This is a genomic window from Denitratisoma sp. DHT3 (assembly GCF_007833355.1).
Classification (GTDB): Bacteria; Pseudomonadota; Gammaproteobacteria; order Burkholderiales; family Rhodocyclaceae; genus Denitratisoma.
This window is the reverse complement of record NZ_CP020914.1, coordinates 3,518,487-3,576,157: the sequence shown is the minus strand read 5'-3', so window position 1 is coordinate 3,576,157 and position 57,671 is coordinate 3,518,487. Positions and strand designations below refer to the sequence as shown.

Sequence of the window (57,671 nt, the reverse complement as noted above, 5' to 3'; positions counted from 1 at the left end):
GCGGAAGATTCACACCGAAATCGACACTCATCGAGGACCCTCCGGCAAGGCCACCGACACAGCAGTCGAAGTGTCGAAAACAGCAGGCGTCGCCGAAGCCGCGAAGGAACTGAAGGAAACGGTGCAGTCCTTGCAGAACGACTGGTACGACGCGATCCAGGCGATGATCGACTTCCAGGAGAAGCAGAACAATACGTTGGCGATGAATGCCCAGGCCACCTTCAAGCGGACCATGACCATATTCCTGGTGTTCACCCTCCTCGCCACGGGCATCGCCGTGGGGCTTGCCGTCTGGATCAGCCGCAGCATCACCCGGCCGCTGGCCTATGCGGCCCAGGTGGCGGCGGATGTCGCGGCCGGCGATCTGTGCTCCCACGTGCGCGTCTCGACGACGGATGAGACCGGCCAGCTGTTGCGAACCCTGCAGCGCATGAAGGAAAGCCTGGCGAATACCGTCTCGTCGGTGCGCGGCGTGGCCGACGCGCTGTCCTCTTCCTCCGGGCAGCTGGTCGCCGCGGCCAACGAGGTGACCGAATCCTCGTCCCAGCAATCCGTCGCGGCCGCCTCGACCGCCGTTTCAGTCCAGCAGATCACCGCCAGCATCGAATCGGTCGCCGGCGGCGCCACCGAAATCAGGGAACTGGCGAAGTCGAGCCAGACCCGGACCCGGGAAAGCGTCGGCAACCTGAACCAGCTTTCCGGCGAGATCGAAATGCTCGGCCGCACCGTGGAAACCATCGGCACCACGTTCCAGGAATTCACCGACAGCAGCAAGGCGATCACCGAAATGACCCGGCAGGTGCGCGAGATTGCCGAGCAGACCAACCTGCTGGCCCTCAATGCCGCCATCGAAGCGGCCCGCGCGGGCGAGCAGGGACGGGGATTCGCGGTCGTCGCCGACGAGGTGCGCAAACTGGCGGAGAAATCCGGACAGTCGGTCAACGAGATCGATTCCGTCAACCGGGTCCTGACCGAGCGCTCAGGTCACGTCGCAGGCGCCATTTCGGAAGGAATGCAGGCCCTCGACAGCAGCAAGCGCCATGTGCAGATGGTCATTGCCTCGCTCTCGGAAGCGGACCAGGCCGCGCTGCGGTCCGCGGAGGGCATCGACAACATAGCCACGTCGGTCAGCGAACAAAGCGTCGCCAGCGTGAAAATCACCGGCAACGTCGAGCAGATGGCCCAGATGGCGGAGCGCAATCACCGGGTGGTCGAGCGCACCAGCACCGCCGCCGGCCATCTGCGGGAACTCTCCGGACAACTGTCGGATTCGGTTTCCCACTTCCAGTTGACGAACGGCTGAGACCCCGTCCGTCACATCGGGCCAGTATCGATCTCCAGCTAGCGGGCGGGGCTGATCAACCGCTCGTTGGGGGAGGTGCTGGTCCAGGCGCGGCTGGGTGCCTGACGTTTGGGTGCCGCCTCGTAGAACGGCAATATGTCGAGTTCCTGGGCGGACAGTTCCTCCAGGCGCTTGGACGAGGCGGGGTGGGTGCTCAACCAGTCGAAACGGGAATTGTCGCCGCTGGCCTGCATCATCTTTTCCCATAGCGTCACCGCGGCATGGGGATGGAAACCTGCCCGAGCCGCCAGTTCCAGGCCGATCCGGTCGGCTTCCGATTCCGCGCCCCGGCTGTTTGGCAGCAGCACCAGCCCCAGGAGCGCCAATTCGGCGCCGGCCTGACGCTTGCCGCCGTTGCCGCTGTTGCTGCCCGAAACACCGATGGCGATCGCCGCCACGCCAGCCGCCATCTGCATCGACATCTTTTCCGCACCGTGCTTGAGCAGGGCATGGGAAATCTCGTGTCCCATGATCTGGGCCAGTTCGTCGTCCGTCGGCTTGATCTTCTCGATCAATCCCGTATAGATGGCCATCTTGCCGCCCGGCATGCACCAAGCGTTGATGGTCTTGGGATCCTCGATCACCTTGACGCTCCAGGCCCAGTCTCGCGTCTCCGGGCGATACAGAACCGCCTGGTCGATCAGGCGGTCGGTGATGCGCTGGACCCGCGCGTTCAGTTTCGCGTCATGGCTGATCTTGCCTTCCTTTTCCAGCTTGCCGACCATGCCCTGATAGGCCTGGATCGAGTCGGCGATCGCGGAACTTTCCGACACCAGCAGCAACTGGCTGCGGCCGGATATGGGATTGGCGGCACAACCGGCCAGAAACGCGGCCAGAGCCAGGGCTGGAAACAAACGCATGGAGCGAACCCTCAAAAGCAGAACGGGGCGATGATACGCCCCGTTCCTTTCAGCCAACCGAGTCTTGCGCGAACCCGGATCAGCGGGCCTTGATGGTGAGCTTTTCCTTGATGCGGGCCGACTTGCCGGAACGGCTGCGCAGGTAGTAGAGCTTGGCGCGACGCACGTCGCCGCGACGCTTGACCTCGACGCTGGCGATCAGCGGCGAGTAGGTCTGGAAAGTGCGCTCCACGCCTTCACCGGCGGAAATCTTGCGCACGATGAAGCTGGAGTTGAGGCCGCGGTTGCGCTTGGCGATCACCACGCCTTCATACGCCTGCAGACGCTCGCGGTTGCCTTCCTTCACCTTGACCTGGACGATCACGGTGTCGCCGGGGGCGAACTCGGGGACGCTCTTGCCCAGGCGGGCGATTTCTTCTTGCTCCAGTTGCTGGATCAGATTCATGTTGCACTCCAAATAGTCATGGCCGGTGGCCTTTCGCGCAGAGCAGGCTGACCTGATGCACGCCTTTCGTTATTGGCGCTCCCGCTGGTATTCCGCCAGCAGTCGCGCCTCCTCGCTGCTCAGGCCGCGGCGCTCCAGCAGATCGGAGCGTCGCCGCCAGGTCCGTCCCAGCGCCTGTTTCAGGCGCCAGCGCCGGATCTGCTCATGGTTGCCGGAGAGCAGCACCTCCGGCACCCGCATTCCTTCATATTCCTCGGGCCGCGTGTAATGCGGACAATCGAGGAGTCCCGCGGCGAAGGACTCTTCCACCGCCGAGGCGCCGTCGTTCAGCGCGCCCGGCAACTGCCGCACGCAGGCGTCGATCAGGGCCAGGGCCGGCAACTCCCCGCCGGAGAGGACGAAATCGCCCAGCGAAATCTCCTCATCCACGCAACGCGCGATCAACCGCTCGTCCACGCCTTCATAACGCCCGCAGAGGAGGATGGCCCCCTCGCCCGCCGCCAGTTCCAGCACCTTGCCGTGGGTGAGCGGCTCACCCTGGGGCGACAGGTAGATCACCCTGCCACCCAGACCTTGCTCCTGCCGCGCGGCCCGCGCCGCCACGATGGTCCGCTCCAGGGGGCCGGGCAGCATCACCATGCCGGGCCCGCCGCCGTAGGGGCGATCGTCCACCGTGCGATGATTGTCCGTCGTCGCGTCCCGCGGGTTCCAGCACCGCAGGGACCACAGTCCCCGCTCCAGCGCCCGCCGCGTGATGCCCGAAGCAGTCACCGCCGAAAACATCTCGGGAAACAGGGTGATGGCGTCGAAACGCAAGGTCACCAGTCGTTTCCCCAATCCACGCGGATGCGGCCGGCCGGCTTATCCACGCTTTTCACCACCTGGTCGATGAAGGGCAGCAGGCGCTCCTGCTCGCCGTCCCGCACCACCAGCACGTCGTTGGCGCCGGTCGCGATCAGCGACGCCACCTTGCCCAGGGTCTCGCCCTGCGAATTGACCACGCTCAGGCCGATCAGATCGGCCCAGTAATACTCGCCTTCCTCGGGCTTGGGCAGGTCCTCCCGGGGGGAGCCCACGTAAAGCCCTTTCAGTCCCTCCGCGCCGGCCCGGTCGGCGATGCCGTAAAAGCAGGCCACCCAACCGTCACCGTGGGGCTTGAGGTCCAGCAGGTCCAGGGCACGCCAATCCGCGCCGTCCGGGTCGCTGCCCAGCCACCAACGGGACATCCGGCGCCAGGAGGCGGGATCGTCGCCGAAAGGATGGATATGAACCCATCCCTGCACACCGAACGGGGCGACGACGCGCCCCAGCACGATCATGCTGGCCGACAGCCGGCTCAGGCGGCCTTCTTGGCGTTGAACTGCTTGACCAGACGGGCGGCGGTCGGCGACAACTGGGCGCCGGTGCCCTGCCAGTAGGCCAGGCGCTCGACGTTCACCACCAGGCCCTGCTCGCTTTCAGAGGCCACGGGGTTGTAAAAGCCGATGCGCTCGACAAAGCGACCGTCGCGGCGATTGCGCGAATCGGTCACCACCATGTTGTAGAAGGGGCGCTTCTTGGCGCCGCTACGGGCGAGACGAATGACAACCATGTCGTTCCCTTGGAAATCGGAAAAAGGCGGCGATTATATGGCGACAAGCCACTCCAAACAAGCCTCCGGGAGAGTTTCTTTATTCGGCCAGGGCATTCCTGATCTGTTCCAGGGCGGACTGGTCCTCGATGGTGGTCAAATCCCCCGGATCCCGCCCTTCGGCCACGGCCTGGAGGGAGCGGCGCAACAGCTTGCCGGAGCGGGTCTTGGGCAGCAGGCCGACGAAATACACGCGGCCCGGCCGGGCGATGGCGCCCAGGCTGTCGTCCACCGCCTTCATCACCTCCTTCTCCAGCGCCGCGCGCCCGGCGCCGTCGGCCACCCGGGACGCGTCCTTGACCACGGCGAAGGCGATCGGCATCTGCCCCTTCACCGCATCCTGCACGCCCACCACCGCGACTTCGGCAATGGCCGGATGCCCCTGCACCGCCTCCTCGATCTCCCGCGTGCCGAGGCGGTGCCCGGCCACGTTGATCACGTCGTCGGTGCGGCCGAGGATGAAGTGATAACCCGCTTCGTCGCGGATGCCCCAGTCGAAGGAGGAATAGACCAGCGGTTCCTTGAACAGGCTGAAATAGGTCTTGACGAAACGCTCGTCGTCGCCCCAGACGGTGGACAGGCAGCCCGGCGGCAGGGGCGGCACCACGCCGACGATGCCCTTTTCGTTGGCGTCGCACTCCGAGCCGTCCTCGCGGAAGATCTTCAGGTTGTAGCCGAACACCGGGAAGGCCGGGGTGCCGAAGCGGATCGGCGTGTCCTCCACGCCCCGCACCGTGGACAGCATCGGCCAGCCGGTCTCGGTCTGCCAGTAATTGTCGATCACCGGCTTGCCCAGCTCGCCCATGATCCATTCATGCGTGGGCTGGTCCAGGGGTTCGCCGGCCAGGAACAGATACTTGAGGGCGGACAGGTCGTACTTGTGCAGATAGGCCGGGTCCTGCTTCTTCAGCACCCGCGCCGCAGTGGGCGACGAGAACATCACATTCACCTTGAAACGCTCGGCGATGCTCCACCAGATGCCGGCGTCGGGGCGCAACGGCGTGCCCTCGTACATGATGGTGGTCATGCCGGCGATCAACGGCCCGTAGACGATGTAGGAATGCCCCACCACCCAGCCGATGTCCGAGGTGGTGAACATGGTCTCGCCCTCGCCGCCGCAGTAGATGTGCCTCATCGAGGACGCGAGGGCCACCGCATAGCCCCCGGTATCGCGCTGCACACCCTTGGGCTTGCCCGTGGTGCCGGAGGTGTACAGGATGTAGGACGGCTCCGAGGACTCCAGCCATTCGCAGGGGACGTCGGCGTCCATGTGCCGGGCGCGCAGCGCCGCGTAATCCTCGTCGCGACCGGCGACCCGGTGCCAGCCGGCATGCAGCCCGCGGTCCACCATCAGCACCTTCTGCGGCGGGCACTTGCTCTGCGCGATGGCGTCGTCGAGCAGATGCTTGTAGGGCACCTCCTTGCCGTTGCGCATCCCGGCCTCGGCGGAGACGATCAACTTGGGTTGGGCGTCGTCGATGCGGGTGGCCAAAGAGCCGGAAGCAAACCCGCCGAAGACCACCGAGTGAATGGCGCCGATGCGGGCGCAGGCCAGCATCGCGAAGGCGGCCTCGGCGATCATCGGCATGTAGATCAGCACCCGGTCGCCGCGCTCCACGCCGAGCGACTTCATGATCGCCGCCATGCGCATCACTTCGGTTCGCAGCTCGGCGAAGCTGTAGGTCCGCTCCTGCTGGGTCTCCGTCGACAGATACACCAGCGCCGGCGCCTCGGGACGCCGCGCGGCGTGGCGGTCCACCGCGTTGTGGCAGAGGTTGGTGCGGCCGCCGACGAACCACTTGGCGAACGGCGGACGGGAGAAGTCGCAGACCCGGTCGAAAGGCCGCTCCCAATCCACCAACTGGGCCTGTTCGCGCCAGAAGGCGTCCGGCTGCTCGATCGACTGGCGATAGAAGTCCTGATAGCGGGTCATGTCTCCTCCTTGTTATCGTGAAATAGCCAATTGGAACGGCAGGTCAAATGTTCGAGCGCAACGAGCCGACTCCGTCACCTCCACCCCCCGAGAGGAGGCCGGGAGGGGGCGGGCCTTTCTGCTGCTTTTCCAGCCGACCGGCAAAGCCCTTCATCGAAGCATCTCCTCTTTGACCTTGACTTGGCCGGCTTATGGATTGATGCGCACCACCGTGCGGCCCTTGACCCGGGCCTGGAGGAACGCATCGAAAACGTCGGGCAACTGGGAAAACTCGATGGTTCGGGTCATCGCCTCCAGCCGCGCCGGCCGCATGTCGCCGGCCAGGCGGCGCCAGACCTCGGCCCGCAGGGGCATCGGGCAATTGACCGAATCGACGCCGAGCAGGCTCACGCCGCGCAGGATGAAGGGCATCACCGTGGTGGCGAGATCGGCGCTGGCCGCCAGACCCACGCTGGCCAGGGTGCCGCCCACCTGCATGGTGCTGGCCAGCCACGCCAGCACCGGCCCGCCCAGATTGTCCACGGCGCCGGCCCAGGTGGCCTTGTCCAGGGGTTTGATGCGGCCGAGGTCCAGGCTGGAACGCAACATCACCTCGGCGGCGCCGAGGTCCTTCAGGTAGTCGGTCTCGCTTTCCTTGCCGGTCAGGGCCACCACCCGGTAGCCGAGCCGGGCCAGGATGGCGGTGGCCACGCTGCCCACGCCACCGGTGGCGCCGGTCACCAGCACCGGGCCGTTGGCGGGTGCCAGGCCGTTCTGTTCCATCCTCACCACCGCCAGGGCGGCGGTGAAACCCGCCGTGCCGTAGGCCATGGCGTCGAACAGGCTCAGGCCGACCGGCAATTTCACCACCCAGTCCGCGGGCACCCTGGCCAGCTCTGCGTAGCCGCCGTGATGGGCCACACCGAGGTCGTAGCTGGTGCACAGCACCTGGTCGCCGGGGCTGAAGCGAGGATCCCGGCTGGCCGTCACCGTGCCCGACAGGTCGATGCCGCCGACGCAGGGGAAGCGCCGAATGATCCTCCCCGCCCCGGTGGCGGAGAGGGCGTCCTTGTAATTCACGTCGGAATAGGCGACGCGAATCGTCACTTCGCCTGCATCCAGTTGTTCTTCTTCCATCTGGACGAATCGGCTCGACACCTTGCCGTCGTCCTGACTGCTGAGAAAAGCCTTGAAGGTCATGACCTGTCCTTTGCGGAGCCATATTATGGGCACGGGCAGCTTAGAGATTCCTTACAGGAAAATGCCCGCCGCAAGCATACCCCCATCACCGCGAAGCCGGCAGGAACGCGCGTCCAGGGAAACCGATTCATGCGTCAAGCCCCAGCCCCGGAGGAGATCACGCTGGCGGCCCTTTGGCGAGCTGACCGAGGCTGACCGCCGCGCGCTCGCAAGCATATGAAAACAATGCCATAGCGACGGGCCGCGGCGCGGCTATACTTGCCGATCCATTTTGAGGAGGAAGCCCATGAAGTTCGAGACCCTGGCCGTCCATGCCGGCTACAGCCCCGATCCCACCACCAAGGCCGTCGCGGTCCCCATTTACCAGACCACGTCCTACGCCTTCGACAATACCCAGCACGGCGCCGATCTCTTCGACCTCAAGGTGGCCGGGAACATCTACACCCGGATCATGAACCCGACCCAGGACGTGCTGGAAAAGCGCGTCGCCGAGCTGGAAGGCGGCATCGCCGGCCTCGCCCTGGCTTCCGGCCAGGCCGCCATCACCTACGCCATCCAGACCATCGCCGAGACCGGCGACAACATCATCTCCGCCGCCACCCTCTACGGCGGCACCTACAACCTGTTCGCCCACACCCTGCCCCAGTTCGGCATCCAGGTGCGCTTCGCCGACTACCGCGATCCGGCCTCCTTCGAAAAGCTGATCGACGCCAGGACCAAGGCCATCTACTGCGAATCGATCGGCAACCCGCTGGGCAACATCACCGACTTCGAGCCCCTGGCCGCCATCGCCCACAAGCACGGCGTGCCGCTGATCGTGGACAACACCGTGCCCTCCCCCTACCTGTGCCGCCCCTTCGAGCACGGTGCCGACATCGTGGTGCACTCGCTCACCAAATACCTCGGAGGCCACGGCAACAGCATCGGCGGCATCATCGTCGACAGCGGCAAGTTCCCCTGGGCCGAGCACAAGGAACGCTTCCGCCGCCTCAACGAGCCCGACGTGTCCTACCACGGCGTCGTCTATACCGAGGCCCTCGGCCCCGCCGCCTTCATCGGCCGCGCCCGGGTGGTGCCGCTGCGCAACATGGGCGCGGCGATTTCCCCCTTCAACGCCTTCCTGATCATGCAGGGCGTCGAGACCCTGGCGCTGCGCATGGACCGCATCACCGAAAACACCCGGCGCGTGGCCGAATATCTGAAGGGCCACAAGAAAGTGAAGTGGGTGAACTACGCCGGCCTGCCCGACCACCGCGACCACGCCCTGGCGCAGAAGTACATGGGCGGCCGTCCCTCGGGCATCCTGACGTTCGGCGTCGAGGGCGGCATCGCCGGCGGCACCAAGTTCCAGGACGCATTGCAGCTATTCACCCGCCTGGTGAATATCGGCGATACAAAATCCCTGGCCTGCCACCCGGCCTCCACCACTCATCGCCAGCTCTCGCCGGCGGAGATGGAAAAAGCCGGGGTCACCGAGGACACGGTGCGGCTGTCCGTCGGCATCGAGCACATCGACGACCTGATCGCCGATCTGGAACAGGCGCTGGCCGCCGTCTGAATAAAGGTTCGCCCCCCTTCGCCCCCCTCCGGGGGGTTCGATATGGCTCGCTGCGCTCGGGTGTTTGGGGGAGCGTTGTGGGGGCACCGATAGGTTGCGGCTGCCGCCGCGTGCCGCTTTTCCTTGGGGCGGCCCGGCGGAAAAGCTCTGTCGGTATCGTGGACTCACCTCCTTCGCCCCCCTCCGGGGGGTTCGATATGGCTCGCTGCGCTCGGGTGTTTGGGGGAGCGTTGTGGGGGCACCGATAGGTTGCGGCTGCCGCCGCGTGCCGCTTTTCCTTGGGACGGCCCGGCGGAAAAGCTCTGTCGGTATCGTGGACTCACCCCCTTCGCCCCCCTCCGGGGGGTTCGATATGGCTCGCTGCGCTCGGGTGTTTGGGGGAGCGTTGTGGGGGCACCGATAGGTTGCGGCTGCCGCCGCGTGCCGCTTTTCCTTGGGACGGCCCGGCGGAAAAGCTCTGTCGGTATCGTGGACTCCCCCCCTTCGCCCCCCGCCGGGGGGGTCGATATGGCTCGCTGCGCTCGGGTGTTTGGGGGAGCGTTGTGGGGGCACCGATAGGTTGCGGCTGCCGCCGCGTGCCGCTTTTCCTTGGGGCGGCCCGGCGGAAAAGCTCTGTCGGTATCGTGGACTCACCCCCTTCGCCCCTCCGGGGGAGCGAAGGGGGGAAGTTTCACATCCCCCCTACTTCGGCGCCTTCAGCCAGTCGGGCAGCTTGCGCTCCCCGGCATTCTCGAAGATGTACTGGCGCATCAGCTTGCGCACCACCTGGGACGGCGTGATGTCGTGTTCGGCGCAGATGTCCTCGAACAATTTCTTCTTGCGGGGATCGACCAGGATGGTCAGGCGGGCGGTCTTGCTTTCCATACTCAGCTTTCACATTTAAATTTAATGATAATTATATTGTAATTGTTTTTCTCGTAAAGGCGAATACAATTACAACCGTAGTCGACCTGACTATACTTTTCCAGCCCCGCGCGACCCGTGGGGCCTCTTTTTGCCATGATTGCGCTGCTTGAAGCCCGGAAAGCCGGCTTGTTCAGCCGGGAACACCTCTTCAACAACCTGCTGGCCGGCCTGGTGGTCGGCGTGGTGGCCTTGCCGCTGGCGATGGCCTTCGCCATCGCCAGCGGCGCGAAGCCAGAGCAGGGACTCTACACGGCGGTCGTCGCCGGCTTCATGACCTCGGTCTTCGGCGGCGGCAGGCTACAGATCTCCGGCCCCACCGGCGCCTTCATCGCCATCCTGGCCGGGATCACCGCCAAGCACGGCATCGCCGGCCTGCAGGTGGCCACCCTGATGGCCGGCCTGATCCTGATCGCCATGGGCGTGGCGCGCTTCGGCTCGGTGATCAAGTACATCCCCAATCCGGTGATCACCGGGTTCACCGCCGGCATCGGGCTGATCATCTGGGTCGGCCAGTGGAAGGATTTCTTCGGTCTGAAGCCGGTGGGCGGCGGTGAGCATTTCCATCAGCACCTGGCGCATCTGATCCAGGCCTTTCCCAGCCTGCATCTGCCCACCACCGGCCTGGCGCTGCTCAGCCTGGCGGTGCTGCTGCTGACGCCGCGCCTGTTCAAGCGCATTCCCGCACCGCTGGCGGCCCTGGTGGTGGCCACCGGCGTCCAGGCGACCTTTCACTTCGAAGGCGTCGCCACCATCGGCAGCGCCTTCGGCGGCATTCCCGACAGTCTGCCCGGCCTGACCTGGCCCGAGCTGAGCCTTTCCACCGTGGTCAAGCTGATCGGCCCGGCCTTCACCATCGCCCTCCTGGGCGCCATCGAGTCCCTGCTTTCCGCCGTGGTCGCCGACGGCATGGCCGGCACCCGCCACGACTCGAACCAGGAACTGATCGGCCAGGGCATCGCCAACGTCTGCGCCCCCCTCTTCGGCGGCTTCGCCGCCACCGGCGCCATCGCCCGCACCGCGACCAACATCCGCGCCGGCGCCACCAGCCCTCTGGCCGGCATCACGCATTCCGTCGTGTTGCTGCTGATCATCCTGATCCTCGCGCCCTGGGCGAGCAACATTCCCCTCTGCGCGCTCTCGGCGATCCTGTTCGTGGTCGCCTACAACATGAGCGAGCTGCACCACTTCGGCCATCTGCTGCGCACCGCTTCCCGCCAGGACGTGGCGATCCTGCTGATCACCTTCAGCCTGACCGTGCTGGTGGATCTGGTGATCGCGGTCAACGTCGGCGTCGCCCTGGCCTCCCTGCTGTTCATGAGCCGCATGGCCCAGGCGGTGGAAGTGCAGGAGGCCGCGCCGACGGAAGACGAAGACGGCGGCGCCCTGCGGCTGCCGCCGCGCACCCAGGTCTATGCCATCGACGGCCCCTTCTTCTTCGGCGCTGCGGAAAAGCTGCAACGCACGCTGGACAGCATCCAGCGCCACGCCGACACCGTGGTGCTGCGCATGGCGCGGGTGCCCTTCATCGACGCCACCGGCATACTGGCGCTGACGGAACTGATCGAGGACTTCCGCCGCGACAAGACCCGCGTGGTGCTGTGCGAGCTGCGGCCCAACGTGCGGCAGAAGCTGGAGCGCGCGGGGGTGCTGGAGAAACTCGGCGCGGAGAACCTCTATCCGACCCTGGGCGCCGTGTTCGGCACGCCGGCGGCCCCGATCGATCAGACGAGCAGTTCCGCCAGCCGGTCCACTTCGTCGTAGTGGGCGGTGGCCGGCACCAGCAGCACTTCGTCGGCGCCGGCGGCGCGCAGGTTCTCGATCCCCTGGCGGATTGCGTCGGGGCTGTGGCGGACCATGGAATCGGCAAATTGCCGGGCGACGCCCTCGCCGGCGATCTTCATGTAGTCGTAGACGTAGTCCCGCAAGGCCGACTTGGCGTCGGGCGCCAGGGAATACCAGAAACTGCCGATCAGATACGGCTTGTCGGCGCGGCCCGCCGCCTGCCAGGCGGCCCTGGCGGCGCTGAAGATCCACTCGCTGCCCTCCCGGTCGCCGGCCATGGAGGCGCCATAGACGCCGTCGGCCCATTTCGCCGCGCGGGCCAGGGCCTTCGGCCCCATGGCGCCCGCATAGACGGGAATCCGGTCGCCCTGCGGCGAGCGGGGGCCGATCTCGTCGCAGCCTTCAAATAGGGTTTCGCCGCGCCACACCCGGCGCATCTGGGCCACCTGCTGGTCGAGCCGCTCATGACGCCGCTCGAAGGGAGCACCCACCGCGCGGTAGTCCTTCTCGCGGCCGCCGACGCCCACCGTCACCCCCACCCGCCCGTTGGAAATCACGTCCAGGGTGGCGATCTCCTTGGCCGAGAGCACCGCCGAATGCATCGGCAGCACGTACAGCGCCGGAATGATCCGCACCCGCTCGGTCACGGCGGCGCAAGCGGCCAGGATCGTGCGCATCTCGTAGGTATGACCGGTGACGCGTTCGCCGCAGGAGAGGCTGTCGAAAGGCCCCTGGTCGATCTTCCGGGCCCAGCTCAGGATGCGCTCGCGGTCATAGTCGCGAACCATGTAAGGCATGCAAACGCCGATTTTCATTTTCTCCCCCCCCGAAATTTCGCGTTGTCGGCGACGCCACGGATCGTCATCCACTCCTGCCCGCGATCGCGGTACGGCGTCCTTTATCGGCGTTCATTCTATCTATTGACTCCCCGCGACCAACACCGTTATAGTTATTCGAGCATTTGATCGAAATACTTGATACAACCATACGACCTATAGAACCTGTAGAAGAGGTAGCGACAAAAAGCAGCAATTCCAAATTCACCGGGAGGAGAAACATGAAACGACATGCGGCAAAAGTTCACGCGGTCCGGATGATCCCACTGCTCATCACCGCGATCTACGCTGGAGGCGCCTGGGCGCAGGGCAAGGAGGCCACGCTCGAGGAGGTGATCGTCACCGCCCAGAAACGGGCGGAGAAGCTCCAGGACGTGCCGATCTCCATCACCGCCATCGCCGGCGCACAGTTGGAGAATCGCGGCATCGAAGGCAACGCCTCGCTCAACGGCCTCGCCCCCAACCTCCAGGTCAACAAATCCCCCGGCAGCGGCCTGATCTCGCAAGTCTCGATCCGCGGCAGCGTCACCGGCCAGCCGGCGATCTATGTGGACCCGGCGGTCGGCATGTATGTGGACGGCGTCTATATCGCCAAATCCCAGGGCAATATGTTCGATCTGCTGGATCTGGAGCGGGTCGAGGTGCTGCGCGGCCCGCAGGGCACCCTGTTCGGCCGCAACACCCTGGCCGGCGCCATCAGCTTCGTCACCCGCAAGCCCTCCGGCCAATGGAGCGGCGCAGTGTCGCTCGACGTCGGCAACTACGGGCGCCACGTGGAGCGGGTCTCCCTCGACCTGCCGAAGATGGGCATCACCAGCCTCAGTCTGGCGATGCGCAACGAAAAAGCCGACGGCTGGATGAAGAACGGCAATGGCAAGGCGCTGGGCGGCGCCGATCGGCAGGCGTTCCGGCTGGCCGCCAACTTCGACATCAGCAACAAATTCAAGATCGACTACGTCTACGACCATTCACCCTTTACCGCCTGAGCGGCAGCGTGGGTACCCTGACCACCCTCGGCAACCAACTGGTGGCCGCCGGCAATGCGTTCCACATCCCTTCCTACGTCGCCGCCGGAAATTTCCTGATCGCCGCACCGGCGCAAATGTCGCGTTATCTCAGTTCGGAGCGTCCGGACTCGGTGGCGATCGACACCAACCACGAAAACTATCAGCGCCTGCGCATCAACGGCAACGCGCTGACGGCCACCTACGAACTCGACCCGCGCAATACCCTCAAGTACATCGGCTCCTACCGCAACATGGCCTACAGCGACCGCGTCGACCTCGACGGCACGCCGGTACCGCTCATATCCACGGGCCGCAACACCGAGGTCAGCTCCTACTCCCACGAGTTCCAGTGGGTGGGCGGCACCGACCGCCTGAACTACGCCGCCGGGCTGTATCTGTACCGCGAGGACGGCACGACCATCGGCGGCCAGCTTATCGCGCTGAGTCCGCCGCCGGCCAACACCAAATACGTCGACTATCGCACCACCGACAACGCCAAGGCCGTCTATGGCCAGCTCGACTACAAGGCCACCGACGCCCTGACGCTGACCGCCGGCATCCGCCGCACCACCGAGGAACGCACCAACGCCTCGGCCCAGTTCGGCACCAACGGCTATCGCGGCCCGATCATCTCGACCATCCTGCCCTGGACCAGCGCCGCGGCGAGTTTCAGCGCCACCACCCCGACCCTGGCCGCCACCTACAAGGTCAACGACGGCCTCACCGTCTATGGCCGCATGGCCAAGGGCTTCCGCGCCGGCGGCTTCTCCGCCGAGGTGCCGACCGCCGCGGGCGTGACCACGCCGGTGAACCCGGAAAAATCCACCACCTACGAAATCGGCTTCAAGAGCACCTTCGCCGGCGGCAAGGCCCAGTTCAACGGCACCGTGTTCCAGAACAACATCACCGACATGCAGCTCTCACGCCTGCTGCCGGGCACCACCAGCTCGCTGCTGTCCAACGCCGGCAAGGCGACCATGAAGGGCATCGAACTGGAGGGCGTGTTCCTGGTGGCCGACGGCTGGAAGGTCCAGGGCAGCTACGGTTATCTGCACGGCAAGTTCGACGAGTACCTGGACTATCCGTACAACGCCGCCACCGCCGCCCTCGCCGGCGTCAGCACCTCCACCCTGATCGACACCGCCAGCAACCGCGTGTTTCCCTACGCGCCCAAGCAGACCATCAGCCTGAGCGTCGACGGCCGCCTGGCCAAAACCGCCTGGGGCACATTGCGCGGCCTGGTGGATTACACCTACACCGCCGAGTTCTACGCCTACACCAGCAACAAATCGCTCACCGTGGCCAACGCCGGCGGCGGTTCCCTCGCCGAGATCAACAAGATGCCGGCCCTGGGTCTGGTCAATGCGCGCCTGATGCTGACCGACGTACCGGTCGGCGGCCCCGGCACCGCGAGCGTCTCGCTCTGGGTGAAGAACCTGGCCGACTCGAAGAAGCTGACCAACGTCATCGATTTCAGCTACTTCCAGAACGCCGCGTGGACGCCCCCGCGAACCTTCGGTCTGAACTTCAACTACAAGTGGTAGAAGCCTGTTGCTGCGCTTCAAGCGGAGCCGGCAACGGCTCCGCTCTTTTTCCATCCCCGAACGTGAGTCCGCCATGAACCCAGCCCTTCCCCTTCTGAGACGCAGCCTGCTGCGCGCCCTCGGCATCCTCGGCGCGACGCTGACCGTCGCCCAGGCCGCTCCGGTCTTGCCGACGCCGGCGCTGCCCCGCGCCGTCACCGGCATGAACCAGAAAGACATGACGCCCCAGCCGCGTCCTGTCGTCACCGCCCCCAAAGGCGCACCCAACGTGGTGGTGGTCCTGCTCGACGATGTCGGCTTCGGCGCTGCCGGCACCTTCGGCGGCCTGATCCCCACCCCCACGCTCGATCATCTGGCTGCCGATGGTCTGCGTTACAACAATTTCCACACCACGGGCATCTGCTCCCCCACCCGCGCATCGCTGCTCACCGGACGCAACTCGCACGCCGTCGGCGTCGGCAATGTGATGAATTCCTCCGCGCCCTACCCCGGACGCAACGGCTTCATGCCCGCCAGTGCCGCCACCATCGCCGAGGTGCTGCGTCAAAACGGTTATGCCACCTCGCTCTGGGGCAAGTGGCACCTGACACCTCACGCCGAGGAAACCTCCGCCGGCCCCTTCGACCGCTGGCCCACGGGCAAGGGCTTCGAGCGCTTCTATGGCTTTCTCGACGGCGAAACCCATCAGTTCGAGCCGACCCTGGTCGATGGTGTTACGCCCGTGGCACGCCCCAAGGGTGATCACTACCATCTGACCGAGGACATCACCACCCGTGCCATCGCCTGGATGCGGCAACAAAAGGTGTTGGCACCCGAGAAACCGTTTTTCGCCTACTACGCGCCGGGCGCGACCCATGCGCCCTTCCATGCCCCCAAGGAATGGATCGACAAATTCCGGGGCCAATTCGATCAAGGCTGGGACAAGGCGCGCGAGGAAATCTTCGCCCGTCAGAAAAAGCTGGGCGTGATCCCGGCCGATGCCCAACTGACCCCGCCCATGAAGGAATTGCAGCCCTGGAAGAAGCTGACGCCCGAACGCAAACGCATCGTCGCCCGCATCATGGAAACCTATGCCGGCTTTCTGGCCCACACCGACGATCAGATCGGTCGCATGGTCACGGCGCTCAAGGACATGGGTGAATTCGACAACACCCTGTTCTTCTACATCGTCGGCGACAACGGCGCCAGCGGCGAAGGCAGCCTGCAGGGCACGCTCAACGAAATGGGCAGCCTGCAAGGGGTGACCGAATCCGACGCGCAGGGCCTGGCGCGCCTCGACGAAATCGGCGGCACCCGCAGCTATCCGCATTACCCCGCCGGCTGGGCCTGGGCCATGAACACGCCCTTCCAATGGACCAAGCAGGTCGCCTCCCATCTGGGCGGCATCCGCAATCCAATGGTGGTGAGCTGGCCCAAGAACATCCGTGACAAGGGTGGATTGCGCAGCCAGTTCTCCTTCGTCTCCGACATCATGCCGACCATCCTCGAAGCCGCCGGCATCGCCGCGCCGGCCATGGTCAATGGCGTGCCGCAACAAGCCATGGACGGCACCAGCCTGGTCTATAGCTTCAACGACGCCAGGGCGCCGGCACGCCACACCACCCAGTATTTCGAAATCTTCGGCAACCGGAGCATCTATCACCAGGGCTGGATGGCCTCGGCCTTTCACGGACGCGCGCCCTGGTCGCTGATCGGCGCGGCGGAGCGCGGCTTCGACAACGATACGTGGGAGCTCTACCACCTCGACCAGGACTTCAGCCAAGCGCGCGACCTGGCCCAGGCCGAACCCGGAAAACTGGCCGAGCTGCAAAACCTGTTCCTGGTGGAAGCGGCACGCAATCAGGTATTCCCGCTGCAAACCACGACCCTGCCCAGCCGCGATCCGCGCCTGGGAGACCGCACCCATTTCGTCTTCCATGCCGGTTTCGAAGGCATCGCGGAAAACGCCGCGCCGCGCACCGTCGGCCGCTCGCACCAGATCGTCGCCGACCTGCAACTGCCCAAGACCGGCGCCGAGGGCGTGATCGCGGCCATGGGCGGCGCCATCGGCGGCTGGTCGCTCTACATCAACCGCCAGGGCCAGCCGGTCTACGCCTACAACCTGTTCGGCGTGGAGAGCACCACCCTCACCGGCCAGGCGCCGCTGCCGGCCGGCCCCGTCAAGCTGGCGCTGGACTTCGCCTACGACGGCGGCGGCTACGGCAAGGGGGCGCTGGTGAAGCTGCGGGTCAATGGCAAGAGCGTGGCCGAAGGCCGGCTCAAGCGCACCGCGCCGGTGTTCTTCTCCATCGACGAGAACTTCGACATCGGCGCCGACTCCGGCTCGCCGGTGGGCGACTATCCCAACCACTACGCCTTCACCGGGCAGATCGACAAAGTCACACTGGACCTGAAATGAACGCCATGAACTCAATCAAGCGCATCGCCCTCACCACGCTGGCCCTGTGCAACGGCGCCGCCGGCTTGGCGACGGCCGGGGAAAGCCTGCCCCGGCCCGATCCGGCCTTCCAGGGCGTGATCGCCCCGACCCGCGCCGCCTCGAAACCGGACTGGCCGCAAATGCCCCATGCCCCCAAGGGCGCCCCCAACGTGGTGGTCGTTCTGCTCGACGACGTGGGCTTCGCCGCCCCCGGCACCTTCGGCGGCGCCATCCCGACACCGTCCCTGGACAAACTGGCGAAGCAGGGCCTGACCTACAACCAGTTCCACGTCGTCGGCATCTGCTCACCCACCCGCGCCGCCCTCTTGAGCGGGCGCAATCACCATCAGGTGGGTTTCGGCACCGTCACCGACAACCCCGCCGGCTTTCCCGGCTACAACATGAGCTGGCCCAAGAGCGCCGCCTCCGTGGCCGAAGTGCTGCGCCAGAACGGCTACAGCACGGCCGCCTTCGGCAAATGGCACAACACGCCGGCCTGGGAAGTCAGCACCGCCGGCCCCTTCGACCGCTGGCCCACGGGACTGGGCTTCGACTATTTCTACGGCTTCATGGCCGCGCAGTCCAGCCAGTGGACGCCCCAGCTCTACCGCAACACCACGCCGGTGGAACCGGCACAGCGCCCCCCCGCCTATCACTTCACCACCGACATGGTGGACGACGCCATCCACTGGCTGCGCCAGCAGCGGGCGGAAATGCCCGACCGGCCCTACTTCGCCTACCTGGCCACCGGCGCGACCCACGCCCCCCACCATGCGCCGAAGGAATGGATCGAGAAGTTCCGCGGCAAGTTCGACCAGGGCTGGGACAAATATCGTGAGGAAACCTTCGCCCGCCAGAAGAAACTCGGCATCATCCCCGCCAATGCCCGGCTGGCGCCGCGCCCGGCCAGCGTCCAGGCCTGGGAGAGCATCCCGCCCGCCCAGCGCCGGCTACTGGCGCGCCAGATGGAGGTCTTCGCCGGCTACCTCGCCCATACGGACCACGAGATCGGCCGCTTCCTGGCGGAGGCACGGCGCCAGCCCGGCGGCGACAACACCCTGGTGCTCTACGTGGCCGGCGACAACGGCCCCAGCCCGGAAGGCGGCCCCGAGGGTTCGCGCCATCACACTTCACGGGTCTATGGCCTCTCCGACACGCCGGAAGCCTTCGCCGCCGCCATCGACGAACTGGGCGGCGAACACAGCGATCTGAACTACCCCACGGGCTGGGCCCTGGCCACGGCCACGCCGTTCCCCGGTGCCAAACAGATGGCCTCCACCCTGGGCGGCATCCGCAACGCCCTGGTGGTTTCCTGGCCGAGCCGGATCAAGGAGGGCTTCGGCATCCGCAGCCAGTTCCACCATGTCGTGGACATCGTGCCCACCATCTACGAGGCCGCGGGCATCGCCGCGCCGGACAGGGTCAACGGCATCCCTCAGATCCCCATCGATGGCCACAGCATGGTCTATTCCTTCGCCGCGCCCAAGGCGCCGAGCAACCACACACTGCAATACTTCGAGGTCATGGGCAACCGCGGCATCTATCAGGATGGCTGGTTCGCCGGCGCCACCCACTACGAAACCTGGAACATCCTGGAGACCCTGCGTCAGCGCAAATCCCTGGCCGACGACAAATGGACGCTCCACAACCTGAACGAGGACTTCAGCGGCGTGGTCGATCTGGCCGCCAAATATCCGGAGAAACTCGCCCAGCTGAAGGCCGCCTTCGATGCCGAAGCCAAGCGCAACCAGGTGCTGCCGCTCTCCGATTCGCCCCTCGACAACTTCTTCTCCGGCGGCGTGCCCGACCCCACGGCCGGCCGCAAGAACTTCGTCTATGGCGGCGACACGGTGCGCGTCACCCCGGCCCTGGCGCCGCCCGTACTGGGCCGTCAGCACCGCATCGAAGCCCGCATCGAACGCCCCGCCGCGAACAGCGAAGGCGTCATCGCCGCCTTCGGTGGCGGGGATGGCGGCTACGCCCTCTACGTGAAGGACGGCCATCTGGTGTACGAACTCAATCTGAACGGTCTCGCCCATGAAAGGATTGTCTCCAGGGAGTCGCTGCCGACCGGAGCCTCCACCGTGGCCTTCGAGTTCCAGCCCGACGGCAACGTGCCGGCCAATCCGATGATGAAGTACTTCGTCCGCCCCGGCACCGGCCGCCTCTTCGTGAACGGCCAGCCGGCGGGGGAGCACCATTTCGCCCGCTTCGGCGGCTTCGGCCACCCCACCATCTACAGCGAGACCCTGGACATCGGCCGCGACCTGGGCAGCGCCGTGGGCGAGGGCTACGCCGCGCCTTTCCCCTTCAGCGGCAAGGTGGAAGAGGTCCGCTTCATGCTGCAATGAACCGACCTATTCTTTCTCATCCCCTACGACGTGCGGTTCAGACAAGATGAGCCCTCCATGCCACCTATGCCCCGACCCTCAGCTCGGCTTCGTCCCCGCATCTGCAGCGCCGCCTGGGCGTCTGACCAGCGCAATCGAAAAGGAGGCTTCATGAATTCCATCCGTCCGCGCCGCTTCGTCTCCCTCCTGCTGGGCCTGGTGCTGGCCTGCGGCGCCTGGGCCGCCGATCAGATCGACCCGGCCCTGAACGCCAAGGAGATCAAGCAGCGCAGCAAGGAAGCCTTCTTCTGGGGCATGCAGCAAGTAGGCTTCTATGAATTGCGTCATGTACTCACCCAGATGGAGGGCACCCCCGCCTACCGCGGCATCAACCGGGCAATTGTCAACACCCGGCTGTTCTCCGCCCGGGAGCGCTTCGCCACCACGCCCAATGCCTCCACCCTGTACTCCGGCGGCATCTTCGATCTGCGCCATGAGAGCATCGTGGTGGAGACGCCGCAGATGCCCGAAGGTCGCTACTGGAGCGTGCAGGCGGCGGACCAATACGCCCACTGGTTCTTTTTCGTCGGCAGTCCCTTCACCGGCAACGCCCCCCAGCGCTATCTGATCGTCGGCCCCGACTGGAAAGGCCGCTTCCCCCCCGGCTTCAAGGGCCCCCAGATCATCCGCGCCACCTCCAACGCGGTGACCATCATCTTGCGCCTGGGGGTGCTCGACGCCCGCGACGGCAATGAGCTGGCCGAGGCCGGCCGGCTGGTGAAGTCGGCGAGCATCCTGCCCCTGAGCCTGTGGGCGAGCAACGGCGGCAAGCCGGTGCCGCTCGACCGGCAGCCGATGGTCAAGAGCGACTACGCGAGTTTTCCGCGCATGGACAAGATCAGCGACCTGACCCGATCCATGACGCCGCTGGACTACCTGCAACTGGTGAGCCTGGTGATCAACGATCCGTCGATGACCAAGCGGCGCGACTCCGCCAAGGAGCTCGCCACCCTCAAAAGGCTGGCCGGCATCGGTCTCAAGGAAGGCCAGCGCTTCGATCCGTCCAGGCTGACGCCGGCCCAGATCAAGGCCGTCGAGGCCGGCTTCTTCGAGGCGCGCCAGGAGGCGCAGCAGGCGTTCGCCACCAGCCTCATCGACATGAACGGCTGGAAGCTGCAGACCAGCCTGTTCTACGACGACAACGACTACGTGCTGCGCGCCGGCGCCGCCGAGATCGCCTGGGGCAGCCCGGTGCCCTTCGAGTCCCACACCATCGGTTTCGGCCTCGCCGACGATCAGGGCCGCAAGCTCGAAGGCGGACATCGCTACACCCTCACCTTCGAAGTCGACAAACTGCCGCCGGTCACCGAGTTCTGGGAACTGCCGGTCTATGACGACTACGGCTACTTCGTGAACAACCCGATCGACCGCTACAACGCCACCAGCTATCTCTACCGGGCCGGCGCCTATCACGTCGCCGACGGCCGCCTGACCTTCTATCTGCAAAGCGAGCCGCCGACCGACCCGGATCAGCTGAGGAACTGGCTGCCGATCCCGAAGCGTGGAGGATTCCGTCTCGCCCCGCGCTTCTACGGCCCCACCTCGCCGCTGATCGACGGCAGCTATCCGATGCCGCGGTTGATCCCGAACGACGGATAGAATGACGGCATTGCCACCGCCCGCCAATCACGATGACCGGAACCAAGCCGAAAACCAGCAAGACCGTCAAGGGCGAAGCGCGGGAACTGATCCTGCGCGCCGCCCAGGAACTGATCGCCATCCACGGCGTGGACGGCGTCTCCACCCGCAGCATCAACCAGGCCGCGGGCGTCAGCGCCAGCATACTTCACTACCACTTCGGCAACCTGGAAGGCGTGGTCGAGGCCTTGCTGCAGCAACACATGCAACCCCTGATGGAGGAGCGAAAGAAGATACTGCTGCAATTGCAGCAGCAGCCCGACGTCACCGTGCGCGCCATCGTCGATGCCATCGTGGTTCCGCTGGCCCGCAAGCTGATCGAGGAAGGAAAGACCGGCCTCAACTATGTCCGCCTGCTGGCGCGGCTCTACAGCGACCACAACCCGGTGCTGAGCCGGGTCTCGAATCAATACGTCGGCCAGAACCGCGGCATCGTGTTCCAACTGCTCTGCCGCGCCCTGCCGCACCTGCCGCCTGATGCCCTGGAATGGCGCATCTTCCCGATGGCCCACGGCTTGCTGCAGACGCTGGCGGACCCCGATCTGTTCGCCACCTGCGCCGAGGGCCGCGAAGGCGAACGGCAGAAATGGGACCGCATCGAGAATCTGGTCGACTTCCTCTGCGGCGGCCTTGCCGCGCCCTGCAACATCAAGTTCTAGGCACTGCACACCTTGAGGCGACGGTAACGAAACGGCCCCCGCAGGCCGGCGGTGTTCAGCCGCCGTGGTGCTGACCGTGGCCGGGTGCGGCCTCCCAGACCGGGATCACCGGCTTCTCGCCCAGCATCTGTTCCGGCGTCACGCCGCCGACCTGGTGCAGGGGGCCGGGGAAACCCATCAGCTTCCAGCCGACGTAATCCTGGTTGCCGCCGTACCTGGGATCGGCGATGAAGCCCAGCAGCGCGTGAAAGCGGATCGTGGCGAAGAAGTCCTGGGGGCGGACCATCGCCAGGCCCCAGCCGGCCAGGGCGCCCTGCTCCATGGCGGCGAGAATCCTCTGCCGCTGGGCGGACTCCAGTTCGGCGAAGGGCTGGCCGTGGGCCTGGCGGCACAGCTTGTCGATGTCGGCCAGCGCCGCCCGGTACAGCGGCAGTGCGGCGGCATCCTCGGCGGCAAGCGCCTTGTCGATGAAATTCACGCAGCCGGCCTCGGTGGCGCCCGGGTCGTGGTCGGTGGGGATCAGTTCGGCGCAGATCGCCTCGACGCAGCGCCACTCTCCGGCATCGAGGCTGACGGGCCCCTTGTTGCGGGCGGCCGCCAATGCGGTCAGGGGGCGAGGAATGTTGGTCGCCACCAGGCAGACGCCCAGGGCCTTGATGAAGTCGCGGCGGGTCGCTTGTTCCATGGGCTTACCTCAGATTCATTCGGCGCGCTTCGCGCACGAAGTGGTCGGCCACGCGGTAGGCGTTGGCGACGATGGTCAGGGTCGGGTTGTAGCCGCCGGAAGTGGGGAAGCAACTGCCATCCACCACCCACAGGTTGTCCACCTCGTGGCTGCGGCACCAGCGGTTGAGCACCGATTTTTCCGGATCGTCGCCCATGCGGCAGGTGCCCATCAGGTGGCCGGTGCTGCCCTGGGTCATGTCCACCACCCAGCTCTTCTCGGCGCCGGCGGCTTGGGCGATCTCCTGCATCTTCCGCTCGTAGTAGGCCTTCAGCTTGAGGTCGTTGGGATGGTAGGCATGGGTGATGCGCCACACCGGCAGGCCGTGCTCGTCCTTGTGGGTGGGATCGAGGTCCACCTGATTGCCATGGACCGGCAGATCCTCGCCGATGGCGATCAGGGCATGGACCTGCTGGAACTGGCGCAGATAGTCCTTCAACGCCCCCCCCAGGCATTGCCGGCGCTGGTGGCATAGACGACGGGGGTCGTCGGATAAGCCTCGGTGATCACCGCGCCCCGTACGAAGCCGCGGGCGGGATCGCTGGCGTGGAGGTCATCGACGGCCTGTCCTGCCAGGGGGCCCAGCCAGCCCCGGGTCACGGTCTGGTGCCGGTAATAGACGGCGGGCAGCACGTGGTACATCAGGTTGCGCCCCACCAGGCCGCTGCCGTTGGCCAGGCCATTGGCGAAGCGCCCGGAGCGGGACATCAGGAGCAGATGGGCGGAACCCAGACTGCCGCCAGCCAGGATGAATTGCCGGGCCCGCACTTCGTGCTGGCGCCCCTGGGCATCCAGGTAGCGGGCGGCCTTGATGCGCCCGGCCTCGTCCAGCACCAGTTCATGGACCATCGCTTCCGATCTCAGGTCCAGCCGGCCCGTGGCCTGGGCTCGGGGCAGTCCCACCGACAGGGGCGAGGCCTTGGCATGGACCGGGCAGCCGAACATCACGCACATGCCGCTGTTGGTGCAGGCTGCCCGGTTGCGGTAGGGCCGGCTGTTCACCGCCAGGGGAATCTGGAACGGCGCATAGCCCATTTTCTTCACCCCGGCTTCAAATACCGGGCTGCCGCTGCGCCGGGGATGGGGCGGGTTGGGGTAATGCTTGCCTGGCTGCAGGGCGTTATGCACCGCCCCGCCGGCGACGCCGTAGGCAGCCTCGGCCTTTTCGTACCAGGGGGCCATCTCGGTTGCGTCCACCGGCCAGTCGGCGAGACTGGCGCCGGCCATGGGACCGTCGTGACTGAGCACCTTGAAGTCGTCGGGGCGCAGGCGCCAGGCCATCGCACCCCAATGCACGTTACTGCCGCCGACGCATTGCCCGATCATCGAAAAATGCCGTGGCTGGGCGGTCTCGCCCTCCGTCTGGCGCAAGGTTTCCTTCAGCTTCGGCGCGAAGCCGGTGGCGCGGATGATGTTGGTCAGTTCGTCATGGCCCATGAACTCCCCCGGCCCCAGACGGGGGCCCCGCTCCAGGGCCACCACCGACATGCCGGCATGGGTCAGTTCGTCGATCATCACGCCGCCGCCGGCGCCGGTGCCGATCACGCAGACATCGAAAATTTTGCGGCGGCGCTCCGCCATATCAAGCTCCTTTTAGTTGGCGCAGTTCCTCGGCGTCGAGCCGGATCGCGCAAGCGGCAATGCTTTCCCGCAACTGTGCGGCGGAACTGCAACCGATGATGGGCACCGTCGCCAGGGGCTGGGAAGTCAGGTAGGCGAGCACGATATCATTGACCGCGGCACCGCGGCGGGTGGCGATGGCTTTCAGCACATCCACCTTGCGCAGATTGGTGTCGTGGTAATAGAGGGCCGCCACGTCCGGGGAAATGGCCTCCTTGGCCGTGCCGGCCGCCAGCTTGCTGAAGATGCCGCGGCTTTGCCCCGAGTAGGGGATCATGGTCATGCCCGCCTGGTGCAACACCTGGTAGCCGTCCTCGTAATAGCCCCCTGGCGCGTAGGTCATCATCGCCGTGCGGTCGGGTTCGGCCAGGCCCCACATGGGCTGGCAGGCGACAAAGCCGGCATGGCCCAGGCTGGCGGCGTATTGCTGGGCCTCCTGGATGCGGGCCACACTCCAGTTGGAACAGCCGAAGTAACGGATGCGTCCGGCCTGCTGGTGGCTGATCAGCGCATCGACGATGTCCTTTACCGGCCGGCTGGGGTCGTCCCGGTGCACCCAGTAGAGGTCGATGAACCCGGTCCCCAATAGTTCCAGGCTGGCCATCAGGTCCGATGTCAGCAACTCGGGCGTGACCCGCATGGCGTAGTCGCCCTTGCGGTAGTCGAACTCGCAGCCCTTGGTGGCCAGCACGTAATCGGCCCGGGGCTTGCCCTTCAGCAACTCGCCCAGGGCGCGTTCGCTGGCAGCGTTGGGGATGCCGGGAATCCAGTCGCCGTAGGAATGGGCGGTGTCGATGAAATTGCCGCCGCCGGCAAAGAAGGTGTCCAGAATCTCGCCGGCCTTGTCCAGGGGCTGGGCGGTGCCGAACATGTTGGTGCCCAGGCACAGCTGGCTGACGTTGAGATCGGTGTTGGCGAGTGCAATTTTTTGCAACATGGCTAATCCTTATTAACAGGCAAAAGCTGCGGTCCAGCCCAAAGGACCAGGGCCGCATCGTAATGGAATCCTGGTGGCTTGTCCGCAATTATCCCGAGCAAACGAACTCGAGCATCAGTGGATCGTCCTTCCGCTCCACGTAGCACCAGGAAATCCCAGGGCTATAGTCGTTGGCGGGGAAGTGGCCGGTCCAGACCGGTGTGTAACCCAAGGGGTAGACTTTCTCCACCCAGTTGTCGATATCGTCCACCTGGTAGCGGATATGCTGCACACCCTGGCGTCCCTGCTGAAGAAAGTCGCGGTGCGGTGTGTCGCCCGACACCCACTCCACCAGTTCGACCTCAATATCGCCAGCACGACCAAAGGCGACTGCCAGTTCCACCCGGGCCGGTTGTCCCCGATAGACCGAATCGAAAGGCCCATTCCGCAACACGATGAACGGACCGAACAAAGGTTCATATTGCGCCAGTGCTGCATCAAGATCGGGGACGACCAGACAGAATTGATCCATCGGTGGCAAGTCCAGGGACAGGGATTGCCGGGGAACAGGGGGCGTCATAACGCAGGATTCTCCAATCGATAACAACGTCAAATAGCCCCGGCATGGGGCCGGGGCATTTGAAGTACAGCGAAAGGCTTACTTGGCGCGTTGCTTGGCGATGAATTCGTCCAGCACCTGATACAGGTACTGACAATCCTCGACGGTCATGGTCGGATGGCAGGGCAGCATCAGGCCATTGCGCATCACCAGGTCGGCGTTGGGGCAGCCTTCCGGATCGACGCGGAAATTCACGCCCTTCATCATCGGCTGCCGCGCGGCATGGCCGGAGAAGATCACCCGGGTGAAGATGCCGGCATCTTCCAGATGGATCTGCAGTTCGCGCCGGCTCCAGCCCAGTTCCGGCCGCAGCATTACCGGATAGCAGATCCAGGTGGTGAAGACATCATCATGCACGCGGGCCTTGATGAATACGTCCGAATTCTTTTCCAGGTACTGGGCGTGGAGGCTGAAGCGTTCCTGGCGCAGCCGGGTGAACTCGTCCAGCTTGTTGAGCTGCTCGTGACCGAAAGCCGCTCCTGCCTCGTTGGGGATGAAGCCGTAGGCGATCTCCTCGAAGATGAACATGCCGTCATACTCGATGTCGTCGATGTTCTCCAGGAAGCGGCCATCGCTGTCGCCCTTCTTGGTGCCGTGCATGTATTTCTCGGAAGAACGGCCCCAGTTGCGCAGCATCAGGGCGCGATCCCACAGCTTCTCGTCATTGATCGCCACCAGGCCGCCGTTGCCCAGGCAGGTGATGATATGGAAGATGGAAAAGCTGGTAACGCTGATGTCGGAGCGCTCACCGGCAGGCCGGCCGCGGTAGGTGCCGCCCAGGGTATCGCAGCTGTCTTCGATCAGCTTCAGCCCGTGCTTGTCGGCGATTGCCCGCAGCCGGTCCCAGTCGGGCATACCGCCCACCAAGTTGGGGATCAGCATGGCCTTGGTCTTGGGCGTGATGTTGCGCTCGATCTTGTCGATGTCGATCTGGTAGGTATCGGGCTCCACGTCCACCAGCACCGGAACATGGCCGTTGAGCACGATGCCGGAAATATCGGTGCCGAAGGTGAGGGTGGGGGTGATGATCTCGGAGCCGGGAGGCAGATCCAGCAGGCGGATGGCCATCAGCAGGGCCGAACTGCCGGAGTTCACCATCACGCCATACTTCTTGCCCAGCAGCTTGGCGCAGCGGGCCTCGAAAGACTGCACGTTGACCATGGGCACCATGCTGGTCTTCATCACATTGACCACGGCATCGATCTCTTTCTGATCGAGCATGGCGCCACCATACAGAATTTGTCGTTTCGCGATTGTCATCCTGGCTTCCTTTCGTATTCTGGTCTATTGGCCCGGCCAAGTACCGTGCCGAGTGAGCAAATTATGCGTAGCCCCATTCTTTCCTTCGAGGCCGGAAAACTACAATATGGGGACAAAAGTGCTCAATGTCTTGTAATCAAAATATCTTCGATGCAACATAGTCGCCACTATGAGTATCCCTACGGCACACAGATCTCCCCAGTCGGTCTCAGCAGATTTCGCCCTGACGCTGCTGCAGGACACTGCTGCCATCGGCGAGGACCCGGTGAAGATCCTGGCCCGGCTGCGTCTGCCATTCTCCTTGGCGGATCTCCAGAAAGGCCGGATACCGACGATTTCGGATCGTCATTTCATCCTGATCTACCGGGAATGCATCACTGTCCTCTCGGACCATGCCAATCGGGAGCGCAACCTGCCCCCGATGAACAAGGACGAAGTGGATATGCTTTGCTACTGCGTGATCAACTGCGAAAATCTGGAACAGGTGATTCAACGGGCCGCACGCTTCTGCGCCATGCTGGGGGGGCGAGCCGCAGAGCTTTCCCTGGAGGTTGCCGGTGAGGCCGCCGTTTTCCATATGGATACTCTGAGGCTTCCCCACAGCACCAGCGGTCTGTTGGCCGATCTGACGGGGCTGTCCTTCTATCATCGCCTGTTCAGCTGGTTGATCGGCGAGCCGATTCCGATCTCCGGTTACGGCGTTACCTACGAAAACCGGGGCAACAAGGAAACCCTGCTGCGCCTGTTCCACCATCCGATCCTCTACAACCAGACGGGTAACCATTTCCGCTTTCCGTCCCAATATCTATCCAAGCCGGTGGTGCGCAGCTACCAGCGACTGGTGGAACTGCTGAGCGTGTTCCCCTTCGACCTGATGCGGGACCCGAGAGCCAGCGGCCAGTTCGCCGAGGCCGTCGAACATCTGATTGCCACGCAACTGGCTCGCGGCGAGGCGATTCCGACCCTGACCCAGTTCGCCAGCTTCTTCAACATCAGCAGCGCCACCTTCCGTCGCCGCCTCGCGGAGGAGCACATCAGCCTGGGCGAGATCAAGGAGCGCTGTCGCCGTGATCTGGCGGTGGAACTCCTGGCCCCCGAGTTCCGGCTCAAGGTCGCCGATGTGGCGACACGGCTCGGCTTCAGTGACGCTCGTGCCTTCCGTCGCGCTTTCCGCTTGTGGACCGGCCAATCACCGGACGCTTATCGGACTCAGTCTTCCCCGAGTGCGGATACACCACCGTCCCCGGCTTTGCCGGGGACGGCAGACTGCTGAAATGTTGGCCGGAAAGATCGGCGAGGCCGATGACCCGGTCAGTCGGCCAGGAAGGGATAGTCGATATAACCTTCGGCACCGCCTCCATAGAGCTTGTCTGTCAGCAAGGGGGTGAGCGGTGCGTCCTCGCGCAGCCGGCGGACCAGGTCCGGATTGCTGACGAAGGGGCGGCCGAAGGAGACCATGTCGGCCCGGCCCGATGCAACCGCTTCCAGTGCTTCAGCCCGGGTGTAGCCATTGTTGACCATCCAGGCGCCAGGAAAGCGACGACGGAGCGCCCCATAATCGAAGCGCGGTGCATTCTCCGGATGCCGCGCACCACCGGTCTCGCCCTCGATGATATGGAGATATGCCAATCCCAGCGGCGCCAGCTGGTCCACCACGTAGCCATACAAGGCTTGCGGATCGCTGTCGCGCGGTGTGTTGTTGGAGGTGGTCATGGGGCTCAGGCGCACACCGGTGCGACCTGCGCCAATTTCCTGGCATACCGCCTGCATCACTTCCACCAACAGGCGGGCCCGGTTGGCAATGCTGCCGCCGTAGGGACCACTGCGTTCATTGACACTGTCGCGCAGGAACTGTTCCAGCAGATAGGTATTGGCAGAATGCACTTCGACCCCGTCGAAGCCGGCTTCCATGGCGCAGCGAGCCCCATGGCGATAGTCCGCAATCAGGCCGGGCAATTCGTCATCCCGCAGGGCCCGGGGCGCTGAAACCTGGATGAAGCCTTCGCGGGTAAAGGTCTGGGTAGTCGGGCACTGGTTGCTGGAGGATACCGGTGAGGCGCCGTCTGGCAGCAGCGACACATGGGAGATGCGTCCCACATGCCAGAGTTGGACCACGATACGGCCTCCCTCGGCATGAACTGCGTCCGTGACCTTGCGCCAGGCCGCCACCTGCTCGGGCGTATGGATGCCCGGTGTATCCAGATAGCCCTGGGCCATGGCACTGATGGGCGCCCCCTCGGCAATGATCAGGCCGGCAGTGGCACGCTGACGGTAGTGCTCCACGGCCAGAGGATTGGCCAGATTGCCTGCGATGGCCTTGTTCCGGGTCAGGGGGGCCATGGCAATGCGGTTGGACAAGGCGATGTCGCCAATCTTGATGGGGTCGAACAGGGTACTCATGAATCACGCTCCTGGAGGTTGAGGTAGCAGGTTAAAACACAAGCCCGGTTTCAGGTCGAGTTCATGGTCGAAACCACCTGCGCCATTTCCAACAGCTTGTTGGCGTAGCCCCACTCGTTGTCGTACCAGCAGACGATCTTGATGAAGGTACTGTCCAGAGCGATGCCGGCCTCGGCATCAAAGATTGACGTGCAGGCATCACCGCGAAAATCGGTAGCCACCACCTTTTCCTCGCTGTAACCGAGCACGCCCTTCATGGCCCCCTCGGAGGCGGCTTTCATGGCAGTGCAGATTTCCGTGTAGCTGGCTGGGCGGTCCAACTCCAGCGTCAGGTCCATTGCCGATACGTCGGAGGTTGGCACGCGGAATGAGAGGCCGGTGAGCTTCCCTTTCAATGGGGGAATGATTGCCCCCAGGGCGCTGGCAGAGCTGGTCGAGCAAGGGATGATGTTTTCGAGAATGCTCCGCCCGTTGCGCCAAGTCCGAGGAGAGGCGCCGTCTACGACCTGCTGCGAAATGGTTGCGGGATGGATCGTGGTCATCAGCCCGCGCTTGATGCCCCAGGTGTCATGCAGCACGTTGGCCACGGGGGCCAGGCAGTTGGTGGTGCAGGAAGCGTTGGAGATGATGTCCTGGCCGGCGTAGGTCTGGTCATTCACGCCGAAGACGAACATCGGGGTGTCGTCCGCGGCGGGCGCCGACATGATCACCTTCTTGGCGCCGGCGGCCAGGTGCTTGGCCGCGCTGGCCTTGTCCAGGAACAGGCCGGTGGATTCGATCACGATGTCGGCCCCCACTTCGTTCCATTTCAGTTCAGCGGGGTCCTCGACGGCAGTGAGGCGGATCTTCCTGCCATTCACAAGCAGGGTGTTGCCCTCGACGGCCACGGTGTCATGGAAGCGGCCATGGACGGAGTCGTACTGGAATCGGTAGGCCAGGGAGTCCGGGTCCTGCAGATCGTTGATGCCGACGATCTCGATATTGGAGAAATTCTGCAACGCCGCACGGAGAGCCATACGACCGATGCGGCCAAAGCCGTTGATGCCCAGCTTGAAAGTCATGTCAAAAAGAAACGTACTGCCCAGCGCAGTCGTGGTGCGCCGGAAAATCGACAAAAAAACCGCCCTTGCGGGCGGGAAAAACTCGGCTGGACAGCTATGCGCAACCGAGAGGAGGGAACCCGCGGTGGAAGAATGCTGCAATAGCGGGCTCCCACCGGGGGGTATGCTCAATAGTTGTAGATCAGATCAATGCCGTAGGTGCGCGGCTCGCTCCAGCCGGTGACCCGGGTCGCGCTGTTGTTGGTCAGGGTGAAGTTCTGGTACTTCTTGTCGGCCAGATTCCTGCCCCACAGTGCCACCGTCAGATCACCCTGTCCCCCCGGACCCACCTTGATATGGGACAGACTCAGACGACCATTCACTACGTCGTACTTCGGCGTCGTGACATTGTTGGCCGACACCGGGTTGCTTAAGTCGATCGGCGTCGACTGGGCATCCTTGTGGGCGAAGTTCAGATTCGCGTCGAGTTTGCCGGGCAGCCCCAGGTCGGGGAAGCGATAGTCCAGATTGACGGAGTAGGAGACCTTGGGCACCACCAGCTTGCGGAACTTGGCGACATCCTGGAGATAGGTCGGGCTGCTGCTATCCTGGTCGATCCATTGGGTATATTTATGGTCGAGCCAGGTGGCACTGCCGGATACCCGGAAGCGATCCGTCACTGCGGCCGTTACGTCCAGCTCGATGCCACGGTATTTGGAGGTACCGACGTTCTCGATGGCCCAGATCTGGCCCACGTGAGCCACGGCCTTCTGCTCGTTCTTGTACTCGCTCCAGAACGCCGCACCATTGACCCGCAGGCGGCGATCCAGGAATTCACCTTTCAGGCCCAGTTCATAGGAGGTGATGGTCTCTGGATCGAAACCCTTGGCAAATGCAGCCGCTGTGGGCTGTACATCGTCGAAGCCACCGGTGACATAACCCTTGGCCAGCTTGACATAGGTCATCAGGTCGTCCTTCCAGTGGTAATTGAAGGACACGGTGGGCGTGGTCTTGGAGAAACTGTTGTCGCCCGCCACATTGGTGTAGCCGGAGGGACTGGGCGTGTTGAACAGATAGTTGTAGACGCCGGGCGTCGCAGTGGCTGTGTAGAAATAGTTGGCGCCGCGTGTGTTGGTACCCAGGGCCTGGCGACGGTCACGGGTGTAGCGGATACCGGGGACGATTTCCAGCTTGCGCCCCAGGATGTCCGGACGCCAGGAGAATTGGCCAAATACCGCCCAGGTGGAGTTCTTGGCGCTCAACTTGCGATTTTCGAGGTTGAACATATCCACGCCCACCGGACCCAGGCCCGACAGGAACAGCGCATCGGGCACGGTGTAGAAGATTCCCTGCTCCTGGCTCTGATGGCCCTTCTCTGTACTTAAATAAAGACCGGTGGTGTATTTGAAGTTCGGGCTGACATCACCCAACAACTGGAATTCTTGAGACCAGGATTCGTTGTAGACAATCCAGGGATGATTTTTCCCATCGATGCCGGGCACGGGGCCATTGGCGAACGTGATGGGCAGGCTGTCGCCACGTATCACGTAGGGTGCATTGGGACCGCCGGCGCTGCCATAACCGGTGTAATAGACGGCATTAGAGGTATCCACCTTGCGGTAGCCAGTGACCGAACGGAACGTCAGGTTGGGATTGACGTCCCAGTTGACCGTCAGGTTGTGGCCTTCAGCGATATTGCGGTTCTTGGGCATCCGGAAGGGTACGTTGAGCGTATTCAGCTTGCTCATACTGCAACCATCGATCACTCCCTGAAGCGGGGATCGACCGTCGCCAGGAAACCCATGGTGGCGCTGCCCATGAAAGGGATCATGCATTGCTGCGGCACGTCGATGGACTCGGTTTCGGAACGGTCATAGCCATAGTCCACCATGACGGTGTTCGACGCTTTCCAACGCATATCCAGACGCCAGGAGTCCGATTTTTTCTCGCCCAGTTTGGGGCCGTTGGGGGCGGAATTCTTGATGCCCATGTTGTCCCGCTCACTGTGCAGGTAGGACACCTTGGCCGCAAAGTTTTCCGTCAGGGGCACGTTGACCACGGTCTTGGAAAGCAGTTGGCCCCGCTCTGCAAAGGTCAACTGCTGCTTGAAACTGAACTGCCCCAGATCCGGTCTGACGGTAACGATGTTGATGGCTCCCCCCGTCGCATTACGGCCGGCCAGCACACCTTGGGGGCCCTTGAGCACTTCAATCCGCTCCAGGTCAGCTCCTGCCAGGTTGAGACCCGCCAATTGGGTCAGGGCGACGCCGTCCAGGTGGATTGCCATGGGGATGGGTACGCTGGTCTGGATCGAGTTGGGTACGATGCCCCGGATCGACGGATAAAGCATCTCACTACTGCCCGGATAGCTGTCGATGGTCATCCCTGGCACATTGGCCTTGATATCCGACAGACTGATGATGCCTGCTTTTTCCAGCGCCTTGGAATTCAATGCCTGTACCGAGATCGGCACGTCCTGCAGATTTTCTGCCCGTTTCTGGGCCGTAACGATGACTTCTTCCAACTGTCCATCGGCGGCGTAGGCCACATGTGCCACGGCCATGCTGGTCATTAGTAGGCCGGATACAGCCATGTGGATTGGTTTTCTTTTGAACACTATCTTCCCCCTAGTTGATTAAATTTCGTCAGAAATATGGGAGTAACCCGGCAACGATTATAGGTAGGACCATTGCTTAGGCAGAGGTCAAAAACTACCATTGACGGGACAAATATGTTCAAACGAGAGTCAAATCTGGGATGTACGATACGTGTCGGGCGACATGCCAGTCCGGGCCTTGAATGCCCGCCGGAACCCACGGGCGTCGCTGAATCCAAGTCGCAGGGCAATCTCTTCGATCTTAGGCCGTTCAATCGCGGACAGCAGTTCGGTCGCCAATGTCAGGCGACAGGCCTCCTTGATCGTCGATAAAGGACTCGACTCCTCCTTCAGGCGCCGACGGAAGGTGCTGGTGCTGATGTTGAAGAGTCCGGCCAGTTCCTTCAGTGAAGGCATGGGCTTGCCCGCACTCAGGTGAGCAAGGATGATCCGTTCCACAGCATCAGATAGACACCAACTCATCGCGGGATCTTGATTCATGTCCAGGCGCAGGGTGCTCAGCATTTCCCGTAGCCGTTGCGGACTACGCACCACCGGATAGTCAAGGAACTCTGCAGGAAACCGGAAGCAGTTGCTCACCTTGTCAAAATGGATCGTCTGATGAAAAACGGTCCTTAGCAGCTCGGCGTTGATCAGTTCCGGATAGCAGATACCGAAGTCGGCCGCTGGTATCTCCCGATTGATCAACCAGCTGAACAGCCGGTACAGGAACAGCAGGCCCGTCAGGTCAACTAACAATCCTCCGCGACTGTACAGCGCCTGCTGGGTCCTTAGGTGGAAGGTGGCTTGCCCGCCGCACACCTCCATGTCCAGCGCAGCACCTCGGTTGCCCAGCATAAGATAGAACCGGCGGGCCCGATCGATGGCTTCCTGCAAGGTTTCGCAACTGACGAGGCAATAGCACAGCATTTCCACATCGTTGCGAGACATAAAAGTGACGCCACGCCGCTGATGCACGAGTTCGGCAATGGCGGTGATGCATTCCCCATACACTTCGCTGAAGAGCGGTGCGGGAATACCCTCCCTGTACTGCGCACGCAGTCCCGCGACTGAGACTGGTAGCCGTGCCAGCCCAGGCTCTGCTGCCGCACCGAAGCTCGCCAGCTCCTCCAACAGGAGCAGCGCAAAGCTGCACGGAACCACCTCATGCAAGCATCTCCTGCCTGGATTAACCATCACGTCATATCCTCTCCATGAGCCATCACGAATTTTCATCTGCTACGCAGCACTTTGGCAATGAACATAGATGCCCCCCTGTTGAACATTCCGTGCCGCAGCCATGCCGTGACAACTGCCGATAATCGTCGCCGGTGGGTGCATAGTCATCGTGACCGTCGGCGAACATCATTTGATTGGAGAGTCGGAATGGGAAGAATGGAAGGGAAAGTCGCTCTGGTCAGCGGTGCGGCCAGCGGTCTGGGTGCCGCCATCGCGAAGCTGCTGGCGCAGGAGGGCGCAGCCGTGCTGGTAGCAGATATCGCAGAACAGAGCGGACGGAAGATCGTTGATGACATCACGACACAGGGCCATCGCGCGTCCTATGTGTATCTCGATGTGACCCGCGAGGAGGACTGGAGCGCCGCTATGGAAACGGTGAAAGCACGTTACGGCAAGCTAAATGTGCTGATCAACAATGCCGGTGTGGCGCCGCCGGGCGATATGGAAATGAGCTTCGAACTGTGGCGCCGAGTCCATACCATCAATCTTGACAGCACCTTCCTCGGCACCCAGCAGGCCATCCGCCTGATGCGGCAGTCCGGGGAACGCTGTTCCATCGTCAATATTTCCTCGGTGATGGCAATGGTTGCACAGTCGACCACAGTAGCCTACTCCGCCAGCAAGGCTGGCGTCCGGGGATTGACCAAGGCGGCGGCAATGTACTGCGCTGCCGAGAAGTTGCCCATTCGAGTCAACTCGGTACATCCCGGCACCTGCATTACTCCACTGGTGCAAGCCTATTACGACAACCAGCCCCCTGAAGTGCTACAGACCCAGATCGACCGGCACCCCATTGGTCATCTGGGGGATGCCTCCGATATCGCCTACGGTGTGCTCTACCTAGCCTCCGATGAATCCAAGTTCGTCCTGGGCAGCGAACTTGTGATCGATGGCGGGCTCCTGGCCAGCGACTAACCCGATATTTTCCGGATCAATTCATGGTAAGAAAATTCAGCTCCCTCATCCGGTTACTGTGGATACGTGGAAGGGGGTTCGGAAAGGCAGGCATCTTCTGCTTTCGAAAACATCCGGGATGTACAAATCCCAATGGCCGCCGGCTTGCCGACAGCCATTGGGGGGAGTGTCGCTCCGTCGCCCGGACCCGCGGTACGGCCGAGGGGCTCAGCGGCGGTGGTGGTTATCGAGCCGGTCGGCCTGGCCGCCGAACAGCATGTCGCGGATCATCGGCCCTTGCAGGATGTCATGCGGGAAGCCCAGTTCCGGTGCCGTGGCCCGCTCCAGCCGTTGCCATTGCTCATCGTTCAGAGTGACCGAAAGACAGCCCAGATTGTCCTGCAACTGGGCCTGGGTACGGGCGCCGAGGATCGGGTAGATGGTGCCGAAACGGTCCTGCTGGCGGATGAAGGCCAGCGCCGCCTGGCCCGGCGTGCAGCCGACCTCGCGGGCGATATCCACCACCAGCGTGGCCACCGTCCGCTGCCGTTCCGTCATCGGCTGGTGCTGACCCCGCCCCTCGCCCTTGCCGTCGAGGAACTTGCCGGTGAGCACGCCACCGGCCAGGGGCGACCAGGCGGTGATGCCCAGGTCCAGCGCCCGGGCCATGGGCAGCAGGTCCCGCTCCGGCGTGCGCTCCAGCAGGCTGTATTCCACCTGGATGCCGGCGAAAGGCGTCCAGCCGCGCAGCTCGGCCAGCATGTTGGCGCGGCTGATCTGCCAGGCCGGCGTGTCGGAAACGGCGACATAGTGCACCTTGCCGGCGGCGACCAGGTCGTCCAGGCCGCGCATGATCTCCTCCACCGGCGTGGTGTCGTCCCACACGTGCAGCCAGTAGAGGTCGATGTGATCGGTCTTCAGCCGGCGCAGGCTCTGCTCCACGCAGCGCATCATGTTCTTGCGGCTGTTGCCGGACTTGGACAAGTCCCGCTCCAGCGTCGAGGCGTATTTGGTGGCGAGGACGAAATGGTCGCGGTCGGCGCGCACGAAATCGCCCAGCAGCTCCTCGCTGGCGCCGTTGCCGTAGATGAATGCGGTGTCGATGAAATTGCCGCCGGCATCGGCGAAGGTGTCGAACATCCTGCGGCTTTCCGCCGTGTCGCTGCCGAACTGCCAGAACTGGTCATCCTTGCCGAAGGTCATGGCGCCGAGGCACAGCTCGGAGACGCGCAGGCCGGAACGGCCGAAGAGTTTGTAGCGCATGAAGGTTGCTCGCGATGAATGAGGGTCGCCGAAGCATAACCGATCAGCGGCGGCGCCGAAGCGGCCCACCGGTCAGTTCGTTACTTGGCCCGCCAACGTCAGCAGCACAAGCGATTCAGGCAGATGCTGAATAAATCTTGACCCGGGCCGCGCATTCCGCCTGGAGGGTGGACGGCCCCATGTATTTCAGGCCGCGACCCAGCAGGCTGTTGAAGTTGCCCGGCCCGCGCCCCTTGGCCACCGCGGCGTCGGTGGTATGGCCCCAGCAGCCGATGGTGCCCAGCACCTCGGGGTGGATGGTCTCGGTGCATTTCAGGGTGCCCTCGATGCGGCCGTGGGGCGACTCGACGCAGACCCGCTGGCCGTCGGTCAGATTCTTTTTCCGTGCGGTCGCGGAATTGATCAGGATCTTGGCGAAATAGGGGTCGCGCTCCGCCGCCTCCAGCAACCATACGTTGGTGGCCGGCACGGTGCCGGAGCCGACGCCGCCCATGGCGGTGCGCCAGTTGATGGCGTAGAGATCGAACTCGGATGCCTCGCTCTCCAGCACGCTGGAATGCCAGAACGGCAGCGGTGCGTATTCGAAGAACACCCGCGCCGGATCGAGGCCCGGTGCCTTGGCAAAAACATCATGGGCCGCCATGTTGCGGCGAAGGTCGTCGCCCACCTGCTTGAACCAGTAGGAATACAACGGGATGCGGTGACCGCCGAAGGTATCGGGCACATAGCGCTTGTAAGCCGGCTTGGTACGCAGGTTGTGGCCCTGCTGCCAGATCAGGGCCTCATCCTTGGGGGCCGCATTGCGCACATAGGTCTCGACGTATTCACGGGCGCTGCGGTAGGTGTGGGTAATGTCGTTGACCGTGGCCTGGCTCACCGCCTCGGTGGCGCCCCCGGTCATCTGCATCATGTTGAGGAAGGAACTGAAGCCCAGCGGCCCCGTCATCGTGCCGAGGCGGTTGGCGAGTTCGATGTAGATGTCGGCGCTGTGGCGGATGCCGTGAAGCGGCTGCACCACCGGTTGCTGGATCTGCACGCCTTCGTCCTCCACCGACCACATGCCCTCCCAGCCATAGCGCTCCAGGTAGGTGACGTCGGGCAGCACCAGGTCGGCGAAGAGCGCCGTCTCATCGACGTAGAGGGTGATGTCGACCACGTAGGGAATCGCCTTCAAACCGGCGATGGCGGAACTCGGATTCTGGCCGGTGAGGACGGGATTGCCACCCTCGTTGATCAGCATCTCGATCGGGGTATTGCCGAACTGCTCGGGATGGGCCTGGGTTTCGTAGCACAGGAGGCCCGCGTCGAAGGCCACCGGAAAGTATTCCGGAATGCTCGACATCTTCGGCGGGAAGCTGAAGGCATGGGGCTGGAACGGCGTGAAGATCAGTCCGTCCGGCCCCGGCAGGGTGGTGGCGGGGGCTTCCGGCATCATGGTGCCGATCCAGGCGCGGGCGCCGCCCACGGCGCGCGTGGAGCCGATCAGCACGTTGATCAGCTCCATCGCCCAGGAGGTGTGCAGGGCGTTGGTGTGGGTGCTCAGGCCCCGGTAGCCGGACACCGAGGCCGGACGGTAGGGATAGGTCTTGCCGTCGATCTCGATGGTCTCGCCGATGCGGGCGGCCTGGCCCAGTTCGTTGGCGAGGCGGCGGATGGTGGCGGCCGCCACGCTGGTGATGGGTTCGGCCCACTCGGGCGTGTACTGCGCCATGTGGTCATGGAGCAACTGGAAGCCGGGCCGGCCTTCTCCCACTGGCGTCTGGAAACGCCCACGCAGCGCCACCTGGTCCACATGGTCGCCATCGTCGCCATCGCCACCATTGACGGCGGGATCGTCGTACTCGCGGGCCAGGCCGGACGCCAGATCCCACACCAGCGGCTTGCCGCTGTCGGCATGGCGCAGCGGATAGCCGTCAGTGCCGATCAGATAGCCGGCATTGGTGTACACCCGCAGGTAGTGGGCGTCGTAGATCTGCGCCTCGTGCAGCAGCACGTGGATCATCGCCAGCAGCATGGCGCCGTCGGTGGCCGGACGGATCGGCACCCATTCGCTGGCCATGGCGGCGGCGCGGCTCTGCTGCGGGTCCACCACCACCATCTTGAACTTCTCGCGGGCCTTGGCGTCGCCCATGATGCGGCCGTAGGCGACCGCGCCCTGGTAGGCCTCGCCGATGGCGGCGCCGACGATCATCGCGTATTCGGCATATTCCAGGTCGGGGTGGGTGTTCATCGAGTTGTGGATCATCTCCCCGGCCGTGTGCGCGCCGTTGCCGCACATGTGGCCCATGGCGCTGAACAGGTTCTTGCAGGTATTGCTGGTGCCGAAGGAAAGGCCGAAGGCGTTGCCCCAGTGCCAGGAATGGGTGTTGAAGCCGCCCATCGCCAGGAGGTTGGGGTCCTGCTCGCGGATCGCGCGCAGCTTCCGCTCCAGGATGTCCACCGCCTCGTCCCAGGTGATCTCCTCCCAGCCGGGATCGACGTCCAGGCCCTTCTCCGGATTGGTCCGGCGCAGCGGCACCTTCAGCCGCTTCGGGTCGTAGAGCCGCATCGCGCCGGCATTGCCCTTGGGGCAGAGCCGGCCGCGGGTGGCCGGCGTGGTCGGGTTGCCCTCGATCTTGACCAGCACGCCGTCCTTGACGTGGGCCAGGATCGGACAGCCGTGGTAGCACATGCTGCAGTGGGAAGGCACCCACTGTTCTGCGGAAGCGCGGGGCGAAGAGTCGGCGTGGGACATGGAAATAGCCTCAATGAGTTTGAGTTAGCCACTGGCGATGGCCTTCACCAGGATCAGCAGCACACGGATCCGGCCTTCCGCGTCGATGTGGGCGTCAAGGACCTCGTCCGCGTCGTTGATCGCCTTGTCGTTGGCGAAGAGATGCACGTTCTTCAGCTTGCAGCCGGCCTCGCGGGCGGGCCCCAGCGCCGGCGCCAGGATGGCGCCGAAGCGCTCCAGCAGGGCGACATAGATGCGCCGCCCGGTCAATCGTCCGGGCGCCAGGGTCAGCGCGACCGTCGGGCGGTTGCCGCCACCCAGCCCCAGATCCGGGAAGCCGTGCAGCATGACGCTGGCGTTGATCGAATGTTCGTCCATAGTCGCCTCAGGGGCGGGCGCTACCCCGGGCCATCATGGCCGAGAGGGAAAAGCTCTTGCGGTGGAAGAAGGCCGCCCGCGTGACCAGGGTGTACTTCAAGGCCCAGCCCGTGGCGGCGACGATCAGGCCGGCCGCTGCCGAGAAGCCGTCGAGGGCCGGCGCGCCGAGACCAATCGCCGCGACCAGCAGCGCGGCGGGCAGCCACTGGCCCGAGACCTCGAAATTGCCGGCGAAGGCGTCCAGCACCTCGATCGACTCCCGCGGCACGCCAGGATGCCCCAGGCTGCGCCGATAGCGGCGCCAGGCGACGTGGCGCAGCGCCAGGGCGGCGAGCGCCAGCCCCGCCAGGGCCGGCGCAACGCCCCCCGGCAGCAAGGCGGCGCAGACGAGCGCCAGGCCCGCGCCTTCGGCCAGGCCGGTGGCGACGATCAGCGGGACGATGCGCGGATCGGCCCAGACCGGGATGCCTTTCGCCTTTTCCAGGATGCGGGCCTGGCAATAGAGGAAGATCAGGGCCGAGAGCGTGGCGCCCCAGGCCATCGCGCCGACGGCCGGCGGCAGCAGGGAAAGCGCGCCGCAACCAAACAGGGTGGGCATGGCGAAGCCCTCGCGCGTCATCCAGGAGGTCCGCACATGGCGGAAGATGTTGAAGGCCCGCGTCGGCCGGCCCATCTTGGCCATGATGCAGAGCAGCCCCAGCGCGACGATCGCCAGGCCCAGGGCCGCCTGCGCCCGGTACACCTGGATCGACGGCGCCAGCAGGGTGGCCGCCAGCAGGAGGCCGGCGCCACTGCCGCCGCCGATGAAGTTGCCGACGGCGCGCCAGTCCCACTTGGTTTGCAGGTGGGCGGTGCTCGACCACTGGGTCGCCGTGCCCTTGAGGATTTCCGGTGGCATTGAGGTGTGTGGCATGTTCTGTGTCCCGATACGCTTTATGTGGTCGGAGGGCGGAAAGTCATTCCCGCGGCGGATCGCCCGGCAGATAGAAGATGGACGGCTGGGTGCCCGCCTCGGGCAGCAGCGGGAAGCCCTGGCGCTCGTGGATCAGGCGGCTGATCCTGCTGTCGGGATCGTCCAGATCGCCGAACTCCATGGCGTTGGAAGGACAGGTATTGACGCAGGCCGGCGTCACCTCGCGATCCACGCCCGGCGTCAGGCCGGTCTCCCTGGCCTTGTCCAGGCGGTGCTGGCAGAAGGTGCACTTGACCACCGTGTCACGCTTCGATTCCCAGTCGTGGCCGGCTTCGCCGCCTTTCAGCTCATGCGGCGTCAGGCCCTCGTCGAAATGCCCCGGCTTGTCGCCGACGAAGTGGCGATGCTCGTAGGGGCAGGCGGTCATGCAGTAGCCGCAGCCGATGCAGACGTCGGCATCGACCAGCACCAGGCCGTCGTCGCGCTTGTAGGTGGCCTTGGTCGGGCACACCGGCACGCAGGGCGGCGTCGCGCAATGGTTGCACTGCACCGGCGCGTGGAGGCGGATCGCTTTCGGATATTCCCCCACTTCCTCGAACATCATGCGCCGGAAGTGGATTCCCGAAGGCGTGCTGTGCTCCTGCTTGCAGGCCATCACGCAGCCGTAGCAGCCGGTGCAGCGCGCAAGGTCTATGGTCATGCCCCATCGCATAAATGCCGTCTCCATGTCCACGAACACCGCGGGCATCGGGCGCCCGGGATGTGCAGCCCGAAGGCTGCGAGTGGGGACGATTATGGATAGGGGGCGAGCGCCGTCACAGGTTGAAAACGCTCATTCGGGGGACGAATCTGTTCAGTCCCGCAGCCGATGTCCGCTGGCACGGATGCCGGACCGCGGCCCGGTGCGGGGACCGGGAATGCGCAATCGGGCCGGCGCCGTCACCATCGCGGCGCCGGCCCGATTGACCGGAAACGCCGGGAGGAGCCCCCCCGGCGGGAACGGCGTCAGGCGCCCAGGCCGCCCGCGTAGAAGTGGGGGTTGTCGAAACCCTGCTTGCCGTAGGCCAGCGGCGCGCCGTCCAGGGTCTTGACGATGCCGCCCGCGGCCCGCAGCACCGAGTCGCCGGCGGCGATGTCCCACTCCATGGTGCGCCCCAGGCGCGGGTAGAGATCGGCCTCGCCCGCCGCCACCAGGCACAGCTTGAGGGACGAACCGGCATTGGTCTGGCTCGCCACCTTGCGCCCGGCGAGGAATTTCTCCAGCGCCTCGGCGTCGCCGTGGGAACGGCTGGCCACCACGGTCAGGCCCTCGGCGGGCACTTCGCGGCAGTGGATCGCGCGGCGCTGGCCCTTCTCCTCGACGAACGCGCCCACGCCCTCGGCGCCGGCGAACATCCGCTCCAGCGCCGGCGCCAGGACCACGCCCAGCACCGGCCGGTGGTTGTCGATCAGGGCGATGTTCACCGTGAATTCGCCGTTGCGGTTGATGAATTCCTTGGTGCCGTCCAGCGGGTCCACCAGCCAGAAGCGGCCGGCGACGGCGGGGATGCGGCCGGCGGAGGCCTCCTCCTCGGACACCACGGGGATGTCCGGTGTCAGCCTGGCCAGTTCCGGCAGGATCACCGCCTCGGCTTTTTCGTCGGCCTCGGTCACCGGCGAGGCATCCGACTTGCCGCGCACGGCGAAGTCGGTGGCGTAGATGTCCATGATGGCCCGGCCCGCGGCCCGGGCCACGGGAAGCAGGCGCTCCAGCAGTTCAGCGCGGTTGATCGCGGTACTCATATGTGTTCCTCCTGACTCCAATCCGGTTTATAGATTTTGCTTGACTGCATTGCGAAAACGATTGTACAGTGCATTTTAATTTATTGCATTAAGCATTTAATTGTTTAACATTTAGACAAATCTCATGACCACCAAGGACGGCCGCAACATCCCCCTGGAAGTGCTCAACGAGCGGCGCCGTCTCGCGGTCAAGTTGCGCCTGACGGGCATGAAGGTCGCCGACGTGGCGGCCCAGACCGAACTCAGCGCGCCGACGGTGATCGCCGCCCACAAGGCTTACAAGGAAGGGGGCTGGGACGCCGTCGCCGCCAAGCCCCGCGGCCGCAACACCGGGGAACAGCGCAGCCTGGACGCGGCGCAGGAAACCCAGATCCGCCAACTGATCTGCGGCCAGTCGCCCGAGCGGTTGCAACTGCCCAGCGCCCTGTGGCACAGCGAGGCGGTGGCCGAACTGATCCGCCAGCGCTGCGACATCACTCTGGCGCCACGCACCGTGGCCCTCTATCTCAAGCGCTGGGGTTTCAGCCAGACCCGTCCGCTGGACCTCGCCGAGGACCAATTGCCCGCCGAAGCCCGGCGCTGGCTGAAGAACCAGTATCCGCTGCTGGCCGAGCGCGCCCGCAGCGAAGGCGCCGAGATCCAATGGCTGCTGGAGTCCGCCCTGCCCGGCGCCGCCGCCAATCCCACGGACGGCAGCGGCAAGCGCCCGCAGCGCCAGGGCATCCTGGGCGCCATCTCCAATCGCGGCAAGCTGCGCTGGCAGGTCTATACGGGAAGCCTCAAGGCCGACATCCTGAGCGACTTTCTCGAACGCCTGAGCCGGGACGTCGGGCGCCGCCTGATGCTGATCGGCGACGGCATCGACCTGGAGCGCACCGCGACCGTGAAGTCCTGGCTCGCCGACCACGCCGATCGCATCGAGGCCTTCGCCATGCCCGGCAGCGGTCAGGGCAGCGCGCCGGCGACGACACCGGCCGCCGCACCCGCACCGGCCCCCACAGCCCCCGCCACCAAGCGCAGAATCACTTCCAGACCGGCCGCCAAGCCGGCTTCCACAGCCACCCAAGAAATAAAACATTCAATTTCTCAATACACCAAAAGATCGGCCAATAGCGGCCATCCGAAAGGAGCGAGCAAAGAAATGTCCCTTACCCATTTGCAACGCCTCGAGGCGGAGAGCATCCACATCATCCGGGAGGTCGTGGCGGAAGCCGACAATCCGGTGATGCTCTATTCCATCGGCAAGGACAGCGCGGTCATGCTGCATCTGGCCGTCAAGGCCTTCTATCCCGCCGTCCCGCCCTTCCCCCTGCTGCACGTGGACACCCGCTGGAAGTTCAAGGAGATGTACACCTTCCGCGACCGCATGGCCAAGGAACTGGGCATGGACCTGCTGGTGCACATCAATCCGGAAGGGGTGGAGATGGACATCAACCCCTTCACCCACGGCTCGGCGATCCACACCGACGTGATGAAGACCCAGGGCCTGAAGCAGGCGCTGGACCAGTACGGTTTCGACGCGGCCTTCGGCGGCGCGCGGCGCGACGAGGAGAAATCCCGCGCCAAGGAGCGCATCTTCTCCTTCCGCTCCGCCCAGCACCGCTGGGACCCGAAGAACCAGCGCCCCGAGCTGTGGAGGCTCTACAACGCCCGCAAGCACAAGGGCGAGAGCATCCGGGTGTTCCCGCTCTCCAACTGGACCGAGCTGGACATCTGGCAATACATCTACCTGGAGAACATTCCCATCGTCCCGCTCTACTATGCCGCCGAACGGCCGGTGGTGGAGCGCGACGGCACCCTGATCATGGTGGACGACGAGCGCATGCCGCTGCGCCCCGGCGAAGTGCCGATGATGCGCAGCGTGCGCTTCCGCACCCTGGGCTGCTACCCGCTGACCGGCGCGGTGGAATCAACCGCCGACACCCTGCCGGCCATCATCCAGGAGATGCTGCTGACCACCACGTCCGAACGCCAGGGCCGGGTCATCGACCATGACTCCGCCGGCTCCATGGAAAAGAAGAAACAGGAGGGCTACTTCTAATGTCTCAAGTCGTCGAAAAAGATCGCGAGCTGATCGCCAGCGACATCGAGCAATACCTCAAGTCGCACCAGTACAAGAGCCTCTTGCGCTTCATCACCTGCGGCAGCGTGGATGACGGCAAGAGCACGGTGATCGGCCGCCTGCTCTACGAATCCAAGATGCTGTTCGAAGACCAGCTGGCGGCGCTCGAAGCCGACTCCAAGAAGGTCGGCACCCAGGGCGGCGACCTGGACTTCGCCCTGCTGGTCGATGGCCTGTCCGCCGAGCGCGAACAGGGCATCACCATCGACGTGGCCTACCGCTTCTTCTCCACCGACAAACGCAAGTTCATCGTCGCGGACACGCCGGGCCACGAGCAGTACACCCGCAACATGGTGACCGGCGCCTCCACCGCCGACGTGGCGGTGATCCTGATCGACGCGCGCAAGGGCGTGCTGACGCAGACCCGGCGCCACAGCTATCTGGTGTCCCTGATCGGCATCCGCCACATCGTGCTGGCCATCAACAAGATGGACCTGATGGACTACTCGGAAAAGACCTTCCGCGCCATCGAGGAGGAATACCGCGAGTTCGCCAAGCAGATCGGCCTCGCCGACATCACCGCCATTCCGCTGTCGGCGCTGAAGGGCGACAACATGCTGGAGCCCAGCGAGAACACCCCCTGGTACCACGGCCCCACGCTGATGGGTTACCTGGAAACCGTGCAGGTCGACCAGGACCGCCTGCAGGGTCTGCCCTTCCGCCTGCCGGTGCAGTGGGTCAACCGCCCCAACCTGGATTTCCGCGGCTTCGCCGGCACCATCGCCAGCGGCACCGTCAAGCCGGGCGACCGCGTCCGCGTCCAGCCCTCGGGCAAGGAAAGCAAGGTGGCGCGCATCGTCGTCCGCGGCGGCGATCTGGACAAGGCCGTCGCCGGCCAGTCCATCACCCTGACGATGGAGGACGAGATCGACATCAGCCGCGGCGACGTGATCTCCACCATCGACGCGCCGGCCGAAGTGGCGGACCAGTTCGAGACCACCCTGGTCTGGATGCACGACGAGCCGATGATGCCGGGCCGTTCCTACCTGATGAAGATCGGCACCAAGACCGCCACGGCCACGGTGACCGAGATCAAGCACAAGGTGAACGTGAATACCCTCGAGCACCTGGCGGCGAAGAAGCTGGAACTGAACGAGATCGGCATCTGCAATCTCTCCCTCGACCGGCCCATCGCCTTCGACGCCTACAAGGACAACCCGGACACCGGCGGCTACATCATCATCGACCGCCTCACCAACAACACCGTGGGCGCCGGCCAGTTGCACTTCGCCCTGCGCCGCTCGCAGAACATCCACATGCAGCACGTGGATGTGGACAAGGAAGCCCGCTCGGTGGCCAAGGGCCAGAAGGCGGCGGTACTGTGGCTGACCGGGCTGTCCGGCGCCGGCAAGTCGACCATCGCCAACCTGGTGGAGAAGAAGCTGCACGCCAGCGGCCGCCACACCTATCTGCTCGACGGCGACAACGTGCGCCACGGTCTCAACAAGGACCTGGGCTTCACCGACGCCGACCGTGTGGAGAACATCCGCCGCGTCGCCGAGGTCGCCAAGCTGATGGTGGATGCGGGTCTGATCACCCTGGTCTCGTTCATCTCGCCCTTCCGCTCGGAACGGCGCATGGCGCGGAACCTGGTGACGGACGGCGAATTCATCGAGATCTACATCGACACCCCGCTGTCGATCGCGGAGGAACGCGACCCGAAGGGCCTGTACAAGAAGGCCCGGCGCGGCGAACTGAAGAACTTCACGGGCATCGATTCGCCCTACGAAGCGCCGGAGAGCCCCGAGATCCGGATCGACACCACCGCGCTCTCGCCGGAGCAGTCGGCCGACCGCATCATCGCGGCCCTGCAGCGCCTGGGAATCACCGGCTGATCTCCCGCCCGCCCTGCCCCGGTATCCGGCACGCCCGGATGCCGGCCGAACCCCGCCTCGTGGTCGGTTCACTCGGCGGGGTTTTTCATGCGCGCCGCCCGCAACCGCACATCAGATCGGAATTTTGCAGTGAGCGTCCCTGAACGGCCCTCCCGCCCGCACCCAGCCTTCCCCGGGAGAGGTTTGAGCGCAGATGACGTCTCCGTTCACTTTGCTTCCCCATAGATACCAAGGCGCAGGCCCCGCCAAGGCGCTCAAGGAAATCATTGTCGCCGCGCAGCCCAGAGCGATTCTCGTCTTCATGGCTTCCTTCTTTGCAAGTCTTGCAAATCGCGCCGGCCGGCCGGCGAAGCATCCATCGGAAGCGGTAGGCATGGCGATCTCCGAAAATCCAGGACGACTCATTGCCTCATTTCCTCGTGGATCGTCATCTCATGAAAACGGATCTGACCTCCCCCCGCCCTCTTGGCTCTATACATGGATCGATCGGCCTTGTCGATCAATTCCCTGTAGCTGTCGCCATCGCGTGGATATAGGCTGATACCGATACTGGCGTTGAGACTGTATTGCGTATCGGCGAAGGTGATTGGAGCGCTGAATATCCTCAATATCTTCTGGCCAATGGCAAGCGCAATGCATTGATCGACGATATCCGGTACGAGCGCGACAAATTCGTCTCCTCCATAACGAGCAATGGTGTCAGCGGTACGGAACACGCTTCTCAACCGGTCGGCGACCTCCTGCAGCACTCGGTCGCCGACTTCATGGCCATGCTCGTCATTGATCGGCTTGAATCGATCAAGATCGATGAAAATGCAGGCAAAGGCGCTTTGGGTGCGGCCTGCCCGGGCGATTTCATGAAGCACCCGATCCTTGAGCAACGCTCGATTGGGGAGTCCAGTCAGTGCGTCATGCAAGGCGCTTTGGAGAATGCTTTCTATCTCCCGATGCCGGTCCGCAATATCGCAGATGATTCCGACATAATGGGCATTCCTGGGCGTGCCTGGCGGGAGGCGGCGTATATCAAGCCAAGCCAGGTAAATCTGCCCATTCTTGTGGCGATTCCAGATCTCCCCGCTCCAGCATCCCGCTTCGTCCAATTCGGCATGCAGTGCTTGGTAAAACTCCCGTCGCTGGTGGGATGACTGCAGGATGCTCGGTGTTTTGCCGACGGCTTCCGATGCCGAGTATCCGGTGAGCACGGCGAATGCGGGGTTCACCTGAAGTATCAGATGATTTCGATCCGTGACGATCAGACCATAACGCAAGCCGTCAATCACGTGGGCATCGAGGTCAAGCCGCGGATCGGCCGCTGGCTGCTGGCTCGATGGGATGAGCCCCGTCGCACCGACATTACAATGCAGAATGTTGACCAGCTTGACCCGATTCGCCACCTTGCATTTTCGGAAAATGCGGCCCAGATGGGTACGCACCGTCCAATAGCTGATGCCCAGATGGCGAGCGATGCCTTTATCCGAATAACCCGCTTCCACCAGGCTGCATATCAATTGTTCCTTGTTCGAAAGCCCATAGATCGAAATGTCTTTTGGAAAGGATTCCGTTCCAAAGGATCGGGCGGGAGGAGGATCTTTCTGCAATAACCTGAGTATGTAAGAACGGAGTTCGGCTTCGACGACCGGTTTCACGATATACGTGTTGGCGCCCGAACGAATGGCCTCCACCCTTCGGGCGTTGTCGGCAAATCCTGAAATAGCGATGATCGGAGACGTCGCGGATTTCCCGTTCGATTTCCGGAGAAGCCGGATGAACCTGTTTCCCGACTCTCCATGTTTCAGCACGAGATCAGTGACAATCAGGTCATAGTGGAAACGGCTTGCCGCGGAAAACGCGGCCACTTCCGAATTGAAAAGTTCGACCCTCGGGCCAAGCGCCTCGATCATGGACTTCAAATACTGACCGACTGCACGGTCATCTTCCAATATCAGAATGCGATACCCATCCAGGTCTTCGGTTTCCAACCTTGCGAAGGTCACGAGGTAAGCCTGGAATGTCGCCAGATTTCCGTCCTGAAAAACTTCCGTCGCACCAACGCTGAGCGCGCTCGACGCAGTTTCTTCATCAACTGGGGACGCTATCAGCACGATGGGGATCGACTGTACGCTCGGAATGGATCGCAACCGCTGAAGGGCGGTCTCGAAGCTGCTGGAAGGTAATTTCGGCGCTATGGCGATGAGATCCGGAGCGCGCCGGTGCAGCAAGTCCTCGGCCTCCGGCAAGTCGCTGCAAATCTCGACCTCCCAACCTTCCCTTTGCGCGAGGAGCATCAACGTTTGACGCCGAACATCAGAGGGGTCGATGCAGCAGAGTCGGAGTCGGTCTATATGCAATTTGATTTAAAACATTTGCTTAACGTTCAGGATTCTGGGAATGCCCTTTTGAAATGGCAAGTCGCTTAGATTAGCGACACGGCGCTCCGTCCCCGCGGACTCGGCCACAGCGATCAAGCCATGCATCAGTCAAATTTGCGCGATCAGGTTGGGCCGTTGGCCAAGCGAGTCTCTATGCGATCTCCAAGGGCAATCGCATGAACGACCGCAAAGCGGCCTCTCTCCCCTTGGGGAGGTCGGGAGGGGATGAGGCTGGACAAGCGGCCGGCTTTCACGATGCACAACACCCCGCATCATGAAAGTCCGCGCCTGGCGGCGGAAAATCTTGTCTAGCCGGTGCGCGCGGGAGAGGCGGGGCGGGCGGCGCGCAGCAGGATCTTGTTGCCCTGCTCGCTGGCCTCGATCGCGAATGCGCGCTTCAGGACGAACTTGACGGAGTCGGTATCGCCGATGTGGAAATTGCCGGACAGCCTGATCGATTTCAGCGTTGCGTCGTCGATCACGAATTGCTTGAGGGTGTATCGGTTCACGTCCGCGACCACCTGCTCCAGGGTGGCGGCCTCGAAATACACCTGACCCGAACGCCAGGCGGTTGCGCGCTCGGCATCGACCGCCGAGACGGTGATCCGGTGGTTCGCCGCATCCAGCAGCAGTTTCTGCCCCGCGACCAGATTCTGCACCGCGTTGCCTTCCGCCGCCCGATCCGGACGCACGGCGACACGCCCTTCGGCAACCACCACGACCATATCGCCGCCGATCCTGCGCACGCTGAATTTGGTGCCCAGCACGCGGACCTCGCTGTCGCCCGCCGCCACGACGAAAGGACGCCGGGGGTCCTTGGCCACCGAGAAGAAAACCTCGCCGTGACCGAGAATCACCCGCCGCTCGCGCCCCGAAAGGTCCAGCGTCACTTCCGTATCGGTGTTGATGTGGAGCCGCGTGCCATCCCGCAGGGGCACCTGCCGCTGTTCGCCATGCGCCGTGACGAGGGCCGCCGGCGCCGGCGACCAGTGTTCGCGCAGCGGCGGCAGCCAGGCAAGCGCCAGCACGAGGCAGGCGGCGCCGGCGAGCGCCAGGGGCCGCCAGGCGGGGCCGCGGTCCTCCCGGCGTTGCCGCTGCAAGGCGACATACGCGGGCAGCGACCGGACCCGTTCGGGATGGGCGGCGAGCCGCGACGCCAGGTACGCCACCTTGTTGCAGCGCGCATAGTCCTGGGCGTTGGCGGGAGAGGCTTTCAGCCAGGCGTCGAACGCCCGCAACTCGTGCCGGCCCAGATCGCCCGCCTGCATCCGCACCGCCCATTCCTCGGCACTGGCCGGCAGGCGCCTGAAGGGGGCAGCGCGCAGCCAGTCAAACATCGAGGAAATCCCCCAGGCAATCCTTGCAATGTCTCAGGGCGTGCGCCATGTGCCGCTCCACGCTGCGCAGCGAGACACCGAGCCGACGGGCGATTTCGTTGTGATCCATGCCGTTGAAATGGTAGAGGATGAACACCTGCTGGGTCAGCTCGGGGAGCTTCCCGATACTGTCTACGAGCAATGCCAGCCCTTCCCGCCAATAGGCCGACTCGTCGGCGCCGCCGACGGCGGCCGGCAGGTCCGCGTCGTCCAGCGTGTCCAGCTCCAGATGCCGGTCCGCGGCATGGGCCTTGCGCCGGCGGTGCAGGTCGATCACGACCGAATTGGCCGCCGTGTGCAGGTAGGCGTCGGCCTCCGCCCGCAGGGCTCCCTCCCGCTCCCGCTTCCAGAGCTTGAGGAAAACCTCCTGGGCGGCATCCTGGGCGTCTTCCGGATTTTGCAGCTTGCGCCGCAAAATCCGCTGCAGGCGCCGACCGTGAGTCGCCGCCAGCTCCGCGACGATGCCGCCGAATCCGGCCCGGGTCGCGGGTTCGAGCGCGGGTCCAGGCTTCGGGCCGGGGACGGGCGCGGGGCTGGACGCTTGATCTCGATGGCGCTTCACGGAAGACATGGGAGCAGGCATCAGTGGCGACTGGACGGTTGGAAACGGACGCGGCGCGGCCACCGCGAGCATAGAGGGTGCGAGGGTACCCCGGATTTGCCGGACGTGCGCGAATCTATCAGGTTCTATGGCATTCTGTGGACAGTTTCACGCAGTTGCGAATACAACAAGTGCGTATCGCTTTGGATATACGTGATCAATCTCCTCGCCGCCGGCGCCGGTGGCTCCGGTTCATGGTCCTGCCGCTCGCACTGCTGGCGGCGCTGCCGACCCGCGCCGACGATCGGCCGGCGCCGGTCGCCCAGGGCATCGACTTGCCGGCGCAGAGCCTGGCCTCGACCCTGCGCGAAATGGCCGCCCGCTATCGGCTGCAGATCGTGTTCTCGCCCGAGGACGTGCACGGTCTCCACAGTCCCGCCCTGCAAGGCCGCTTCACCGTGCCGGAGGCGATGAGCCGCCTGCTCGCCGGCAGTCCCCTGACCTACGCCTTCGACGGCCGCGACACCGTCGTGCTCAAGAGGAGCCGCCCCCGACAGGTCGAAACGCATCCGCCGGCGGCGGCCGGCGGCGAACTGGAGGAAATCATCGTGACCTCCGAACGGCGCCAGGCATCGCTGCAGAAAACCTCGATCGCCCTGACGGCCTTCCAGGAACACGACCTGGAACGCCACCGGATCGCCAACGTGATGGACCTGGCCGGTATCGTGCCCTCGCTCAGCGTGATCCCGTTCACCGGCAGCAAGGCGGCGCCCATCCTGTTCATTCGCGGCATGGGGGGCACGGACACCCAGACCACCAAGGAAAACGCGGCGGGCATCTACATGGACGGCATTCCCATCGGCCGCGGCACCGGGCTCGCCGCCGACATCGTCGACCTGGAACGGGTCGAGGTGCTGCGCGGACCGCAGGGCACCCTGTACGGCCGCAACACCACGGCGGGAGCGATCAATTTCATCCGCCGCCAGCCGGGGCCGGATTTCACCTTCGAGCAGCGGCTGAGCGCCGGCAACCTGGGGCTGCTCGGCGGCCAGACACGGGTGAATGTGCCGCTCGGCGAACAACTCTTCGCCCGCTTCGCGTACACCCGCTCGGTCCGCGACGGTTGGGTGCGGAATACCAACGACACCCTGGCGAACCAGATCGATTTCAACCGCGAGGACAGGGAGGCCGCACGCCTGGCGCTGCGCCTTCAGGTCGGCGACCGGCTGACGGCGGACTACAGCCTGGACAGTTCGCGCCTGCGCTACGGCAACACCTTCTACCAGATCATCGGCGGTCCCCAGACCTATTCGGGCCGACAGGAACAGACCGCCGCGGTGAAAGGATTGCAGCCTAGCGTGGCCGACATCCACGGCGAGAATCTGACCCTCACCCTGACGCTGGGCGGCGGCGCGGTGCTGAAATCGATCAGCGCCCGACGCACGCTGGACAGCGTGATCGATCAAAACTACATCGATCTCTTCGTCCAGCGCGCGACGCCGCGGCAGAGCCAGCTCTCCCAGGAGTTCCAGCTGGTCGGGGACGCGCTGGAGCAGCGCCTCGCCTACGTTCTCGGACTGTTCTATTTCCGCGAACGCAGCGAGGAATGGGTCGACTCCAGGTTCAGCGACACCCTCGCCGACACCTGGCAGGTGAATTCGATCGCCGCCAGCCGGGCGATCTTCGGCCAGTTCAGCTGGACGCCGCCGATCCTGGAAAACCGCCTGCGCCTGACCGTCGGCGCGCGCCACACCGCGGATTCGCGGGAAGCGCAGAAGCACTTCATCCGCAACGATTTCGGGACGGAGAGCGGCGGCACCGTGACCGGCGCGCGGAAGAGTTTCCGCCAATTCAATCCGGCGATCACGGTCGATTACGCCTTCAACGAAAAGGTCAGCGGCTACCTGAGGCTCACCACCGGTTATCGTGCCGGGGGCTTCAACATCCGCAGCAGTCCGGCCGAATTCGCACGGGGATTCGCGCCGGAATCCGTGCACGCCCACGAAATCGGGCTCAAGTCGGAATTGCTGGAACGGCGGCTGAGGCTGAATCTCGCCGCGTTCTCCAACCACTACAGCGATCTGCAGGTCGACCAGGTGAGAGTGCCGGCATTCTTCACCGACACCGTGAATGCGGCACGGGCGCGGGTCGACGGCATCGAGGCGGAACTGGCGGCCAACCTGACCGACGCATTGAGCCTCAACCTGTTCTACTCGCGGCTGCGCGGCCGCTACCTTTCCTACACGGACGGCGGAACGGACCTGTCCACCATCAAGAAAATGCCCAATACGCCGGCGCACCAGGGACAGATCGGCATCCAGTACAAACCCGGCTGGAGCGGCCTGGGCGAAACGATCCTCGACCTGAGCTACCGCTGGCAGGGAAACTTCTATTCGGGCCCGAACGCCTACACCTTCACCAAGGGTTACGGCACCTGGAACGGCCGCCTGCAACTGGCCAAGCTGCGCCTGCCCCAGGGGCGGATGCGCATCGCCGCCTGGGTCCGGAACCTGACCGACCGCGGCTACATCCTGGCCACCAACAACCTGGGTTTCCTCAGCGCCCAATATGGCGAGCCGCGCACGGCGGGCATGGACCTCACCTACGAGTATTGAGCGAAGAAACCTCGGCGCCGGTCCGGCGCAGGATCTCCCTCAGCCACTGGTGGGCGGGATCGTGCTGGAAGCGCTCGTGCCAGATCATGGCGATCTTGAAGCCGGGCAGGGTCAACGGCGGTTCGTGGATGTCGATGGGCATGATCTTGCGCCACTCCAGGACGCACCGCCGCGGCGCCGCCAGGATCAGGTCGGTGGTGGCGACCAGCATCGGCGCGGAACTGAGATTGGGAATGGAAAGCGCGATACGGCGCGCCCGGCCCAACCGCGCCAGCTCCCGATCGACCGGGTCCGGCCGGTCGCGGCGCAGGACGACGCGCAGATGGGGCAAGGCGAGATAAGCGTCGAGGGTGAGCCGCTCGCCGACGCCGGGGTGCGCCTTGCGAACGGCGCAGCAGAAATCGTCCTCGAACAGGGTCTGCTGATAGATTCCCGACGCTCGGCGCAAGGGGTGGTGCAGGGCCAGTTCGATGCTTCCGGTTTCCAGGGGCGCGTTCGAGGTTTCCGGATCGAAGTGGCTGACCTTGATGTCGATGCCCGGCGCCTGCTCGCAGAGCAGTGCCATCAGCCACGGCAGAACGATCAAGTCGCCGTAATCGTTGGTCGCGATATTGAAGGACTGCTTCGATGTCGCCGGTGAGAAGCCCGGCTCGACCTGCAACGCCTGCTGAAGTTCCAGCAGCGCCTTCCTGAGCGGGCCGGCCAGGGCCTCGGCCTTCGCGGTGCGGATCATCCGCCCCTTGCCCTTGATCAGCAGCGGATCGCCGAATTGCTCGCGCAAGCGCCGCAACGCGTGGCTCATCGCCGACTGGGTGAGGTTCATCCTTTCCGCCGCGAGCCCCACCTCCTCCACGGAGAGGAGCGTATCCAGGGCGACCAGGAGATTCAGATCGAGCTTGCGCAACTGAATTTCGTTCATGTCGATGTGGCTCCAATTCATTAGGCAAACACCGGTGGCCTGCCTAGACTCGGTTCGTCCTCGGAGACCGCCGACAGCGGATCGGCGGTCTCCGTCAGGAAGACGAAAACATATTTTCATGGAGATTTGCAATGAGTGCCGACATCAATCTGACGGTCGCCGATGGCATTGCGCTGGTGACGATCGACAATGCGCCGGTGAACGCGATATCGAGGACGCTGCTGGCGAGGATCGCCGAGGTCTTCGACGCCTTGCACGATTATCCCGGCGCGCGCGTCGCGGTCCTGACCGGCGCCGGCGATCGGGCCTTCTGCGCTGGCGCCGACATCAAGGACGGGACGGGCGGCACCTGGGTGACCCCGGATCATGGCCGCAGCATGCGCACCGCGCTGGAGGCGATCTGCGAATGCGCCATTCCGGTGATCGCCGCCGTCAATGGCCCGGCGCTCGGCGGCGGCCTGGCCCTGGTCGCGTCCTGCGACTATGCGATCGCCTCGGATCGCGCCTGTTTCGGCCTGCCGGAAATCGACCTGGGCGTCCTCGGCGGCGCCCGCCACGCCGCGCGCATCTTCCCGATGAACATGGTGCGGCGCATGCACTACAGCGCACTGCGCGTCGGCGCCGAAGAGGCCCAGCGCTGCGGCGCCGTCCTGCGCGTGGTGCCGCATGCGCGGCTGATGGCGGAAGTCATGGACGAAGCGGCGCTGCTGGCGGCGAAACTGCCGATGGGATTGCGGCTGGCGAAGGAGAACCTGAACATGGTCGAATGGATGGATCTCAAGAACGGCTACCGGTTCGAGCAGACGCGCACCGACATCCTGACCCGCACGGCGGACGCCGCCGAGGCCCGCCAGGCGCGCGCCGAGAAGCGCAAACCGGTATTCACGGGCAATTGAACCTGAAAACCTCAATGCAAACCAGCCAGGAAATCGAGGGTTTTCGCCGTGCCCGCCGCGGCGCAGCGGTTAACTATTAAGATTGAACCCTGTCGGCAAAACCAGGTGGCGGTTCTTCGGTACGGCCGCGTATACCCCCATGAGCGATCGCTCACCGCGCTGGCGCCGTTCCCGGCGCCAGCGCGGCAGGGATAACGACAAGAGGAGATATGTGATGCTTATCGAGACATCCGGCCCGAGACATCCGGCCGCCCGGTTCCGCCCCGCCCGATTCCACCAATTGACCCTGGTCACGACGCTGGCCGCGGCGCTTGCCGGCATGGGCGTCACGGCCCATGCGCAAAGCGCGGGCGCGAAAAAGGCGGCGGACAGTTCAGGCGCCGCGCCGATGGCGCTGGAAGAAGTCATCGTCACCGCCGAAAAGCGGGAACAGTCGCTGCAGAAGGTGCCCATCGCGGTCTCCGCGATCTCCTCGCGGGAACTGGAAACCCTGCGCATCTCCAACGTGATGGACATGTCCAACAAGGTGCCGTCGGTCAACCTCGTGCCCTTCACCGGCAACCGCTCGACACCCAATCTGTTCATCCGCGGCATGGGCAACCTGGACACCCAGACCACCAAGGACGGCGCCACCGGCATCTATGTGGATGGCGTGCTGATCAGCCGCGGCACCGGCGTGGCGGCGGACATCGCCGATCTGGAGCGCGTCGAGGTGCTGCGCGGACCGCAGGGCACCCTATATGGACGCAACACCACGGCGGGCGCGATCAACTTCATCAGCCGCAAGCCGGAAAAGGACTTCTCCTTCGAGCAGCAGCTCACCACCGGCAGCTACGATCTGTTCACCTCCCGCACCAAGGTCAACATCCCGCTTGCCGAAAACCTGTACGCCCGCTTCGCCTACATGCGCTCGTCCAATGACGGCTGGGTCAGGAACAACAATTCCACCCTGCCCAATCAGGCCGACTTCAACCAGGACAAGAAAGAGGCGATGAAGCTGGCGGTCCGCCTCAAGGCGACCGACCGGCTGACCGTGGATTACACGCTGGACAGCTCCAAGCTGGAGGACTACGGCAACCTGTATTACCAGATCGTCCAACCCAACGGCCGGCAACTCGAAGCCGCGGCGGTGAAGGGGCTGCTCCCCAGCAATGCGAAGAACTCGGGTCACAACCTGACCTTGACCTGGGATCTGGACTGGGCGGTCCTGAAATCCATCACCGCCTACCGCAAGCTCGACAGCGACGCGTTCCAGAACTACGCGGACATCTTCACCCAGACGCGCCTGGAAAAGCAGGACCAGACCTCGCAGGAATTCCAGCTGGTGGGCGATGCCTTCGGCCAGCGCCTGAAGTACGTCGCGGGCCTCTTCTTCTTCAAGGAAAACAGCGACGAGTCCTCGTCCTCGGTCTATAACCCGACCCTGTCCGACACCTGGGCGGTGAAGGCGTCCTCGCGCTCCAAGGCCATCTACGGCCAGGCCACCTGGAAGCCGCCGGTGCTGCAGGATCGCCTGCAACTGACCCTGGGCCTGCGCCACACCAGCGACGACCGGGAAGCGACCAAGACCTTCGTCGCCAGCAATTTCTCGCCCGCCACCAATGGCATGGTGGTGCCCGCCGACAAGCACTTCAGCAAACTCAACCCGAGCCTGACCGCCGACTACGCATTCACCGACGACATCAGCGGCTATGCCAAGATCGCCACCGGTTACCGCGCCGGCGGCTTCAACGTGCGCAGCACCGTCGTCGGCTTCGGCGAGGGCTTCAACATGGAGAACGTGCGCGCCTACGAGATCGGCATGAAGTCCGACCTGTTCGACAAGCGCATGCGCCTGAACCTGGCGGCCTTTTCCAACCGGTATTCCAATCTCCAGGTCGACCAGGCACGCACCCCGCCGATCTTCACCGACACGCTCAACGCCGGCAAGGCCGAGATCAAGGGCGTCGAAGTGGAGCTGAGCGCGCTGCTGGCCGAGGGCCTGATGGCGAACCTCTTCTTCGCCACCCTGGACGGGAAGTACAAGTCCTACATGGACAACGGCGTGGAACTGGCCAGCCAGCGCCACATGCCCTTCACGCCCAAGAACCAGGGCGGGGTCGGCCTGCAATACACCTCCGGCATGACGCCTTACGGCAGGCTGATCGCCAACCTCGACTACAAGTGGCAGGACCACTGGTTCTCCGGACCGATCGCCAACACCCTGACGCCGGGCTACGGCGTCTGGAACGCCCGCATCCAGCTGGCGAACATCCGGGCCGCCCAGGGCATGGTGCGGGTGGCGCTGTGGTCGAAGAACCTGACCGACCGCAAGTACCGCATCGCCACCACCAACCTGGGCCTGATTTCCACCCAGTATGGCGAGCCGCGCATGAACGGCGTGGACCTGATCTACGAGTATTGATCGACAAGGAACCGGCCGTCTCGCGGCGGCCGGCCCGAGGGATTGCACATGACACGGACGATGACTGAGCCGCACGGCCGCCACTTCGATTCGCAACGATTGCGGCTGC

47 protein-coding genes and 1 pseudogene (2 of these 48 cut by a window edge) are annotated in these 57,671 nt (G+C 64.3%); 18 read left to right on the top strand and 30 right to left on the bottom strand.

Annotation, left to right across the window (positions count from 1 at the left end):
- A protein-coding gene (locus B9N43_RS16550; protein WP_145843312.1) for a methyl-accepting chemotaxis protein crosses the window boundary here: on the top strand, nt 1–1,303 show its 3' portion. 332 nt of this gene lie to the left of the window's left edge; the window shows 1,303 of its 1,635 coding nt (coding positions 333–1,635); its start codon lies beyond the left edge, outside the window; its stop codon occupies nt 1,301–1,303.
- Between the two features lie 38 nt (nt 1,304–1,341).
- Here the strand turns inward: B9N43_RS16550 and B9N43_RS16545 are convergent, their stop codons facing one another.
- From B9N43_RS16545 to B9N43_RS16515, 7 genes are all read right to left on the bottom strand, one after another.
- Nucleotides 1,342–2,202 carry a M48 family metallopeptidase gene (locus B9N43_RS16545; RefSeq protein ID WP_145843311.1) on the bottom strand — a complete coding sequence of 287 codons (861 nt, stop codon included), beginning with the start codon at nt 2,200–2,202 and terminating at the stop codon, nt 1,342–1,344.
- Nucleotides 2,203–2,281: 79 nt separating this feature from the next.
- The gene (gene rplS, locus B9N43_RS16540; protein ID WP_145843310.1) at nt 2,282–2,647 is read right to left on the bottom strand and encodes a 50S ribosomal protein L19; all 366 of its coding nucleotides are present in this window, start codon (nt 2,645–2,647) and stop codon (nt 2,282–2,284) included.
- A 69-nt stretch (nt 2,648–2,716) separates the two neighbouring features.
- Complete coding sequence (gene trmD, locus B9N43_RS16535) at nt 2,717–3,472, bottom strand: tRNA (guanosine(37)-N1)-methyltransferase TrmD (protein WP_409994735.1); 756 nt, start codon at nt 3,470–3,472, stop codon at nt 2,717–2,719.
- Nucleotides 3,466–3,966, bottom strand: a complete 501-nt coding sequence (rimM, locus tag B9N43_RS16530; protein WP_145843309.1) for a ribosome maturation factor RimM — start codon at nt 3,964–3,966, stop codon at nt 3,466–3,468. Before rimM ends, trmD begins: the two co-directional genes overlap by 7 nt.
- Before the next feature lie 17 nt (nt 3,967–3,983).
- Nucleotides 3,984–4,238: a 30S ribosomal protein S16 gene (gene rpsP / locus B9N43_RS16525; protein WP_145843307.1), complete on the bottom strand. Its 255-nt coding sequence runs from the start codon at nt 4,236–4,238 to the stop codon at nt 3,984–3,986.
- A 79-nt stretch (nt 4,239–4,317) separates the two neighbouring features.
- A complete protein-coding gene (locus B9N43_RS16520) occupies nt 4,318–6,210 on the bottom strand; it encodes a propionate--CoA ligase (RefSeq protein WP_145843306.1) in 1,893 nt (630 codons plus the stop codon).
- A 189-nt stretch (nt 6,211–6,399) separates the two neighbouring features.
- A complete protein-coding gene (locus tag B9N43_RS16515; RefSeq protein ID WP_145843305.1) occupies nt 6,400–7,389 on the bottom strand; it encodes an oxidoreductase in 990 nt (329 codons plus the stop codon).
- 286 nt (nt 7,390–7,675) lie between these two features.
- Here B9N43_RS16515 and B9N43_RS16510 point away from each other — a divergent pair, with 286 nt between their 5' ends.
- The gene (locus B9N43_RS16510; RefSeq protein WP_145843304.1) at nt 7,676–8,947 is read left to right on the top strand and encodes an O-acetylhomoserine aminocarboxypropyltransferase/cysteine synthase family protein; all 1,272 of its coding nucleotides are present in this window, start codon (nt 7,676–7,678) and stop codon (nt 8,945–8,947) included.
- A gap of 681 nt (nt 8,948–9,628) precedes the next feature.
- Here the strand turns inward: B9N43_RS16510 and B9N43_RS16505 are convergent.
- Nucleotides 9,629–9,811 (bottom strand): CopG family transcriptional regulator, encoded by a 183-nt coding sequence (locus B9N43_RS16505; protein WP_145843303.1) that lies wholly within the window; start codon nt 9,809–9,811, stop codon nt 9,629–9,631.
- 135 nt (nt 9,812–9,946) lie between these two features.
- Here B9N43_RS16505 and B9N43_RS16500 point away from each other — a divergent pair, with 135 nt between their 5' ends.
- Nucleotides 9,947–11,614: a SulP family inorganic anion transporter gene (locus B9N43_RS16500; protein ID WP_145843302.1), complete on the top strand. Its 1,668-nt coding sequence runs from the start codon at nt 9,947–9,949 to the stop codon at nt 11,612–11,614.
- Here the strand turns inward: B9N43_RS16500 and B9N43_RS16495 are convergent.
- Entirely contained in the window at nt 11,575–12,432 is an 858-nt protein-coding gene (locus B9N43_RS16495; RefSeq protein WP_222428762.1) for an LLM class flavin-dependent oxidoreductase, read from the bottom strand. The two genes, B9N43_RS16500 and B9N43_RS16495, sit on opposite strands and share 40 nt — an antisense overlap.
- Before the next feature lie 296 nt (nt 12,433–12,728).
- On the opposite strand from B9N43_RS16495, the gene B9N43_RS16490 reads away from it, so the two are divergent.
- From B9N43_RS16490 to B9N43_RS16465, 6 genes are all read left to right on the top strand, one after another.
- Nucleotides 12,729–13,457, top strand: a complete 729-nt coding sequence (locus B9N43_RS16490; protein WP_186453883.1) for a TonB-dependent receptor — start codon at nt 12,729–12,731, stop codon at nt 13,455–13,457.
- Nucleotides 13,458–13,465: 8 nt separating this feature from the next.
- Entirely contained in the window at nt 13,466–15,022 is a 1,557-nt protein-coding gene (locus B9N43_RS16485) for a TonB-dependent receptor (protein ID WP_186453882.1), read from the top strand.
- 73 nt (nt 15,023–15,095) lie between these two features.
- On the top strand, nt 15,096–17,420 hold the full coding sequence (locus B9N43_RS16480) for an arylsulfatase (protein WP_145843297.1): 2,325 nt from the start codon (nt 15,096–15,098) through the stop codon (nt 17,418–17,420).
- 5 nt (nt 17,421–17,425) lie between these two features.
- Nucleotides 17,426–19,792, top strand: coding sequence for an arylsulfatase (locus tag B9N43_RS16475; protein ID WP_222428761.1), 2,367 nt, complete (start codon nt 17,426–17,428; stop codon nt 19,790–19,792).
- Nucleotides 19,793–19,942: 150 nt separating this feature from the next.
- Complete coding sequence (locus tag B9N43_RS16470) at nt 19,943–21,430, top strand: DUF1254 domain-containing protein (RefSeq protein WP_145843295.1); 1,488 nt, start codon at nt 19,943–19,945, stop codon at nt 21,428–21,430.
- A gap of 32 nt (nt 21,431–21,462) precedes the next feature.
- Entirely contained in the window at nt 21,463–22,128 is a 666-nt protein-coding gene (locus B9N43_RS16465; RefSeq protein ID WP_145843294.1) for a TetR/AcrR family transcriptional regulator, read from the top strand.
- 55 nt (nt 22,129–22,183) lie between these two features.
- Here the strand turns inward: B9N43_RS16465 and B9N43_RS16460 are convergent, their stop codons facing one another.
- From B9N43_RS16460 to B9N43_RS16435, 6 genes are all read right to left on the bottom strand, one after another.
- Complete coding sequence (locus B9N43_RS16460; protein ID WP_145843292.1) at nt 22,184–22,813, bottom strand: gluconate 2-dehydrogenase subunit 3 family protein; 630 nt, start codon at nt 22,811–22,813, stop codon at nt 22,184–22,186.
- A 4-nt stretch (nt 22,814–22,817) separates the two neighbouring features.
- The gene (locus B9N43_RS16455; RefSeq protein ID WP_186453881.1) at nt 22,818–23,291 is read right to left on the bottom strand and encodes a GMC oxidoreductase; all 474 of its coding nucleotides are present in this window, start codon (nt 23,289–23,291) and stop codon (nt 22,818–22,820) included.
- Nucleotides 23,288–24,433 (bottom strand): GMC family oxidoreductase N-terminal domain-containing protein, encoded by a 1,146-nt coding sequence (locus B9N43_RS16450; RefSeq protein ID WP_145843290.1) that lies wholly within the window; start codon nt 24,431–24,433, stop codon nt 23,288–23,290. The genes B9N43_RS16455 and B9N43_RS16450 overlap by 4 nt, the downstream gene beginning before the upstream one ends.
- A gap of 1 nt (nt 24,434) precedes the next feature.
- Complete coding sequence (locus B9N43_RS16445; protein ID WP_145843289.1) at nt 24,435–25,409, bottom strand: aldo/keto reductase; 975 nt, start codon at nt 25,407–25,409, stop codon at nt 24,435–24,437.
- 88 nt (nt 25,410–25,497) lie between these two features.
- A complete protein-coding gene (locus tag B9N43_RS16440) occupies nt 25,498–25,920 on the bottom strand; it encodes a VOC family protein (RefSeq protein ID WP_186453880.1) in 423 nt (140 codons plus the stop codon).
- Nucleotides 25,921–26,046: 126 nt separating this feature from the next.
- Nucleotides 26,047–27,267 (bottom strand): DegT/DnrJ/EryC1/StrS family aminotransferase, encoded by a 1,221-nt coding sequence (locus B9N43_RS16435; RefSeq protein WP_145843287.1) that lies wholly within the window; start codon nt 27,265–27,267, stop codon nt 26,047–26,049.
- A 169-nt stretch (nt 27,268–27,436) separates the two neighbouring features.
- On the opposite strand from B9N43_RS16435, the gene B9N43_RS16430 reads away from it, so the two are divergent.
- Complete coding sequence (locus B9N43_RS16430) at nt 27,437–28,540, top strand: helix-turn-helix transcriptional regulator (protein ID WP_145843286.1); 1,104 nt, start codon at nt 27,437–27,439, stop codon at nt 28,538–28,540.
- 38 nt (nt 28,541–28,578) lie between these two features.
- On the opposite strand, the gene B9N43_RS16425 is transcribed toward B9N43_RS16430, so the two are convergent.
- The 5 genes from B9N43_RS16425 to B9N43_RS16405 form a co-directional block, all read right to left on the bottom strand.
- Nucleotides 28,579–29,667, bottom strand: coding sequence for an alkene reductase (locus tag B9N43_RS16425; protein WP_145843284.1), 1,089 nt, complete (start codon nt 29,665–29,667; stop codon nt 28,579–28,581).
- 50 nt (nt 29,668–29,717) lie between these two features.
- Complete coding sequence (gene gap, locus B9N43_RS16420) at nt 29,718–30,728, bottom strand: type I glyceraldehyde-3-phosphate dehydrogenase (RefSeq protein ID WP_145843283.1); 1,011 nt, start codon at nt 30,726–30,728, stop codon at nt 29,718–29,720.
- A gap of 167 nt (nt 30,729–30,895) precedes the next feature.
- Nucleotides 30,896–32,455: a TonB-dependent receptor gene (locus tag B9N43_RS16415; protein WP_145843282.1), complete on the bottom strand. Its 1,560-nt coding sequence runs from the start codon at nt 32,453–32,455 to the stop codon at nt 30,896–30,898.
- A gap of 14 nt (nt 32,456–32,469) precedes the next feature.
- Nucleotides 32,470–33,300, bottom strand: a complete 831-nt coding sequence (locus tag B9N43_RS16410; RefSeq protein ID WP_145843281.1) for a TonB-dependent receptor plug domain-containing protein — start codon at nt 33,298–33,300, stop codon at nt 32,470–32,472.
- 153 nt (nt 33,301–33,453) lie between these two features.
- Complete coding sequence (locus B9N43_RS16405; RefSeq protein WP_261379451.1) at nt 33,454–34,467, bottom strand: helix-turn-helix domain-containing protein; 1,014 nt, start codon at nt 34,465–34,467, stop codon at nt 33,454–33,456.
- 222 nt (nt 34,468–34,689) lie between these two features.
- Between B9N43_RS16405 and B9N43_RS16400 the strand changes: the two genes are divergently transcribed.
- Nucleotides 34,690–35,457, top strand: coding sequence for a glucose 1-dehydrogenase (locus tag B9N43_RS16400; RefSeq protein ID WP_145843279.1), 768 nt, complete (start codon nt 34,690–34,692; stop codon nt 35,455–35,457).
- 207 nt (nt 35,458–35,664) lie between these two features.
- Here B9N43_RS16400 and B9N43_RS16395 read toward each other — a convergent pair whose 3' ends face one another.
- The 6 genes from B9N43_RS16395 to cysQ form a co-directional block, all read right to left on the bottom strand.
- Nucleotides 35,665–36,699: an aldo/keto reductase gene (locus tag B9N43_RS16395; protein WP_145843278.1), complete on the bottom strand. Its 1,035-nt coding sequence runs from the start codon at nt 36,697–36,699 to the stop codon at nt 35,665–35,667.
- Nucleotides 36,700–36,814: 115 nt separating this feature from the next.
- Nucleotides 36,815–39,433 carry a molybdopterin-dependent oxidoreductase gene (locus B9N43_RS16390; RefSeq protein WP_145843276.1) on the bottom strand — a complete coding sequence of 873 codons (2,619 nt, stop codon included), beginning with the start codon at nt 39,431–39,433 and terminating at the stop codon, nt 36,815–36,817.
- Nucleotides 39,434–39,457: 24 nt separating this feature from the next.
- A complete protein-coding gene (locus B9N43_RS16385; RefSeq protein ID WP_145843275.1) occupies nt 39,458–39,790 on the bottom strand; it encodes a hypothetical protein in 333 nt (110 codons plus the stop codon).
- A gap of 7 nt (nt 39,791–39,797) precedes the next feature.
- A complete protein-coding gene (locus B9N43_RS16380; protein WP_145843274.1) occupies nt 39,798–40,703 on the bottom strand; it encodes a dimethyl sulfoxide reductase anchor subunit in 906 nt (301 codons plus the stop codon).
- A gap of 43 nt (nt 40,704–40,746) precedes the next feature.
- Nucleotides 40,747–41,403: a 4Fe-4S dicluster domain-containing protein gene (locus B9N43_RS16375; protein ID WP_145843273.1), complete on the bottom strand. Its 657-nt coding sequence runs from the start codon at nt 41,401–41,403 to the stop codon at nt 40,747–40,749.
- Between the two features lie 305 nt (nt 41,404–41,708).
- A complete protein-coding gene (gene cysQ / locus B9N43_RS16370) occupies nt 41,709–42,485 on the bottom strand; it encodes a 3'(2'),5'-bisphosphate nucleotidase CysQ (RefSeq protein WP_145843272.1) in 777 nt (258 codons plus the stop codon).
- Between the two features lie 124 nt (nt 42,486–42,609).
- Here cysQ and B9N43_RS17650 point away from each other — a divergent pair.
- The 3 genes and pseudogenes from B9N43_RS17650 to cysN form a co-directional block, all read left to right on the top strand.
- Nucleotides 42,610–43,410: pseudogene (locus B9N43_RS17650) on the top strand (IS630 family transposase); the annotation flags it as partial.
- Between the two features lie 216 nt (nt 43,411–43,626).
- Nucleotides 43,627–44,526, top strand: a complete 900-nt coding sequence (gene cysD / locus B9N43_RS17645) for a sulfate adenylyltransferase subunit CysD (protein WP_261379450.1) — start codon at nt 43,627–43,629, stop codon at nt 44,524–44,526.
- The gene (gene cysN, locus B9N43_RS16360; protein ID WP_145843270.1) at nt 44,526–46,442 is read left to right on the top strand and encodes a sulfate adenylyltransferase subunit CysN; all 1,917 of its coding nucleotides are present in this window, start codon (nt 44,526–44,528) and stop codon (nt 46,440–46,442) included. The genes cysD and cysN overlap by 1 nt, the downstream gene beginning before the upstream one ends.
- Nucleotides 46,443–46,843: 401 nt before the next feature.
- On the opposite strand, the gene B9N43_RS16350 is transcribed toward cysN, so the two are convergent.
- From B9N43_RS16350 to B9N43_RS16340, 3 genes are all read right to left on the bottom strand, one after another.
- Complete coding sequence (locus tag B9N43_RS16350; protein WP_145843267.1) at nt 46,844–48,727, bottom strand: diguanylate cyclase domain-containing protein; 1,884 nt, start codon at nt 48,725–48,727, stop codon at nt 46,844–46,846.
- Between the two features lie 392 nt (nt 48,728–49,119).
- Nucleotides 49,120–50,148, bottom strand: coding sequence for a FecR family protein (locus B9N43_RS16345; protein ID WP_145843266.1), 1,029 nt, complete (start codon nt 50,146–50,148; stop codon nt 49,120–49,122).
- Nucleotides 50,141–50,758 (bottom strand): RNA polymerase sigma factor, encoded by a 618-nt coding sequence (locus tag B9N43_RS16340; RefSeq protein WP_186453878.1) that lies wholly within the window; start codon nt 50,756–50,758, stop codon nt 50,141–50,143. Before B9N43_RS16340 ends, B9N43_RS16345 begins: the two co-directional genes overlap by 8 nt.
- 224 nt (nt 50,759–50,982) lie before the next feature.
- Here B9N43_RS16340 and B9N43_RS16335 point away from each other — a divergent pair, with 224 nt between their 5' ends.
- Nucleotides 50,983–53,343: a TonB-dependent receptor domain-containing protein gene (locus B9N43_RS16335; RefSeq protein ID WP_145843264.1), complete on the top strand. Its 2,361-nt coding sequence runs from the start codon at nt 50,983–50,985 to the stop codon at nt 53,341–53,343.
- Here B9N43_RS16335 and B9N43_RS16330 read toward each other — a convergent pair.
- Nucleotides 53,327–54,262: a LysR family transcriptional regulator gene (locus tag B9N43_RS16330; protein WP_186453877.1), complete on the bottom strand. Its 936-nt coding sequence runs from the start codon at nt 54,260–54,262 to the stop codon at nt 53,327–53,329. The two genes, B9N43_RS16335 and B9N43_RS16330, sit on opposite strands and share 17 nt — an antisense overlap.
- 131 nt (nt 54,263–54,393) lie before the next feature.
- Here B9N43_RS16330 and B9N43_RS16325 point away from each other — a divergent pair, with 131 nt between their 5' ends.
- The 3 genes from B9N43_RS16325 to B9N43_RS16315 all read left to right on the top strand — a co-directional run.
- Nucleotides 54,394–55,158 carry an enoyl-CoA hydratase-related protein gene (locus tag B9N43_RS16325; RefSeq protein ID WP_145843262.1) on the top strand — a complete coding sequence of 255 codons (765 nt, stop codon included), beginning with the start codon at nt 54,394–54,396 and terminating at the stop codon, nt 55,156–55,158.
- 214 nt (nt 55,159–55,372) lie between these two features.
- Nucleotides 55,373–57,562, top strand: coding sequence for a TonB-dependent receptor (locus B9N43_RS16320; protein WP_186453876.1), 2,190 nt, complete (start codon nt 55,373–55,375; stop codon nt 57,560–57,562).
- Between the two features lie 60 nt (nt 57,563–57,622).
- On the top strand, nt 57,623–57,671 hold the start of the coding sequence (locus B9N43_RS16315; protein WP_186453875.1) for an alpha/beta fold hydrolase. 818 nt of this gene lie beyond the right edge of the window; the window shows 49 of its 867 coding nt (coding positions 1–49); it begins with the start codon at nt 57,623–57,625; the stop codon falls past the right edge of the window.

Coding starts and splice junctions, on each gene's coding strand:
- B9N43_RS16470 (WP_145843295.1), top strand. CDS start 19,943: ATGAATTCCATCCGTCCGCGCCGCTTCGTCTCCCTCCTGCTGGGCCTG.
- B9N43_RS16430 (WP_145843286.1), top strand. CDS start 27,437: ATGAGTATCCCTACGGCACACAGATCTCCCCAGTCGGTCTCAGCAGAT.
- B9N43_RS16375 (WP_145843273.1), bottom strand. CDS start 41,403: ATGACCATAGACCTTGCGCGCTGCACCGGCTGCTACGGCTGCGTGATG.
- gap (WP_145843283.1), bottom strand. CDS start 30,728: ATGACTTTCAAGCTGGGCATCAACGGCTTTGGCCGCATCGGTCGTATG.
- B9N43_RS16445 (WP_145843289.1), bottom strand. CDS start 25,409: ATGTTGCAAAAAATTGCACTCGCCAACACCGATCTCAACGTCAGCCAG.
- B9N43_RS16450 (WP_145843290.1), bottom strand. CDS start 24,433: ATGGCGGAGCGCCGCCGCAAAATTTTCGATGTCTGCGTGATCGGCACC.
- B9N43_RS16490 (WP_186453883.1), top strand. CDS start 12,729: ATGATCCCACTGCTCATCACCGCGATCTACGCTGGAGGCGCCTGGGCG.
- B9N43_RS16335 (WP_145843264.1), top strand. CDS start 50,983: ATGGTCCTGCCGCTCGCACTGCTGGCGGCGCTGCCGACCCGCGCCGAC.
- B9N43_RS16465 (WP_145843294.1), top strand. CDS start 21,463: ATGACCGGAACCAAGCCGAAAACCAGCAAGACCGTCAAGGGCGAAGCG.
- B9N43_RS16425 (WP_145843284.1), bottom strand. CDS start 29,667: ATGAGTACCCTGTTCGACCCCATCAAGATTGGCGACATCGCCTTGTCC.
- B9N43_RS16440 (WP_186453880.1), bottom strand. CDS start 25,920: ATGGATCAATTCTGTCTGGTCGTCCCCGATCTTGATGCAGCACTGGCG.
- B9N43_RS16385 (WP_145843275.1), bottom strand. CDS start 39,790: ATGGACGAACATTCGATCAACGCCAGCGTCATGCTGCACGGCTTCCCG.
- B9N43_RS16515 (WP_145843305.1), bottom strand. CDS start 7,389: ATGACCTTCAAGGCTTTTCTCAGCAGTCAGGACGACGGCAAGGTGTCG.
- B9N43_RS16325 (WP_145843262.1), top strand. CDS start 54,394: ATGAGTGCCGACATCAATCTGACGGTCGCCGATGGCATTGCGCTGGTG.
- B9N43_RS16390 (WP_145843276.1), bottom strand. CDS start 39,433: ATGTCCCACGCCGACTCTTCGCCCCGCGCTTCCGCAGAACAGTGGGTG.
- B9N43_RS16460 (WP_145843292.1), bottom strand. CDS start 22,813: ATGGAACAAGCGACCCGCCGCGACTTCATCAAGGCCCTGGGCGTCTGC.
- B9N43_RS16415 (WP_145843282.1), bottom strand. CDS start 32,455: ATGAGCAAGCTGAATACGCTCAACGTACCCTTCCGGATGCCCAAGAAC.
- B9N43_RS16480 (WP_145843297.1), top strand. CDS start 15,096: ATGAACCCAGCCCTTCCCCTTCTGAGACGCAGCCTGCTGCGCGCCCTC.
- cysQ (WP_145843272.1), bottom strand. CDS start 42,485: ATGAGTACCGCGATCAACCGCGCTGAACTGCTGGAGCGCCTGCTTCCC.
- B9N43_RS16350 (WP_145843267.1), bottom strand. CDS start 48,727: ATGCTCCTCGCGCAAAGGGAAGGTTGGGAGGTCGAGATTTGCAGCGAC.
- rplS (WP_145843310.1), bottom strand. CDS start 2,647: ATGAATCTGATCCAGCAACTGGAGCAAGAAGAAATCGCCCGCCTGGGC.
- rpsP (WP_145843307.1), bottom strand. CDS start 4,238: ATGGTTGTCATTCGTCTCGCCCGTAGCGGCGCCAAGAAGCGCCCCTTC.
- B9N43_RS16500 (WP_145843302.1), top strand. CDS start 9,947: ATGATTGCGCTGCTTGAAGCCCGGAAAGCCGGCTTGTTCAGCCGGGAA.
- cysN (WP_145843270.1), top strand. CDS start 44,526: ATGTCTCAAGTCGTCGAAAAAGATCGCGAGCTGATCGCCAGCGACATC.
- rimM (WP_145843309.1), bottom strand. CDS start 3,966: ATGATCGTGCTGGGGCGCGTCGTCGCCCCGTTCGGTGTGCAGGGATGG.
- B9N43_RS16435 (WP_145843287.1), bottom strand. CDS start 27,267: ATGACAATCGCGAAACGACAAATTCTGTATGGTGGCGCCATGCTCGAT.
- B9N43_RS16395 (WP_145843278.1), bottom strand. CDS start 36,699: ATGCGCTACAAACTCTTCGGCCGTTCCGGCCTGCGCGTCTCCGAGCTG.
- B9N43_RS16510 (WP_145843304.1), top strand. CDS start 7,676: ATGAAGTTCGAGACCCTGGCCGTCCATGCCGGCTACAGCCCCGATCCC.
- cysD (WP_261379450.1), top strand. CDS start 43,627: ATGTCCCTTACCCATTTGCAACGCCTCGAGGCGGAGAGCATCCACATC.
- B9N43_RS16505 (WP_145843303.1), bottom strand. CDS start 9,811: ATGGAAAGCAAGACCGCCCGCCTGACCATCCTGGTCGATCCCCGCAAG.
- B9N43_RS16475 (WP_222428761.1), top strand. CDS start 17,426: ATGAACTCAATCAAGCGCATCGCCCTCACCACGCTGGCCCTGTGCAAC.
- B9N43_RS16320 (WP_186453876.1), top strand. CDS start 55,373: ATGCTTATCGAGACATCCGGCCCGAGACATCCGGCCGCCCGGTTCCGC.
- B9N43_RS16400 (WP_145843279.1), top strand. CDS start 34,690: ATGGGAAGAATGGAAGGGAAAGTCGCTCTGGTCAGCGGTGCGGCCAGC.
- B9N43_RS16330 (WP_186453877.1), bottom strand. CDS start 54,262: ATGAACGAAATTCAGTTGCGCAAGCTCGATCTGAATCTCCTGGTCGCC.
- B9N43_RS16345 (WP_145843266.1), bottom strand. CDS start 50,148: ATGTTTGACTGGCTGCGCGCTGCCCCCTTCAGGCGCCTGCCGGCCAGT.
- B9N43_RS16410 (WP_145843281.1), bottom strand. CDS start 33,300: ATGGCTGTATCCGGCCTACTAATGACCAGCATGGCCGTGGCACATGTG.
- B9N43_RS16495 (WP_222428762.1), bottom strand. CDS start 12,432: ATGCCTTACATGGTTCGCGACTATGACCGCGAGCGCATCCTGAGCTGG.
- B9N43_RS16520 (WP_145843306.1), bottom strand. CDS start 6,210: ATGACCCGCTATCAGGACTTCTATCGCCAGTCGATCGAGCAGCCGGAC.
- B9N43_RS16380 (WP_145843274.1), bottom strand. CDS start 40,703: ATGCCACACACCTCAATGCCACCGGAAATCCTCAAGGGCACGGCGACC.
- B9N43_RS16340 (WP_186453878.1), bottom strand. CDS start 50,758: ATGTCTTCCGTGAAGCGCCATCGAGATCAAGCGTCCAGCCCCGCGCCC.
- B9N43_RS16545 (WP_145843311.1), bottom strand. CDS start 2,202: ATGCGTTTGTTTCCAGCCCTGGCTCTGGCCGCGTTTCTGGCCGGTTGT.